The sequence below is a fragment of the Flavobacterium endoglycinae genome (genome assembly GCF_017352115.1).
Lineage (GTDB): Bacteria > Bacteroidota > Bacteroidia > Flavobacteriales > Flavobacteriaceae > Flavobacterium > Flavobacterium endoglycinae.
Window position 1 is genome coordinate 1211099 of sequence record NZ_CP071448.1, and the last position, 57671, is coordinate 1268769.

Sequence of the window (57671 nt, forward strand, 5' to 3'; positions counted from 1 at the left end):
CAAAATGCGATAATTACTACTGCAATATATGAATTCGATGGAGTATACGTATACAGTGTCAATGAATATGAAATGGGAATAATTACTGATGTAAAAGACATTGACGGTCATCTAGAATATTTATTTCAAGATTGGACTGATGAGAAACATTATTTAGTTAAAGAAACATATTCAGGAGATTTTATTGATAATCGAATTTTTATTGGTGAAGGTTTCGAAAAGACACCATATAATTTTGATATCAATCAGACAAATGGCTCATACTATTTTGCAATGCCTTTTGGAACAAAAGCTGGAAGCTTAACTTTAAAAAGTCAGCCCGTTCTTACAGTTGATGAGTTAGGAAATATTATAAAAGATACTTCTCATCCAAGTGTACAAGAAGTGTTACAAATTATTAAAGATAGTCAAAAATCTAATTTACAAGAAGTTTTAGAGGCTGGTTCGATTGGATTTGTAAATAAACCTATTAGCTTAGGCAATCAATCTGATGTGACTATTAATATTAATAACGGTTTATATATTAACGCTAATCCTAGCGGTACATTTGATGTAGGCGCAGGAGGTTCTGGAGGCTTTAGAATCTCACAAAATGGTCATTATTGGAACAACTATAGCAACAGTCCGTTACAAATATCATCATATAGTAAAGGGATAACTTTAAGAGGTGGAAATGGAAGCAGTATTGATATCACTGATTCTCAATTTAGATTAAATGGAGGCAGTAGCGAAATTGTTTTAGCTGGTGGCGGTTCTACTGGTAAAACGGTAATTCAAAACGGGGGGTTAAATGTCGTAAACGGTTATTCTGATTTTTACAACGATGTATATGTTGATATTATCAAAAACAGAAGAACAGGTGAAATAAATAATCCAATGAACATATTTTCTGATAATATAATGGAAATTCGTTCTTCATTAGAAACATACATTACTGCTTGTGAAAATGGAGTACAAATTATTATGGACAAACCTGAGAATACAGAAAAACCTGAAGGTTACGACTTTAATATGAAGCTCAATGCTAAATCTGAAATATACGCCATTACTGAAAAATTAAAAGTTGGCGGTTATGGTACTTCTAACATTACTATTCATAATTATAAAATTGAAAGAGTTGAGGCTAATAATACAAGAATTTATCCGATTTCAATAAATGGTCAATTTGCTGATCCTAACGGAAATATTACTATTTCTAGCACTGGAGACACTCAAAATTTACAATCAGTTATAGATAATGGAAATGAAGTAAGAGATAAAGGAATTTCTTTTAGAAATAGCGAAGCCTCTTACAACGTTAATCTTTTACAAGATACAGATGATTATTTATTAGTAAAAGGTAATTTAAAAGCTTATGGCACTTTGAAGGCTACTGAATTAATCGCAACAAGTCAAATAAATACACCTTCTATTAATATTGGCAACTTTTCTGGAGGCCAGGGTTTAAATTTTGGAATAAATTATATTTCTAATGGATCAGGAAATTTTGATTTATTTGTAGCTGAAGAATTTCATGTAAATGCTAATGTTATATTTTTTAGGACATCTGTTGGTTCATTTAATTTTCCATCAGATAAACCAAATGGTAATTATACATTAGCAACATTAGATGATCTTTTAGAAGTTTTTGATAATCCTACAACAACTGATTTAAGTGCAGCCGATTTAAACACTAATTATGTACAAGCAAAAAAAGGAGATTCGGTTCATTGTTTGAATATTGCCTCTGGTGGAAAAATATATACAAAAACTACTTCAGGATGGGTTTCTCAGTCAGTTGCGGCGGTAATATAATCTCTTTTGAATATTAGAATCGGAATAGTTCTTTAATTATTTTAGTATCAAAAAGAATCAGTAGAATTGATGTTAATCAATCTATCAACAATTTAAATAAGTATTAAATAAAATTGAAAAGTCAATACAAAATAAAATGTATTGGCTTTTCTTTTTGAGTATAAAATTAATGCTTTCTAATATTATTTTGTTTACATTTTATCTGGCTTCACGAATAAACTAAACATATTTAATTTCTACTGAAACTACTGAAAACCAAGCTTTAATTATTCTTTTTTCAGCTTGCCATACCCTACTTTTACATACTCTAATTGATCTATTAGAATTCTCAAAAAACATATGAAACGCAATTCACTTTTAAAATATTTTTTGAAAGTCAGAGCTTCAGCTGCATAAAAAACATCTTCAACAATCACTTAATAACTAAACAATTATCAATCATGGATTATACATCAAAAGATTTAGGAGAAATCCCTAAAATACCTGACATGAGCAACTTTAAAAATCCACTAGAATCACAATCTGGAGGAAACATTTTTATTGAAAGCTTTAATATCACAACATCAACAACAGCTGATAAAAGTGAAAGTCTATCCGAAATCATAAAAAAAGAAAGTAAAGACAGCTGTATTTAATCTATTAAAAACAAAAAATGACAGACGAAAAATCCATCCAAAATCTAAAAGAAAAATACGGTGAAATTTTAAAACTTACTTCTGATGATCAGTTAATCACCGTTTATTGTAAAAAACCAACTTTTAACATCTATCTAAATTATCAAAATTTATATAAAGACAATCCACATGAAGCGATTCTATTTTTATTTAAAGAATGTTTACTTGAGAAAGAAAATTATAATGATGAGTTCATGCTTGCTGCAGGAAACTCAATCATCGAAGTAATCAAAAAAGACAGTGAATTTACAATTAATGCAACTCCGCAAAAAGACGAATTCAAAAAATCAGCGGCCCTTATTCGATATGCTTTTCAGGTAGATCCATACAAACTTCCTATGGATGAATTTTACAAGCTTCTTGAGGAAGCACTCTGGCTGCAAAAACACAATGATAACAGAATGGAAAACATTATGATTACTGCCTTTGCTAAAACATTTTCAAACTAAAAATAAAAAATAAAATCATTATGAAATTCAATTTTAATGTAAACGAAATTTTAGAATCTAAAGACATTCAATACAGTGGTATTAATTATAACGAATCAGAATCTAAAGATTTTATCATTGATAAAACTGGAGGCGAATTTAACCTTAGGGTTTTTGCGCCTTTAGTTTTCGAACCTCTTGTAAAAAACAATCTTAATTTACCTAGTCTAAGAGTTGACGCAGTTACAGTAAATCTGAGCCGTTCTAAAATTATTAAAAAAGAAGGTGTTGAAGGAAGAGATTCAACCATCAAAGAACATATTACAAATGGCGATTTTAGCATTTCTATCGAAGGACTTATTGCTAATGAAACCGGAGATGAATATCCAAAAGAAAAGCTTTTTTTATTGAAACAATTTCTCAATGCCCCTTATTCTCTAAGAGTAACACATGCTATTTTAAACCGATTTGGTATTTACGAATTAGTCATTGATTCTTATTCTATTCCGTCTATTTCTGGAACAAAAAATATTCAAAAATTTACAGCCAGTGCCACATCAGATGAAACCGTCGAACTAATTATCAGAAACAATGTTTAAACTCAATGCCAAAATTAAAGTTTATGAGACTGTACGCCTTATACCAACTCCTAAATTTTATGAATTCAATTATGTAAAAAATGTTAACATAAACAGTTCATATAAATCGCTTACCGATACTGCCACCATCATAATGCCTCAAAAAGTATATACGGATACAAAAGGATTTGATCAAAGTCTGTTTGTGAATGCCAGCGGAGAAGAAAAAACAATTCATGATTTCTTTAAACTTGAAAATTATATCGAGATTTTTTTAGGCTATGATGGCGATTACAAACCCGCTTTTAGAGGTTATATTACAGGAGTTCAATCAGACACTAATGCAGTAATAACTTGCGAAGATGCTATGTATGCTTTTAAAAAAGTAAAAGCTGTAAAAGATAATAATGTTCAGGATAAAAAGGATAATCTTAATATTGTGGCTGTTAATCCCGCAACAAATGTGGATAGTTTTAATCCTAAAACTTTCTTTGAAAAAAGAATCAAAGAACTAAAACTGCCTTTTAAAGTAAATGCTCTCAACGAAAACTTAGGAAATATTGTTGTGAGCAGAAATCATAGTTTAGCTCAAGTATTCGAAATGCTGAAAGATAAAGGAATTTACACTTACTTTAAGATGGAAATAACCGGCCCAGTTCTTACCATTACCAATAATCCGCAACAGCACACTCCTAACGAATTATCAAGTTTTATTGATCGCAATTTTATCAAAAGCCCACTCGCTGGAACATTGGTCAAAAAACTTATTAATGAAGGCCTTAATCTTCTTGGCTCACAATTAAATAAAGTTGTTCAGTCTATTTCTGGAGGTTTTTCTGGAAAAGTTAATTTCAGATTCCGTCATAACATTATAGAAGATAAATTAGTAGTAGTCAACGAATCAAGCAAAAATATCCGAGTTAGAGTTGAAAAATATTTTAAAAATTCAAATACTCCCGTTTTTATCGAATTAGGAGATCCTAATGGGCAACTTTTAAAAACACACGTTTTACACAGCGATACTGAAAATTTACCCAAAGATCCTGCATTATTTGAAAAAACAACAACAGAAATCGCCTCAGAATTGTATCAGTATGGAGCCTTAAGGGCAATGCAATCAAAGCCAAACGGATTTGAAGGATATATTTTGACTTTTGGAGAACCTTTTGTGCGTCCGACAGATAAAGTAATTCTTGAGAATGCAAAAGACAAAGAAAAAAACGGAACTTTTCAAGTCGAAAAAGTAGAACGCAGTTATGGCGAAAACGGTTATAGACAAAAAATTTATTTAGGAAGAAGAGTCGAATCAGTTTAGAAAAAGAAAATGGGAAATATAAAAGATTTAATAAAAAATGTCGCCAGCAGTAATCATAATATTGAAACTTTTGCGGCAAAAGTCATCGAAATAAATAAAGAAGAAGAATCTCTTCATAATCCCGAAGATGCTTACACTGTAAACATTATGCGAGCTGACGGCGCCATTATTAAAAATGTGCGCCTAAAAGCTTCTATTCAGGATTTAGAACAAGGAATTATTACCATTCCAAAAAAAGATAGTTGGGTTTTGGCTTCTATTATTGATGGAGTTGAAACGAGAGCGTTTATTTCGCAGTTTTCGGAAATTGAACGCACATTTGTTCGTTTCAAAAACGATAACAATCAATATTTCGAAATTGATATTGATTCTAATAGATTTCAAATGTTATTTAAAGAAAAAGAGGGGGGAGAAACTGAAACAACAATTGAAAAACCTTCTTATAAAAACCTTGCTCAAATAGAATTCTCTGGAAAAAATCAAAATATTAGCGCTTCTTTCTATGATGAAAACGGAAAAGAAATTTCAAAAAATACTTTCAATATTAATGAACAAAAAATTAGCATTAATCAAGATAGCACAATTTTCAGTTTAAAAGATAAAGAGACAAAAGTTACTATAAAAGATGGTTTTGAAACTTTTATTTCTGATGCTAAAATTTCCTTTAAAAAAGACGATTTAAATTTTGAAATAGATGATAAATTTAAAATTAATGCTGGAGGTAAAAACTTATTAACTGAATTAGAAAATCTTATAACAGAAATTTCAAATATTGTAGTGGTTCAGGGGGTTGGACCTAATGTAGGAAATCTAATTACAATCAAATCCAATTTAAAAAATTTATTAAAAACTTAAAGAATGGCATTAGCAACACCTTTATTAGAAGATGCAATTTTAGCTGCATTTGAAGAGAGCTCAAAAATAACAGTTGATACAGATAGCAGCTCAGACAATTCAACTAAATCAAAAAAAGCGAGAAAAGACACGGCAAAAGCACTCGCAAAAGCTATTGAAGAATTTGTAAAATCTGGTACTGTAACTACTACAGTAACAACAACCGGAAGTGCATCAGCGCAAACAGGAACAGGAACAGGAAACATTTCATAATTCGTTTCTACAAATCGTAAAAATACCTCTTGATATTGAACTTCAAGAGGTATTTTTATTTTAAAATTTTTATAAATTAGAAATATTAATTCAACTTCTTTTTTAAAGCCTCTTCCAATTCAAAATATTTACTTTCAAGAGCATGAAGTTTTTCATAAACATTGATTGGATCTGGCATTTGTCTCGAAGCATACATACTAGCGTACCAAACTTCCAGAATATCTTCGGCATAAATAGAGTACATTGGGTAATTTCCGTCTCGGTTATCTGATTTTAGAATTAGTTTTCCACTTTCTCTGATTCTGTTTAAAACCCTCTTTACCACTACTCCATCATTTTTGCTGACAATTACATAAATTCTTCCGTCAAGAATATCATCAAAATTATCTACATATTTCCCGAAAAGATAATCGCCGTCATGTATTGTAGTTGACATCGAATTTCCTTTGATTTCAAAACATCTGTAAGTACCATTCTTAAGCATAGGCATACTAAACGAAGGAAGACTTTCCATATACTCTGGATCAGCGTAGCCATCTAAATATCCTGCTCGGGCTTTTACTCCCACAAAATTAATGTTTTCATCTCCTTCTTCATTTACGGTTATAACTTTTGGTATATGCAGGCTAACAGCATTACTAGACTTATTACTTGCAAAAATATCTTCACTGTTTCCAAAAAAATATTCTGGGTTTACATGACAATGTGTAATAATACTTTGAAGAAGATCAAAACCTGGTTTGGTTCTCTTTCTTTCTCCATCGGCTTGTAATCTTCCAATCGTGATACTATCTATGGTTGTGCTTGTAACTCCAATTAACTTTGCAAATGAATTATTATTTAACTTCATTTCCTCTATAATACGTCTTATTTTATCATGTATTTCCATTTTGCAACTCGTTTTTACATTGTGTAATATGTTTTACTTAAAGCTAAACTTCAAGTATATGTTGCAAAACTACATAATATGTGCGATATAACCACACTTTTTCATAATAATTTTATAATTAATTGAAAATCAATGATTTTTTAACTATAAAAATGTGTTTTTTACTACATATTATAAATCAGCACGTTAAATCATATTACTGAAACTATTGCGTATTTAACTGTAATATGTTTGCTAAATTAAAACATATGTTTTAAATTTGCTTAAAAATAATCCAACATATGATTTTAAAACAATTTTATACCGAAAAGAAAAATGCTATTCAAACAGAATTTAATTCTGAAGCATTAACAGTTCATTTATACAGTGATAGTATTTTTAAAACAACTATAGAAAACCCGATAATTATGTTTAAGTATGACAACATATCTTGGGAAACCTCTTCAGAAAAAAATTATAAAGCCGATGTTTCTTTTTGTATTTATGTTGTAATGCCAATTGGAACTATTCTTTCATCAAATTACGAAGAAGTATTTGATATTGCTCAGCGTATCGACAAATCTATCTTATTAGCGAACAGCAGCAATGCATTTATTGACACTAATTCTACTTTTAAAGTTAAAGAAAAACAATATAATAATGAGTATGATTATTGGAATAAAAACGATTATTTCATTTGGGAGATTACATACAAAACAACTTTGATTGAAAACACTCTAAAGAAGAAATACATCCTTTTCAATAACGGATTAAGTAATGAAGAATTAGAAGAACTTGGATACAATTTGACTTCAGGAATAATTGGAATAAATCCAAATCAAGTTGAGGGAAATGTTGATTTAAGCACCAATCCCTGATCTGAAAGAACTGCAGCACAACTTTACAACACCATTAAAATAAAAAAAGCATATATTCAAAACTTGAAATCATGAAAAGAAGCAGAACATTATTAGACAAAAGGAGAGATTACGTTATGAACTATATTAACAGTAATCAAGCCAAACAAATGAAAGTTGTAGTTGCAGAACTTTCAGATACTTTGTTCCTTACAGAACGCACTATTTATACAATAATAAACGAAGGACTCAACACAGAAGCTAAAGCCTAAAGTATTGAAACTACAGGCTTTGTCACTTCAAAAAATTGGAAAGAGAAACATCGAATCTTAAATTTGTTCCCGTAACAAAATATAATTACCGCTCGGCCGAAGGTAAAATTGAACTAAAGAACCGCATATTTTAAAAGATTCAAAACTAACAATCCAGGGTTTTGGATTAAGAATCACAATCTCATTTTTAGCTACATACGCGAACACGTTTTACTACTTGTTCAAGTCACTTTTTTGCTCATTTTCAGCAAAACCAAAACATATTTTTAAACATTTAAAACAATTTATATTATGAGTACATTAAACGATGTAGTAATTAACAAGTTATCAGGCGGATTAGGAAGAAGAAATCCTGAACAGGATATGGTTTCAGGATTGCTTTTTACTGGAGAAGAAACTTCAGACTTAAAATTTAACAAAATCGAACGTTTAGCTTCATTAGAAGATGCCGAAACTCTGGGCATTACAGAAAACTATGATATTAACGGACAATCTGCTTATTACCAAATTCAGCAGTTTTTTAGAATGAATCCTTCTGGAGATTTGTATGTTATGCTTGTTGACGCGGCAACTTACGCTGAAACTGTACAAAAAGCAATGGATATGCAGGAAAAAGCGAATGGAAATATTCGTCAAATGGCAATTATTTGCTCAAAAGCCACCACATTTGCTCAAACAAAAGCGGCAGTAAATACTGCACAAGAACAAGCAGATCTTGCATACGTTGATTACATGCCATTTGAAATCATTTTAGAAGGAAAAGGTTTTGATACCGCAACAGAAGCTACTTCGCCATCATTAGTAGGGACAAGTTCAAACGTATCTGTCGTAGTTGCTATAGATGCTGAAAAAGCGTTTGAGCAAAAATTAATTCAAAAAGACACTAATAAAGCATACACTTTAGCACCAGACGAGGAACTCGTAACTTCACAAAGTTCTACAGGTGTTTACAATGTAAAAAATGCTGGCGGTCTAAAAAAGAATGGCTCAATTGTTCTTGAATTTGTATTCAAAGACTCATACAAAAACACTGCGGCAGTTGGATTAGCTCTAGGCGCTTTATCTAAAGCAAAAGTTTCTGAAAACATAGCTTGGATCGAAAAATTTAACCTTACTGGTAACGGTTTTGCAAAGCCAGGTTTTGTAGGCGGAAAAGAAATTAAATCACTTGGAGATTTAAGAACACTAAACGAGAAAAGATACATTTTTACACAAACTCACACTGGTTTAGCTGGAGTTTATTTTAACGACAGCCATACTTGTACAGCAGGAACTTCAGACTTCGCTTACATCGAAAACAACCGTACTGTAAACAAAGCAACCCGCTTATTACGCACTGCTTTATTACCAAAATTAGCTTCTCCTGTTCTGGTTGATATTGATGGCAAATTACCTCAATCTGTTTCTAAAAGCTTCGAAGATTTATGCAGAAATGCTTTAGAGGGAATGGTTGCTAATCAGGAAGTATCTTCATTTGATGTTTATGTAGATCCTAAACAAAATATTCTGGCAACTTCTGAATTAAAAGTAAAAGCTGAAATTACTCCAGTTGGAACAGCTCGTAAAATTATGGTCGATTTAGGATTCAAAAACCCTTTTGGAATTAATCAAGCGTAATTTCAAAAATTACATTTTCTACTTTTTAATATTAAACAATATTATGATATGATAGCTGCTGAGCGTTATATCAAACATTCAAACAAATAAAAGCACACTATGAATAAATTGCCATTAATTAACGGACAACAACACAGCTGGTCATCTATCGAAGTAAGTATTGCAGGTAATATTGTTACTGGTATTACAGCCGTAAACTACAGTGATTCAGTTTCTAAAGAAAACCATTACGGAGCCGGCGACATGCCTGTTCACAGGGGTAGAGGAAAATACGAGGCAAAAGCTTCGATCACTTTATACAATTATGAGGTTGAAGCTATTTTAGCCGCTTTACCAAAAGGACAGAGATTACAAGACATCAACCCTTTCAGTATTATTGTAAGTTATTTAGATGATAGCAATGAAGTAATTACGCATACAGTGAGAAATTGCGAATTCAACTCAAACAGTAGAGGAATCGGCCAGGGAGACACTAAAATTGCTGTTTTTTTCGATTTAATCTGTTCTCACATTGAGTGGAACTAATCTGCTAAAACCACTTCCTTAAACCATAAAACAGTTTTAAAACCGGCTCCAAAGAGGAAACCAATCTTATCGCGTTACGCAAAAAAGAAGTTCAACTCAACATGATTTTTGCAAGCAACTATTTTACATGCTCTTCTGGCAGTCCGTTTTAAACTGTTTACTTTCTTCAGAAGGCTGCCTTGAGCATTTCGTCCTGAAATACAGCTCAGGCAGCTTTTTTCTAATAAAAATCCTTTTCAACATGAAAAAAATAACATCAGAGAAAACCGAAGTTCTTGACGGAAATATAACCCAAGCACAATTCAACCAGTGGAAATACAAACATAAAAAAGTAGTCAAACTCACTATCAAAGATGACGATGATACTACCCTTTTTGCTTATTTCAAAAAACCAGACATCAGCATTCGTTCTGCTGTATTGCAAGCTTCAAAAATGGACGAATTTAAAGCACTTGAAGTTCTTTTCAAAAATTGTTATCTAGGCGGTGACGGTAAAATCGAACAAGAAGACGATTTACGCCTTAACATCACTACAGCATTTTCAGATCATATTCAGCCAAAACCTGTAAAAGTAGAAATTCTTTAAAAAAGCATCTTTTTATCCCTTTCTGTAAAACCCAAAATCATGATTATTAAAAACCATAACATCGAACTAAATGACACCAGCGCTTCTGAAATGGCTAGGTTTAGACAAATTATGCTCAACATTTGGCGACAGCAGATTGAGGATGACAGGAATGCTAATGAGATGGAAAAATTTATTAAAGCGTCTTATAAAAAAAACATAGACCTTAATAAAAAATACGCTAATAACAAGCTTGGAGAAGTAATATTAAATAGCGATATTCGTTATTTAAATTATATAAATGATTCTAAACAAAAAAACTTTAATTCCTTAGAGGATAAGTTTGTAGATCGCATTGTATATGTTAATGGTCATTTTTATAATGAAGATGGAACTTTTGAAGGAAAAATAAATGATTTAACAAATGATGGAAGCGTAGAGGATGTTTATACTTGTACAGGAAAATCTGTGCAAAAAATAAAAATGGAGAAGATTTTTTAACTTACAATAATATTGAACCATTAAAAATAAAAAATGAAGTATTTCTTCGAATAGCAGGTTTAGCTTACTCTGAATCAGGTTTTTCGATAGATGTAATAAAAAGAATACCATTCATAATTGTAAATCATCACCATCAATTAATCAATTCAAAAGTTAAAAAATATCAAAATGATTGGCTTTTAAATAATACTTTAATTAAAATGAGAAATAAATGGGATGATCAAACATATGCACATACATTTCATTATGGAGCTCAAGGAAATCCAGCATTTAGACAATTTTTAAATATTGAATTAAATGAAACTATTGATTTTAATAAAAATGAAACAGGAAGAAATAAAAACTCAAAAATGAAAACAGCTATTGAGTATACTATAAAAGCTATTCAATATCTTAATAATGGATATGTCGGCATAGATTATTCTAATGGAGGAATTGGTTGGCAAGGAGCAGATATTAATGATAATGAAAATTGGAAAAAATGGTTATTTATAAATACTGATCATAAGAAAAATGCATTTAAAAACTGGTCCAATTCTAGCACCCTAGAAGAATCAACATTTGAATCAGTATCCATTTTTAAAGGAGATTTTGGGACTACAATTATTTACAAATCAACGGAATACAGTTTTAAAAACAGCACAACAGGCAACCTATGAGAATAATACTTCTTTTTCTTTGCATATTTAGCATTGCAAATACTCAACATAAAAATCCAAAAACTCAATTTATTGAGAAAAGCATTCAATCATGTCGAATACCTTTAAATGATTCAACAAGCATAATCAATGTTCATGAAAATTTGTACGGAAATGACGTCGAAATTATTCTAAAAACTGAAAATACAATTACAAATGAATGTATTAACAAAGTTATCACTCCTGAAATGATAACTAAATTTAAAACTTCTCAAAATCCAATAATAAATATAAATAAACATCGCATTGATGATATTAATATTATAGAATTTAAGAATCTAATTCCAAATAAAATATCTTCTATAAAAAAAACGAAATATACTATTCTAGCAATAGAACTTTATAACTTTTCATTTACCACTGTAGGAAGTACTTATATTTACCTCAGCTTCAAAATCGATACGAAAGGAAAAGTTCTAAAAACAAAAATTTTAGAATCAAAATCATCAATCAAGATAGACAACCTTTTGACAATATAGCAACTAGAAGCGTCAGATTCTAAAAATGAAAAACCAAATTTTAATAATTTTATTGATTTGCTTTATCGGTTGTAGAACAGATAATAATAAACCAAATAAGCAGGAAGAAAAAAAAATAAAAAAACAAAACAAAAGCGTTTTTTTTGATGATCATGGCGATACAATAAAACCACAAACTTTTTATCTTAAAAACAACTACAAGTTATTTATTTTTCCTTCTAAAGATTCAATTGGAAAAAACGATATTTTAAATTATAAAATTATAAGTAAAAATTTTGAAAAACCATTTTTGCTAAGCGAGGATCTTACACAAAATCATATTCTCTATTATGAAGGAATTGATTTTCAAAATTATTTCGCTTTACACAGCAATAGTGGAACAAAAAATTATTATTTCTGGCTCTATGATAAACATTCTGGCCAAGAAGTTTTAACAGATAGCTATTTTAAAATACAGCTTGATTTCGATTTAAAAAATGAGCTTATTTTGTATACAGACGAAGATAATGGATATAAAAAATTTATTTATGACATAAAGACAAAAACAAAGACGTTGGTTGATATTCCAAAATCATTTACCGACAAGCAAGAATGTACACGTAATGACTATTTTGAAAAATCTTCTTATATAAAAAGAGTTTCAGATAAATATTATTTTATAGCATTTAAGGATTGTCCGCTTGCAGTTGAATTTAAAGTAAAGAAATCAAAATAAATTGTTTTTCTTATGACCCAGCCGAACCTGGATTATTAGATAATTTTAAAAAATAATTTATGAAAATTCAAAAACTTGTCTTTCTCGTAATATTAGCAACAACCATAAGTTGTAATAAGGCGGTAAAAAAAGACGAATCTGTATCTGTAGACAAAAAACCTACAGTGAAAAAATATTCTATAACTACTTTAACTATAGATAATAAAAAGATATGTAATTATTATTTTGATGAATCTCAAAAACTGGTTAAATCTCAAGAGTTTAGTAGCAATGGAAAATCGTATCAGGAAATTAATCTAGAATATAAGAATGGTAAATTTGATTACGCTTTTTCCGGATCTGACAAAAATGAGAGAGATGACTGGTCATCCAATTACTATTCAAATGTTGAATTATATAATGATTTTTTAATTACAAAAAATATAAAAATTGATAATCCTTTTATGCTTTCTAGTGAAGTAAGTGATATTGAAAAGTTAATAACCATTATAGAGAGTTTTCAAAAAATAAACAGAAATGATAAAACTATTTTCAAATCTAAAAAACTAAATCTCAATATAAGATTTGATCCGTCCAAAATAACATTATTTATTCCCACTAATTCTATTATAACTAGTTTCGAGTATACGACAGATAAAAACGGATATTTAACCGAAGAAGCTATTGCCTTTAATGACGGTATATTAACAATCAAATTCCATTATCAAAATCAAAAGATTAACACAGTTATTTATTCCTTAAAATATAATAATGGAGAAATGCTTATATCAAATCAAAACTACACATACTTCAAAATTATATCCTGAGAAAGATCCTACAGGAGGAACAAACTCTTGGTTGGACTATAAAGAAGGAGAATATGTATTTGATGAAATTATGAAAAACAAAAGTAAATTTAATGATGCACAAATAAAAGATGCACAAGATTACATGAATAGAGTAATTATAAAATGTGAAAGGCTAAATATTGATATTAAAAATATTAACTAAAAATATATGAATCCAAAAGACCAAATTATTGAAACATTAAAAAAATGGATTACACAAACAAATATAATTTCTTATGATGTCATTATTGGATTGGATTGCGGAGACAAGGAATCAGCAGTATTAAGAGATGGAAAAACAAAGGACGTTTATGTAGTATCCTTTAAAACTAAAAGTACTAATATAGAATATAATGAACAAGGCGAAGTAATTTCTTTTTTTGAAGGAATGTACTGTTTTGCATATTTCGACGCAGAAACATTAGAATTACTTTATATACACAAAAAAGCAGGTTATATTGAAGTTGATGGTTCATATTAAATTAAAAAAACAAATTTTATATGAATCCAAAAGAACAAATAATTGAAACCTTAAAAAGCTGGTTCACAAAAACAATCGTAATTTCTTATGATGATCGTATTGGCCTAAATTGTTGGGACAAAGAATTGAAAGAATTACGAGATGGAACGAAAAAGGAAGTTTATGTCGTATCTTTTAGTACTAAGAGCAAAATAGGATATGATGAAAACGGAGAAATAAATTTTTTTGTTGATGGAATGCTCTGTTTTGCTTATTTCGATGCAGAAACATTAGAACTACTTTACATACATAAAAAAGCAGGTTATATAGAAGTTGATGGGTCTTATTAAATTTTTAAAAGAATAAGAAATGGGGAATCATATATATAGAAATGGAGAATGGATTTTTATAAGCAGTATAACTATCAAAGATAAATCATTCCAAGAGTTGCATGCTGTCAATCTGATAGATAAATTCTGGGGAAGTAATAAAAATCTAGATTTAAAATATCCTGTTATTTTAGATTTATTAAAAGAAATCATTCCAGAAAAAGCAAGTAAAAATGACGTAATGGATATTGAGCTAACAACTGAAGAAACTTTAGGAATAAAAAACATTTTTGAACGAGAAATAAAACACATCCTTACTATCAGAAAACCTGCAAAAGACGGTTACAATATAATCGTTTTTGATAAAGAAATCAAAGTTGATACAAGGAACCAAGGTGTGACCGATGGTCGCCTAACGGCTTTTAATGATATTTATTTGATTACTAAAGAATGTCTGGATGAGAACAAACCAATGTATTTGAGTATTGACTAATTACGTTTTTATATGAATCCAAAACAACAAGTAGTTGAGTCCTTAAAAAAATGGATGGCACAGAATAATTTTTCGTATGACAAAGATCTTGGTTTGCGATGTAGAGATAAAGAATTAGAGAAATTAAGAGACGGAAAAGAAAAAGAGGTATATATAGTATCTTTTAATACTGAAGACCAAATAGAATACAATAAAAAAGGTGAAATTATTTCACTATTTGAAGGTATGTTTTGCTTTGCTTATTTTGATGCAGAAACTTTAGAGTTACTTTATATAATGAAAAAAGCAGGATATATAGAAGTTGATGGTTCTCATTAATCAAGTATAATTTACCTCTTAATCATAAACCCGTTTTTCAAAACTAGAAAAGCGGGTTCTTTTTTTTTACATCACTTCCCGATTTCAACATAAAAAAATCCAAAAAAAAGTCATTTCACATCTACTGAAACTACTGTTTTACAAAGCCATAATATTTTAAAAACATTGCATTTAGGCGTATTTTTACAGTCTAAACAAAACCCCATTTTAATCTCAAAATGAGATTATAAAAAAGAGTTTTTTCTTTATAAAAACTCAAAACCGCACAAAATCTTATCATCGTTTTACTGCCGTGATTGCTTTTCAAACAATTGGGAAAGGCTTTTTATTCTTAAATCATTAATAAACATAATATGGATCAAACGACAAAAAAACACATTGATTTGCTTCATCCTTCCGTCAGGGAAGAAGTTACCAAAATTATCGAAGAATGCGATTTGGCATTGACTGGAAGGGCTAAAGTTCGTATTACACAAGGACTTAGAACTTTTCAGGAACAGGAAGATCTTTACGCTTTTGGCAGAACCAAACCAGGAAAAAAAGTAACCAATGCCAAAGGAGGACAATCTATTCACAATTACGGATTTGCAGTAGATATCTGTTTAATCATCGACGGAAAAACAGCTTCTTGGGATACAGCAAAGGATTGGGACGATGACAAAATTTCGGATTGGCAGGAATGTGTAGACATTTTCAAAAAACATGGCTGGAACTGGGGCGGAGACTGGAAAACTTTTAAAGATCTTCCGCACTTTGACAAAAAAGGATACGACGATTGGAAATTGCTCAGCAGATTAAAACGTGACAAGAAAAACTATGTAATCTTATACAAATAATGCTATGAAATATTTTAAAATAATTATTTTTTTAATTGCTTTTTCTTTTATCACAATCTCTTGCGATTCAACCAAAACTACTTTATTCGATTCTTATTCGTATCAAAAAACAACCGAAATAAAAGTAGAAGCAACTAAAATTATGGATAAAGCAATTACCCCTTACTCAAATCAGAAACAAGAAGTTGAAACATTGCTTTTGGAAATTGAAAAACTGCAGGAATATGAAAAAAACAAACCCGATAACGAAATCACCTTTGCCATGTGGCAAGCGCTTAATGATCAAGAAAAAAATCTTTTAGCTGGTTTCTTTAAGCATTGGGAAAATAAAGAAGTTTTGTCTCCTTATTTTATTGATGAATCTAAAAAACAGATTTTAAATGCTTTCGATTTACTTATTCAGTATGAAATCAATAAAGACAAGGAATCGAAACAGCAACTTTTGGAAGTAATTAATCTTAAATCTTGAAAATGAATAACGATAATCTAACACAAGAAATAAAAGAAAAAGTAAAGAATCTAATTGCTGAAAGTTATAAAGATTTAAAACCTCAATTAGAAAAAGAGTTAAAAAGTTTTTTAGAAACTTCTGCTGAAAAACTTGAGCGCTGGGCAATTCTTTATACTCATAAAAACATCAGTGACCAGGAATTAGAATGGCTATTAAAAAGTCAGCTGGATTTGCTTTCGCTTCAAAGTTTACAATCTGCAGGAATATCAAAAATTAAATTCAACACACTGAAAAACAATATAGTAAGATTAATTTTGGAAATCATTTTGAGTCTGATTATCAAACGTAATTAGTTCTTGAAATTAAACTGAAACTACAGATTCAAAAGCCTTAAAATCTTGGTAAAGGTAAAATCGAAGCGTAATTTTACAGTATAAATCTAAGGATATCGCGCGCAGATCCGAAGAAAAATCACACCATTTTTATTACATCATTTAACAAACAGCAACGATATATGAAAGATTTTATCATTGATGAAGATCTCTTAATTGAAGGCGATGACTTCGCTATTAAAGATGCAGATCAACAAAATATTGAACTTCTACTCCTGAGTCAGAAAGGAAGCTACAAAGAATTCCCAATTCTTGGAGTAGGAATTAAAAAATACATTAACAGTCCGGATGCAACTTCCAGACTAAGATTAGAAAACGAAATAGACAAACAATTATCGTATGACAAATTTCATGTAAAAACACTAGATGTCAACGATTTACAAAACATTAAAATCGATGGAAACTACTAAACCACAAGAAAATCAAAATATTTTTGATTTATCACTGCAAGAATACGGAAGCATTGAAAAAGTATTCGACTTGTTAGAAGACAATGACCAATTTGACGTTACAGAAGATCTTTCTGTATATAAAGAACTAAAAACTGGAAGAGAAGCTTTTAAAAAAGATATTGTTGAATATTATAATTCCAGAAACTTAAAGCCTGCAACAGCCCTTACTGAAGAAGAGAAATTTTTAATGGATAATTTCTCAGGAATTGATTATATGATTATCGAGGACGATTTTATCATTTACTAAAAATCTTTAAATGTAAACTTCGAATTTAAATTCATTTATAATTACACCACTTTCAAATCTGCTCTTTTTAGAAATCTCTAAAAAAACTACGTTTCTGTAGTATTTACCAAAAACATAAACAATTATCTATAAGCATATTAAACATGTCTTACAGGCTAATCTATATCAAAAAATAAAATATGGCACGTACAATTGCTGAAATTCAGAACGAAATTCTGACTGAAAAAGGGAGGCAGAGTTCTCTAAACAACCTAACAAACACCTCGCTAACAAGCATATGGAGATTGTGGGTAAATATCGTGGCTACTGCTATCTGGGTTCATGAAAAAATAGTCGAAAAAAATGCCTTAATATCAAGACCGCATACCTTAAACTGGTATCGCGAACAGGCTTTAAATTTTCATTATGGTTCGCCTTTAACTCCAGACTCAAGTAACGGAATGTCATTGGTATGGAAAGATGGTTCGTATCAATTTGATACTTCAAACCTTTCTGAAACACAAATCGAAGAATCAAAAATTATAAAACATTGTGCCGTAAGTGAAATTGATCTTGAAACAGTTCTTAATCCAGAAAAGAATGTGGAAGAAATTTTTTCTGATTATTTCCACAATAAAGTCGGCGTTGTTTTTATTAAAGTAGCAACCCAAAAAGGGGATGTTATTTCTAGGATTGATGTTCCAAATGAACTTTTTGCTTTCAAGGAATACATCTCAAAAATAAAAGATGCTGGAAATCAAGTTTATATCACTTCAGATGATGGTGATATTTTAAAATTAAATCTTAATGTGTATGTAGATCCTTTAAGTATTTATGTCAATCCAAAAGACATTGAATATTACAAATTAAAGAGTTTAAACAGGCAATTAACTCCAGATGAGCAGGAAAAATTACAGCAATATCAATCTGCTTTGGAAACTAATCCGCTAGATCCTGAAAACGGTGCTTTAATTTTAAATAGAAGCGTATTTCCTGTTCTGGATTCAATAAAAGATCATTTAAGAAACATTGAGTTCAACGGTGCCTTTGTTAAAACGTATTTAATTGATGCTATTCAAAAGGCAGAAGGTATTAAGATTCCAATATTGAATAAAGTCCAAACTTCAATGGCAAAAAATCCAAATGACAATGAAAACCCTGACATATTTGACGTTACATCAATAGAGTATTTTATTCCTAAAGCTGGATACTTTGATATGGATGCTCTTCAAATTGAAGTAAACTATATTCCTTATACATTCTACAGAGATAAACAATAGTCTAATACATTTACAATGAACAAATACACCATTTTAAAATGGGAAAAGCTTTTGTTATGGCTTATTCCCCCTATTCTCAGGAAAAAAACTCATGTTGACTGGCTAGATGTTTTGCTTACCCCACTTCATTCTCTTTATGAAGACATTCTTTATAAAATGCAGCATACTGGACAGGTAATATATTTGGAAAAAGTACTAAATGAAGCTTTTAACATCGTTACGGAATATAATCCAAATTTTAGTCTCGAACAAAAACGTCAGGAAGGCTTAATTTATATTGATGAATCCATTAAACCTTCATTACAATACTTATATCTTCATAAAGAATATTATGATCCGGATAAAATATTGTCAGATGGAACCAAAAAACAGGGAGATTTAAGAATTCCATTATTTAAGATTTTCAAAAATAACGAGTATAAAAATAAGAGAAACCAACCTATTTATTTAGCCCATCGCCAAGATTATACTAAAGTATCATATGCAAATTTCAGAGTATTTATTCCTAAAAATTTAATTTTAGACCAAACCATACCTGCTGAAAAAAATGGAAATTCTTCTACACAGCCAACAGAAGCAATTAACATTATTTCTACACAGTATCACAACCTCCTTAACTTCTACAAATTAGCAGGAAAAAGCTATGAAAGTTATTGCTATTCTACAGAAGAATAAACTCATAAAAATTAAAACAACAGACCTTTAAATCAACATAAAATGAAACAAGTAAATTTTAGTCATTCAGGAGGTTTCCCTCTCGAACAGGAAACTTTAGAAAGGCTTCAAACCGCTTACAGATCTGAATTGTACGAAGCCATAAAAGCTCATTTCAGTATTGAACTAGATAAAAATTATATTATAACTCATGCCACAGCTGGAACAAAAGGATGGGTAATTATTAATAGAGATGAAAATAATTTACAGCTTCCAGGAATTTTATATCCAATTGCCGAAGGTTTAAATACAGGCTATTTAAAAACCACTAGAATAGGAACCAATTTAGTATATGGAACAGGTGTATCTCAAACTGCTTATTTTGATTATGAAGCGAAATACATAAGCTCATCTGATTATTCAAATCGCCCAACCAATTCTCAAAATAATGATGCTTTAACGGTTAACTATTACAACTTACAAAGCTTTAGAACTATAAAAGATATTAAATCTATTGAATCCAATATAGATTTAATCAATCAGTCTTATCTTCCATTAAATGGATCAAAAGCTATGCAAGGAGATTTGAATTTGGGAATTTATCAGTTATCTAAATTAGACACAAAAGAGAATAATACTGCTAATGTGCGATCTGCTGAATTCAAATTAGGATCTGCAAATAAAAGAGGATTACGTCATTCTGGTGATTACCTTGGAAGAGCTTTAGTTGACAACAGTACTTCTTCAGAAACAAATCTTAGCCTAAATTACAATGCCGATTGGGACAATACTTACATTGGAGGTAAAGTATATTTAAATAATTTAAATACAACTACTTCTAATGGTACTCTGCTAGTTTTAGACAATCAAAATCAGATTAATAAAAACAATACCTTAATCAATTCATTAATTAATCGTATTACCGATTTAGAAAACAGACCCGCCTCAACGGTTCCTATTGGAATGATTGCTCTTTGGGGTAAACCAGCACCATTTCCTGAAGGCTGGGAAGAATATATCCCATTAAGAGGAAGGATGCCTGTAGGTTTAGATACAGGTGATTCTTCATTTTCAACACTTAATGCTGTTGGAGGAGCCAAAAACAAGAAATTAACAATCGATGAGCTTCCAAAAGTAAGCCCCGTAAACGGAACCATATTAAAAAAAGGAGGAGCTTGGGGAAGTGACAAAGGATTAACTATAGGAGATTATGCTAACGGAGATTATGCTCCAGGAGAATTAATAAAACCTTTTGGCGGTGATCAAGAATTTAGTTTAATGAACCCCTACAGAATTGTTCATTTTATAGAGTATACAGGAAATCCAACCGACACAACACCGCCTACAAGCCCAAATAATTTAACTGTTTCAAACATTGGCACAACTTCGTTAACTTTAAATTGGACAGCAGCAACTGATAATGTTGGTGTTACTAATTATCTAGTTTATAAAGACAATAGTAATATTCCCTTAATTGAATTGGGAAAAGATATTCTAACGTATTATGTTACTGGCTTAGCAAGTAATACAACTTATAGCTTCCAAGTAAAAGCAAAAGATGCTAGAGGAAATCTATCTACTCCCGCAACAAAAAATGCGACCACAAATGCATCTCCTGCCAATCCAACGGTGCCAACATTACAACATGCTTATTATGGGGGAGAAAACATGATACTCCAATGGCCAAATTATATTGACGAAGGTCCAATAACTTACGAATTATATCGTAGTATAAATGGTGGAGGCTCTATGCTTCTAAAAACATCAACGGATACTTTTTACTATGATAATTTATCAAATGGGGTAACATATTCATACCAAATAAGAATTAATTCAAATGGATATATATCTCCATATAGTAATACTGTCACAGTAACAGGTACATCTTCATAAAAACTAGTTAATGATCTTTTGGGACATAAAGTCCCAAAGGATTATTTACCCCCTTCAAACAAATTTTCAAAAACAAAAAATCATGCAAAAAATTTCAGAATATACAGACCAATTAAAATTACTGCTGTATGTAATTTTTATGTATTTAGAAATGGATACAGGAATAGTTAAAGTACTATTTTATTTAATGATAATGGATACCTTTTTAGGTGTTACCAAAACCATTGTCCTAAACAATCATTTCACTTTTAAAAAATTAGCTGTAGGATTTGTATCTAAATTAGCTGTATTGCTAATTCCAACCGCTTTAGCCCTTATGAGCAAAGGTTTAAATTACAACTTCAACTGGTTTGTAACTGTTGTAATGGATTTACTTATTGTTAGTGACGGAATTTCAATAATAAGCAACATTATTGCTATAAAAACAAGAAAAGAAGTTGAAAACTTTGATGCCATGACATTGATACTTAAATCAATTCGAAATCGTCTTATTCAAATTTTTAAAAAACTCCTTATTACAATTGATCCTAAATTTCATGTAGAAAAGTAATTCATAGAATTATATCACTTTGAAACTCAATATAAAATTAAAATGAATACACAAACATTAACATTCCCAAACCAATTCTAACCAAAAAACAATTAAATTTGGAGACCTTAAATCACCAATTTAATTATGAATTCAAAAAGAAATTCGTTCTACTTACCCGCCCTATTTTTGATGCTATTTTTTACATCAATTTCATATTCACAAACTTCAACTGCTAAAACGGAAAACCGAGGCAAACTATTTGAAGAAACTACAACCGACAGCGATTATCTTATCGCTATTGAAAAAGCCGGAGAAGTTCTTGAATCAGCTGGACATGATATCGATTTTGAAGGAAGTACTTTTCATCTTTTTGGAGAAATTAAAAGAACCGAAAGCAAACTTGATCTGATTCTGGCAAGTTTAAAAGGTGCCAATCCAAACGTGCGTAACCAGCAAATGTACCGCATTGTTTTAAAGGAAATCGAACAAGAATTAAATGAGCAAAACGATGCCATCAATTCCCGAAATCAGAATCTTGAAAAAATCAAAAGCAGAATAATAGATCTGCGAAAAGACAAAACTTTATTCACGCTGATTAAAGATACTATTCGCAAAAAACAGTTTAAAACTGAATTAGCGAATCTTAAAAAAACGTATTTAAGAACCGACAGTCTGATGACCAAAAATCAGGGAATCCTAAATGATAAAAAACGATTAACTGTCGAGCATAAAATTGCGGTTTCAAATGCACTTTCGACAGTAGAAACCAAACTCGAAAAATCAGGAATCAGTATTCTTAAAAAGGAATATCCTTCTTTATGGAGCACCGATTCTACTGCAAAAAAAGAAGCAACACAAACTATCAAATCAAAAATTATTATTGAGGAAAATGTTGCCGCTTATTATTTAAGCTACAAATCCGGAGCATTAATTACGCTTTGTTTCTTTTTGGGACTTTTGGCTTGGTACATTTCTCGAAACTTAAAATACTTAAAAACAAACGGCTACGCAGAAAATCTTTCTCTTTTTAATTTTAAATATTTAAACCGAGGAGTTATTTTACCTGTCGTTACAATAGGTTTAAATATTGCTACAGTAAGCAATTTATATGCTCCTGCTCTATTCTTAGAATTGTTACAATTGGCTTTGTTGGCAGTTTTGATAGTTTTATTTAAAAAAGATTGGTCAGGCGTTTCAATGCGAAACTGGCTTTTGCTTTCTGGTTTATTTTTTGCCCTTTGTTTCCTGGATTTATTTATTGGTGTTGGATTATTACAGCGTTGTTCATTCATTATCATCAATATCCTTGGAATACGATATGGATTAGTTCAGATTAAAAGTCTAAAAGATCAATTGTATATCAAAGCGTTCTTTAAATGGGCCAGCATCATTTTTATCGGATTAAATGGTTTATCGATTTTGTACAATCTTTTCGGAAGAGTTTCTCTTTCCAATATGCTGACACTAACTGCTTTTATTTCTCTTACACAAATTGTGGCGTTAAGCGTTCTTTTGAAAATCATTTTAGAAATAATCCTTTTACAGATTTACACTACGAGAATAAAACGAGGAATTGAAAAAATATTCGATTACGAAAGTTTATCAGATACCTTAAAAAGACCTTTTATCATAGTAATCAGTTATATGTGGCTGGTTGTAATTGCATCAAATTTAAATATTTGGGAATCATTACGAGATTCGCTGGCTTCTTTATTAAGTCGCCCAAACACAATTGGAAGCATCACTTTTACTTTAGGAAATATTGTTCTGTTTTTTATTATTGTATGGATTGCGCATCTATTACAAAAATATGTCGCTTACTTTTTTGGAGAAATCGAAGACGAAAATGAAGAGAATATCAACAAAAGACAACATTCTAAATTACTTATAACAAGACTTATTGTTTTAATCGTTGGATATCTTTTAGCCGTTGCCGCTTCTGGAATGCCTTTAGACAAATTAAGTATTCTTTTAGGAGCTTTAGGTGTCGGTGTTGGACTTGGACTTCAGAATGTCGTTAATAATTTCGTTTCGGGTATTATTTTAATTTTTGATAAACCGATTCAAATTGGAGACGTTATCGATATTAGTTCAGAATCTGGACGAGTAAAATCGATGGGATTACGTACCACAAAAATCAACGCTCCAAACGGTGCCGAAATCATTATTCCGAATGGTAATTTATTATCTCAGAATATCACCAACTGGACGTATACTGATAATTTCAAATTAGTAGATATTTCTATAGAAATTAGCGGCGATGCAACTCCAGAAGATATAAATGCAACCATACTAACCGCTCTTGAAAGTCTGCCTTTGGTAAATAATACCAGAACACCACAGATTTATTACAACTCAATTTCAGATAATAAATTTAAACTGCAAATCAAATTCTGGTGCAGTATTTACAGAACCGAAGAAACAATCAGCACAGCCAAACAAGTTCTGTTCAGCAATTTTAAAGCTAAAGGGTTGACTTTTTTGACTTAAAATCTGTTATTGCATTTTATTCTTTTAATATTTGTGTTTAACATATACCTAATAAAAAAGGTTTGAATGTAAATTCTTAGATTCAAACCTTTTTTATTATTTTCTACAAATTATTTTCCATTCAATAACTTCTCAAACAAACAAATTCAAATTATTCACAGCTTTGCAAACATAAACGAAACTCTCACGCCAGCTATAACTTAAAAAATTAAGGAAAAGAAATGAATAAGTTATTTACATTAGTCCTATTAGCTTTCAGCGCTTTCGCCTGTAACAAAACGAAAGAAACAAGCATTCATAAAATAATGATACATTCAGTAAATCTATATATTGATACAAGTTCTGATGTTAGCTGTCAAGATTTCAATTTAACTTTTGGCAATCATGTTAAAGATAAATCAATAGAAGACAAAGCTATTTTAACAGAGTTTGAAAATCTCTTAAAAGAGACCCAAAAAATTAAAAAAAATAAGTCTGTAGATGTAAGAAGAAAAATTGTCATTTATTACAAAGACAAAACAGTAGATGCTTTATGCGCTGGCAGATTTAATATTTTAATTAATAATCAATTATTAGAAGAAAATACAGATCTATTAAATTTTGTACATGATTTGTAAAAAATCTTTTATCTCAAAAAAAGAGACCTTTGGTCTCTTTTTTTTGTTCTGCCTTAGAAAACTATTTCCCATTAAGCTGTTTTTCCAAATAACCAATTTTTTCTAATCCTGCTTTATAAAAACCAATTCCTCATTATAATTCGCAATACTCACTAAAGCATTATAAATATATTTCGATACCAAAGCACCACCTTCAAAATTAATTAAATCAATATCATCTTCTGGTGTGTGATACTGCGGATGTCCGCCTGTGTGGAAACCAATTGCAGAAATTCCAGCTTTATAAAAAGTAACGTGATCCGAACCGCCAACATCGCCTGCGAATACCACTGGATTTAGTCCGCTGTTTTGTCCTAGGTTTTTCATGAGTTCTGCTCCGTTTGGGAAAGTTCCCGCTCCACCCATATAGATTTGTTTTTCGGCGTTTAATCTTCCCACCATATCCATGTTGAGCATTACTTTTATGTTTTCTTTTTTTACTGGAAGATGGTTCACAAAATATTTAGATCCTAATAAACCTTCTTCTTCTCCACTGAAAGAAACAAAAATAATACTCCGTTTGGGCTTCACTTTCAGTTTAGAAACTTCTTCAACAATACACAACAATGCCGAAACGCCCGAAGCATTATCATCGGCTCCGTTATGAATCGCCACAGTATCTTTTTTCTTGCTCCCCGATCCTATTCCGCCCCAACCCCAATGGTCATAATGTGCGCCAATTACAATGAATTCATTTTTGAGTTTTTCATCAGAACCTTCTATAAATCCGAAAACATTTTGGGTCGCAACACTATCGGATTTCATTTTGTTAATTCCTTCTTTTACAAATACTTTAAAAGGCTGATAATAACTCTCGCCAAATTGCTGTAAACGGTATTTTTTAAAATGCTTTTTGATATAAGCTGCCGCCTTGTTATTCCCTTTTGTTCCCACAAAACGTCCTTCTAACTTATCAGACGAAAGGTATTTATCGTGTTTGTAAAAAGTCAGTGCTAGGGTATTTTTTTGAGCATTTAAAACTGTACTCAAAAAAAACAGACATAAAACAATACTGATTTTCGGTAAAAATTTCATAATTCTTTATCTAAAGGATTAAACACGGTTCGAACTAATTCGCTTTTTGCAAATAAAACGAATCCTTAAAATCTGTGAGACAATGTTTTTGCATAATTCTATTTTTATTTTAAATCGAATGTGGTGTGCTTGATAAACTTTCTATCATAGGTGTACAAAACATGTATTTTTTTATCGGAAGTTTGAATAATTGCCGGATAACTGAATTCTCCTTCTTTTTGATTTTCAAGATCAAATAACTTTTTCCAGTTTACACCGTCTTTAGAATATTCTACATCGAGAACGTTTCTTCCGTTAAACCAGTCTTTTCCCATCTTTAATGGATTATTTACCAATAAAAATGATTTATTCGATAAAGTTACCGCATCGACTCCTGAATTTGAATTTACAACATTAATGCTATCCGTTTTCTGCCATGTTTTTCCATTATCTTCAGACCATGATGAAATCAATTTGTTATGTCGGCTTCGGGATAAAATCTGGATTTCTTTATCAGAATGAACTAAAAATGTGGGCTGGATAATGTCGAAATTTTTCTTGTCGTTGATATCGGTAATCGTCCAGCTGTCGCTGGTTTCATTATACGTTTCAATAAAAACTCTCCATTTGTTATCATCGATACTTTCGGTACTGCTTCCGCATAAAATAATTCCAGAAGAAGTTTCGATTGGCTTGTTTCGGATGGGGCCTAAAATTCCTTTTGGAAGATATTTTGATTCACTCCACGTATTTCCGTTGTCTTTAGAAACGATCATCGCACCAAACCATTCTCTTGGATTTTTTCCAACTTTATAAAACAAATATAAATTTTGTGCTTTACTTTTAAACAAAACCGGATTCCAGCATGGCAGTGTATCGCCGTCTTTTACTAAAGGTTTGATAAGTTCTTTTGGTGCCGACCATTTTTTGTCTTTATACGAAGAAACATAAATCCCAACATCTTTTGCGCCTTCGTATTTACCACCAAACCAGGCTGCCATGATATTATTGGGGTCCAATTCGACTAATGTTGAGGCGTGGCTTGCTGCCGTAACGGGTTTTTCGGCTATGTAATTTTGTGTGATATTAACGGCCTGCATTTCTTTTTTTACTGATTTACAGGAAAACAAAACAGCAGTCAAAATAAAAGCCGATACATATTTTTTTACATTCATAATCTGATTTTTATGTAAAAGAAAAGGAGAGTTACCTCTCCTTTTGCTTATTATAAGTAACGAATCTCGTTTTCTTTACTTGTATTATTTAGTATCCCACCAAAGTCTTGTTCCTCCTGAATCAGGTCCTCCAAGTTTTGAAATACCATCTGTAACAGCGTCTTTGTTTGAAGAATATTCGTTTGTTGTGTAGATAATTCTTTTCATTAAACTTTTTCCAACTCCTGCATCGTTATTATCTGTATTTAATGGCGGATAAATCACTTTTGCATCGCTTCTTCTTAAATCAGCCCAAGCTTCCCAAGATTCAGGGAAAATTGCTAAATATTTTTGAACTGCGATCTGCGTACGTTGATTAGCTTCTGTTCCAGACCATGCAACAGGTAATTTAACTGGAATATCTAATAAATCTAAGTTTGGATAAACCGTTAAAACGTTTGGTAAAGTTGGTAAAGTCGATCCTGAAATATAAGCATTGATTGCAGCCGTATCAGTAATTCCCCATTGTTGTAAAGACAATCTAATACCTGTTTCATAAAGAGACTGAGCGCTTCCACCCATGTTCCATCCGTTTAAAGCTCCTTCTGCTCTGCTTAAGTAATTTTCAGAAGCCATGAAAACTTCGATATTTTTACTTTCACTAAGTGTATTTGCTGCTCCATTACCCATAATGTCGTTATTGAAAGCAGAAAATTTAGTTGTTCCAAATTGATCTTCTAAACCTCCAACTGGTTGTCCTCTATACACTTTTGTTTGAGCTGCTGCATCAAGAGGTGCAAACCATTTTTCTAAACGAGGGTCATTGTATCCAACCAAGATACTTTCCATAGAAGCTGTCATAGTATAACCCCAGCTGTTCACAATCATGTTTAAATTGTTTGGAGTAATATTACTTACTTTGAAGAATGCACTTTGAGCATTAGTTTCCATAACTCCAGCTGCTACAGCAGCTTCTGCTTGAGTTTTTGCTTTTGCTGGTTCTTTATCAGAAATTCTTAAAGCTAAACGAAGTCTCATACTGTTTCCAAATACTCTCCAGTTTGCTACGTTTCCAGAATACAAACGATCGTTTGGCTGAAATGCTGCTACAGTTGTAAGTGAAGAGCTTTTTAAAGTAGCGTTTGCTTCATCTAATAATTTGAAGAAATCTTCATAAATAAATTCAACGCTGTCATAAGCAACTTTTTCTTTTCCGTTTCCTGCTTCAGTGTAAGGAATTGGTCCGTATGCATCAACCATTTGGTTGTACATGAAAACTTTCCAGATTTTAAGGATTGCTAAAGCTTCAGCATTTCCTTCAGATGCTTTAATCGCATTGTTTAAAGCTGGAACAGCAACTGTGTAGAATCTTGTCCATCCACGTCCTTCATATCCATTTACAAATGCATTTCTTTCAGTACCATATCCACAATTTAAGTAGTGGATGAAAGTTGAAGACAAAATACCCGTCGCGATACCCCATGTTCCTTGATCATCAACTCCAGGAGATGAGTAAGAACCATTGTGAATACCTGCGTAAAGTGCAGATGCGAATGAAGGCCCTGCTAAAGTAGCATCTAATTGATCTTCAGTCAATGAATTAGGATCTTTGTTTATTTCATCAAAATCGCCGGTACAGCTTGATAAAATAGAAACTGCCATTAATGCAACTCCTAACGTTTTTATTTTAAAACTATATTTCATGATGTCTCTCTTTATTTAATTAAAATCCAAATTTAACATTAACTCCATAATCTCTCGTTGAAGGAATGTTGAAAGATTCTATACCTTGCAGGTTTCCTGTTCCTGCTCCTGCTTCTGGATCAAAATATTTAGCTTTGTTCACGAAGAAGAATAAATTTCTTCCTACTAATGAGAAGTCAATATTTGTAAATCCTGAATTACCTAATAATCGTTTTGGTAATGAATAACTAAATACAAGCTCTCTTAATCTGATGTTTGTAGCATCATAAATAAAAGGTTCTGCAATAGGAGTTCTTTGTCCAATTGCTGTCCAGTATTGTTCAGCTGTAATGCTTGTTGTGTTTGGAGAATACGTTCCGTTTCCGTTAGAAACAACACCATCTACTACAATTCCGCCTTGTCTTCCTGCTAATGTAATATCACTAACCCCTAAACCAGCTTGTCTAGCTTGAGTGTATGAAATAACTTCACCACCAATTCTGAAATCAACTAAGAAGCTTAATGAGAAATCTTTGTATTTAAAGCTGTTTCTAAAACCACCTGTCCAGTCTGGGTTGAAGTTTCCTGCACGAACGTCGAAACCGTTAGTTGCTAATGGAATACCTGCACTGTTTACGATGATATTTCCGTTTGGATCTCTTTGGAAACCTTTAATATATAAATCTCCGTATTCACCACCTTGAACAACTTTACTTCTTACTAAACGTCCTTCACCAAGTACTAATTCGTCTCTTCCATCATAAATAGATTTTACTTTAGATTTATAAGAAGCGTAGTTTGCTGTAATATCCCAGCTGAAGTTTTCAGTTTGAATAGGAGTTGCAGTAAGTGTAAGCTCGATACCTTTGTTTTCAATATCACCACCGTTTACAATCGCTCTTGAATAAGAAGAAGATTCTGGAGTGTTGATGTAGAAAATCTGATTGTCAGTTAACGTATTGAAATACGTGAAATCTAAACCTAAACGGTTGTTGAAGAATCTCACATCAGCACCAAACTCTGTAGAAGAAGAAATCTCTGGTTTTAAGTTTGGATTTGCTTTTGTGCTTTGTCCGTATAACATACCACCGTTTCCTCCAATGTATGAGAATCTTTGTTGTGTTTGATAAGGATCTGTATCGTTACCCACTTGTGCGTAAGAAGCTCTTAGTTTTGCAAAACTGATTACTTCAGGTAATGTTACCATATCTGAAATAACTGCAGAAAGACCAAATGATGGATAGAAATAATCGGTTGGTAAAGTAGAAGACCAGTCATTTCTAGCGGTAAGGTCTAAGAATAAATAGTTTCTGAAACCAATTTGACCAAATCCGTAAACAGAATTGATTCTTTTTTCTGAAGCTGTAGAAGTCGATTGAACTGTTTGTACGTTAGCCAATGCGAAGAAGTTTCTTTTACTTAATACACCTCCTGAGTTTAAAGCTGAACTATTTTGCTGTAATGAACTCGCACCAGCATTAAGTCCGATAGAGAAATCACCAAATTTTTGGTTGTAAGCAAGTAAAGCATCAATGTTTAATTCGCTTACTGTTTCATAAGATTCGCTGTATGAACCTAAGTTGCTGTTGAAAGCTGCAGTTGCATATCTGTTTCTTACGTTTTTGTTGGTCATTTGGTCTAAACCTGCTCTACCTTGTAAGCTTAAGTGTTTGTTAAACTCATATTTAAGAGATGCTAAACCAATAAATCTGTTTCTTTTATCTGAACGAGCATCATCTCTTAAAGCAGACCAGAATGGGTTTCCTCCTGGAGATCCTGTTTCGTCAATAAAATAATTTAATTGTCTTTGTCCTGCAGCATCAAAATATTCAAAGTTTTTGTAATCGTTGTACGCGATACTACGAGGCAATAAATAAGCTGAGGTTCCGATAGATTCTTCTCCTGTTCTTAATAAGTTATCGATATCTTGAACAATGTAGTTTGTTTTAACATCTAAAGATAATTTATCAGAAATTTTGCTCGTCAATCTTAAGTTAAGATTGTGTCTGTCTAATTGGTTACCTCCAACAATACCTTCAGCACGTGTATTCGTATAAGAGAAATATCCTTGCGCTTTTTCGTTACCAGCAGTAACCGTTAAAGTGTTTGCTAAGTTATATCCTGTTTTATAGAAATCAATAACGTTATTTGGTTGTGGAGAATAGCTTTGTGTAGCCGGTCCGGTATAATTTGGATTACGAACTAATTGCCATGCAGATACCTGACGACCGTCTAAAGGCGCACCCCAGCTTGAGCTTGAGTTCGAAACATAATTTCCATTTGTACCTTGACCATATTCATTTTGAAGGTTCATCAAGTTGTACGCTGATGAAGCCATGAAGTTAGACGATACCGAAACTGATGTTTTTCCTGCTTTACCAGATTTTGTTGTAATTACGATAACACCATTACTTGCTCTTGATCCGTAAAGAGCTGCAGCAGAAGGTCCTTTCAAAACTGTCATCGAAGCAATATCCTCAGGGTTGATATTCGATATACCATCTGGCTGAGTTGTACCTCCTGTATCGATGTCAGGATTTGTTGTAGTTGTTCCGTTACTGATTGGCACACCATCTACTACATATAATGGCTGGTTGTTTCCGTTAAGAGATCGGTTACCTCTTAATGTAATTCTTGACGCAGAACCAACACCATTTGAAGTAGTAGAAAAGTTAAGACCTGCAACTTTACCTGAAAGTGAGTTGGCAACGTTTAAAGATCTTGCTTCTGATAACTCGTCTACAGAAACGTTCTGAGCTGAGTAAGTAATTGCTTTTTTCTCTCTCTTAATACCAAGAGCAGTAACCACTACCTCGCCTAATTGTTGAGTAGCAGCACCTAAAGCAGCGTTGATGGTAGTTTGAGTTCCTACTGTAACCTCTTTTGAAGCTGAACCAACATAAGAGAAAACCAAAACTGCTGATTGATTTGGAACTGTAATTGAGTACTTACCATCAAAATCTGATGATGTACTTGTTTTTGTTCCTTTAACAACAACGTTTGCTCCAGGGATCGGAATTCCGCTTTGAGCATCTGTTATCGTTCCTTTTACTGTAGTTTGCGCTTCTAGACTTTGAAAGCCAAATAAGCACACAACAAACAGTAATTTTAGTACGTCCTTGATCATATTTAGTTGTTTTTTGAGTTAATAACATGTTAAACTTAAGAATACATTTTGTTAACAGAATATAATTTCGACAAATGACAATTTTGAAAAGGTGTTGGGAGTACATTTATCTTTTTTGGATACGAAAACGTTTTATCTTGTAATCTTAATCTTCCTTAAATAACAAAGGCGTTTCGAATTAATCTAAATGATTTATAGCTTTTTTAAAAGCATTCATTATTAAAGATTCGAAACGCCTAAAATAATCGATCGTTATGCCGATTTAACTCAAATTAATTGAATTTTACTTTACTACTTTAAAAGTATTTTTTAACAAATCTGTAGAATTTCCTCCTACCATCACTTCAAAATCTCCAGGTTCTACAACTCTTTTCATTTCTCTGTTCCAAAGAGATAATTCGTCTGGTGTAAGTGTAAATTCAACAGTTTTAGTTTCTCCTTTTTTGATGTTAAGTCTTTTGAATCCTTTTAATGTTTTTTCAGGTGTCGTTACAGAACTATATACATCGTTAATATATAATTGTACCACTTCGTCACCATCTCGGTCTCCTGTGTTTTTAACATCAACCGAAACTTTTAGTTCTCCATCTAATTTTATCGACGAAGAGCTGATTTTAAGGTTTGAATATTCAAACTTCGTATAACTTAATCCGTAACCAAATGTGTATAACGGATGCTCGCTCTCTGCTACATATCTGTGAATTGCAGATGGTTTTTGATTATAATATATAGGTAACTGTCCAACTGATTTCGGAACTGTAATTGGTAATCTTCCTCCTGGGTTGTAATCTCCAAATAAAACATCAGCTACGGCTCTTCCACCAAATTCTCCCGGGAACCAGCCTTCCACTACTGCCGGAATGTTTTCAGCAATCCAGTTTGTAGAAAGCGGACGGCCGTTTAATAACACACAAACTACTGGAGTTCCTGTTTTTTGAATCGCTTCAATCAATTCCTGCTGCATTCCGTGTAAATTCAAATCGGCAACATCTCGGTTTTCTTCCACCAATTCGTTTGATTCTCCTAAAACCACAATCGCAACATCGGCTTTTTTAGCGGCGTCGATTGCTGGCTGCATGTTTACTTTTTCTAAGTTCCAGCGTAAGTGAGCTCTGGCTCCCCAGCCTCCTTCCCACATTTCAATGCGTACTTTGTATTTTTTTCCTGCTTCGATATTTTTTGGAGTGGTCACAATACTTGTTGCTCCTTTTGTCCAGTTGTCGATAACCAATTGATCGTCAACCCACATTCTGATTCCGTCATCAGAACTTAAACCTAACCAGCCGTCAAATGATTTGTCTGATTGGATATAGCCTGTCCAGCGAATAGAGAAATCATCCACATTAACACCGTCACCAGGCGCCCAAGGCCAGTCAAATTCTAACTGGCTGTCTATACGCGTTAAAGCCGGAGTTCCTTCTAAATTTCTGTTATTGAAATATTCTCCTTTTAATCCGTTTTGAAATCCATCTGAAGTAAATAAATATTTAGATGGAATAGCTTGTCCTTTTACAATCAGCGGCACACCTTCTTCATAAACCACATTCGCTGTTTTTCCCACTAATTGCTGAACGCCTTCAAAAACGGTCACTCCAACACTATTTTTAGGAGCATAACCTCCCATTCTTGAAGCATTTGCATTTGGTCCGATAACCGCAATGTTTTTAATGCTTTTACTTAATGGTAAAATATTGTTGTCGTTCTTCAATAAAACCATTGATTTCTGAGCTGCTTCTAAAGCAACCGCTTGATTTTCTTTAGTATGAAAACGTTCTTTAATTAAGTTTTTATCGGTATATGGATTTTCAAATAAGCCCAATAAGAATTTCAAACGCAAAACGTCTCCCGCTGCACGATCGATGTTTTCCATTGTCAATTTCTTTTCGTTTACCAATTCAATGAGGGTGCTTTGCCAGAATTCGTTTGAAAAATCATAAAACTGCATATCCACTCCTGCAGAAACCGCTTCTCTAATACTTTCTTTTGGAGAATCAGAAACTTTGTGTGTTGTTTGAATGTATTTAATAGCTCCTAAGTCTGAAACCACAAGTCCTTTAAAACCCCATTCGTTTCGTAACACATCTGTTAATAACCAATGATTTGCCGCACAAGGAATTCCGTCTAACTCAGAATACGCGCACATGGTTCCTAAAGCACCGCCTTTTCTGAAGGCTTTTTCGAATGAAGGCAAATGATCTTCACGGGCAGAACGTTCTCCAACCAAAATTGGCGAAGAATTTCCTCCCGCCTGCGGAATACCGTGAACTGCAAAGTGTTTAGGTTCTGCAATAATAGAACGATCTGATTTTAAATCATCTCCCTGCAATCCTTTAATGAATGCCAAACCAATTTCACTGTTTAAGTAAGCATCTTCACCAAAAGTTTCAGCAACTCTTCCCCATCTTGGCTCACGCCCTAAATCTAAGTTGGGTCCAAAACCAAAATGAACTCCGTGTGCTCTGGCTTCCATACCAATTACTTTTCCCACTTTGTCTAAAACAGAAGTGTCCCAAGTTGCACCAAGACCAATATTCATTGGAAAAGCGGTACTTCCTTCGTCTAAATATCCGTGGAGCATTTCACACATAATTAACGCTGGAATCCCCCAGCGATTTCCTTTGATTACATTGGTTTGCAAATCATTGATCATTTTCGCTGAACGCGGATACAAATCATGAATCGCTCCAATTCCTAATTTCCCAATTTTTTCAGCGGATTTACCTTTGGCAAAATCTTCTTTTTCTTTAAAGAAATCTCCTCTGTACATATCCATCTGACGTACTTTTTCCTCAAGTGTCATATGGCTTAACAAGTCTTTTACTCTGTCTTCAACAGGCGCTTTCGCATCTTGATACAGATACTTTTTCTGGGCGTGGGTCTGGTTTAAAAAACCAACAGCCATTACAAAAATAATGGCCGTTTTCCTCATTCTTAATTGTAACATAGTTGTGTGTGTGTTTAATTTTGAATCACTTTAAGCTTTGTTCCATTCACAAAATCATCATGCGAAATAAAAAAGCTGTTAAGTTTTTTTCCGTTTAGCTCAATCGAATTGATTTTTCCTCCATTATTTTCTTGTCTTTCAATTACGATGTTTTCTTTTTTATAATATCTTGGATCTAATTTGATCGTCACTCTATGAAACATTGGCGTTGTAATCGTGTAAATTGGATCTCCCGGAGAAATTGGATAAATTCCCATCATCGAATACACTAACCAAGCTGACATTGTTCCTGTATCATCATTTCCTGGCAATCCTTTTGGTTCATTTTTGAAATGTTCTCTAACCAATCGTTTCACGTGTTCTTGTGCTTTATATTCTTCACCTTTCACATAATTAAACAAATACGGATTTGCAATGTCTGGCTCATTTGCCATATCAAATTGTTTGCTGTCGAAAATTTTCTGCAATTGCGCTGAAAAAGGTTTTTCACCTCCCATTAATTTCATTAATCCCTTAATGTCGTGGGGAACCATAAAATTATACTGCCAGGCATTTCCTTCGATAAAACCAACATTCTCTTCAAAATTAGCTCCAGAAGTTGGGTCAAAAGGCTCGTACCAATCTCCGTTTGCTGTTCTTGGGCGAAGTAAATTCAGATTCTTATCAAATAATTTTCTGTAGGATAACGAGCGGTTTTTAAAACGTTTTACATTTTCTTTGTCTCCAAATTCGTTAGCCATAAGCGAAATAGCGTAATCTGAAATGTTGTATTCCTGAGTGGTCGATACAGGACCTTTGTTATCTGTTGTTAAATATCCTTTTTTGATATAATCTTTCAATCCCGGACGAAGCGGATTATTTTCAATCTGATCGGATCCTTTCAACATCGCGTAATACGCTTTCTGAACATCAAAATCATGAATTCCTTTCAAATAAGTATCTGTAATTACGATACTTGCCGGATCTCCAACCATCGTAAAAGTCTCTGTCGAATTCAATTCCCATTTAGGTAACCAGCCGTTTTCATCGAACATGTCAAGCATGCTTTTTACCATATCAGATTGCTGTTTTGGATAAACTAATGACATTAATTGATGGGCATTTCTGTACGTATCCCACAATGAAAATACGGTATAACGAGTATCTTTGGTTTTACCAATTTTCTTTCTTTTGATTTCTGGATATTCTCCGTTAAAATCATTTAAAGTATTTGGATGAATTAAAGTATGATACAATGCCGTGTAGAAAATCGTATTATCGTCTTGAGAACCGCCTTCAACTGAAATTTTAGAAAGCTCTTCGTTCCATTCATTGTACGTTTCTTTGTAAACAGCATCAAACGATTTGTTTCCTACTTCTTTTGCTAAGTTTTCGCGGGCATTTTCAATGCTTACATACGAAATCCCAATTTTAACCTCAACGGTTTCTTCTTTGTCGAATTTATACGTGAAATACGTTCCAATGCTATCGCCAACTACGGTTTTGATAGTATTATCCATCATTCTCGCTTTTCCGTTATACCCCATCCATTGTGCTTCAACACCGTTGTATTTTGCAGGTTTTTTCCAAACACCGAATTTATCGGCAGGCTTCGAAAATTTAGCCACAAAATAAACCGGATAAGCATCTTCGGGACTATTGTAACAAAATGAACCAACAGAACGCATTCCTTCTATCTCTGTCGAAGAAACTACTCTTACCATTGCTCCTTCTTCATTGGTTAATCCTAAACCAAGATTTAATAAAACATTAGATTGCCCTTTCGGGAAAGTGAATCTGCTGACTCCAACTCGTTTTGAAGCGGTAAATTCGCTTTTAATTTTGTATTTGTTGAGGTTTACACTGTAATATCCAGCTTTTGCTACTTCATTGGAATAAGTTGAACCGTATTTTAAATGATCGATTTCAACTTCTCCTGTTGTTGGCATTACTAAAATAACGCCTAGATCCGGGCAGCCTACACCGCTCATATTAACCTGAGTAAATCCGGTTAAAAACGTGTTTTCATTCACATACGGATTCGAAAGCCACTGACTGTCTTTTTCCATTGGAGTATTTTTTACTCCGGCAACATTAAACGGACTTATACTAGCCATTCCCCTTGGTGCAATTGGTCCTGGAAACGCCGCTCCGTAATTTGATGTTCCAATGAACGGATTGACATAATCAGCCGGTTGCTGCGCAAAAATTGTGATGCTAAAAAACAGCATGTACAAAATACATGCTGTTTTAAATTTATTGTTGGTATGTAAAACCATAGGTTTCATTCTTATCTGTTGATCGCTTCGATTTTTAAAGTCCACGCTTCTTTTGCAGGAAGATTGTTTCTTAAACTTTCTGGAATAATTACTTTAAATCCGTTTCCTTCTTTTGTCCATTTTAAAAAAGTTTTAGAACCTAACATGGTAATTTTTGTTCCTTTTTTAGGGCTGATAGATTTCACTGTAACTTCTGCTGGAATTTTATCTTCTCCTTCTTTAGCTAAATAAAATGCAAATACATTTCCTGCTTTGTTTTGTGTAAAACAGATGTTTTCTTCTTTATAAGGTTCGATTGGTTTTGTGTTGTAAATCGCTACGCTGTTTACTTTCATCCAGTCTCCGTATGCTTGTAGCAAATCGTAAGCGCCTTTATCCCATTCTCCTTCCGGGCTTGGAGCCACGTTTAATAACAAGTTTCCACCTTTTGCCACGATATCGACTAACATGTGAATACCTTGTCTTCCTGTCATATAGGTCGCATCTGGAGTATAAGACCATCCGCCACCAGCTGGAATACAAGATTCCCATGGGTAAGGCAATGTTTTAGCAGGAACACGTCCTTCTGGAGTTAAGTAGTTTTGGTTTTTACCGTGAACGGCTCTGTCTACAACAATTAAACCTGGCTGTTTTTGGCGTGCTTTAATCACCAATTCATCCATTTTAGGATCTTGATCTACTACTCTATGTTTAATGAAACCGTTTTTAGATTCGTTTTCTGTAAACTTCTCGTCATAGTTTTCTTTGATGTTTACTTGGTCTCTTTTTCTAACCCATCCTCCATCTAACCATAAAATGTCTACTTTCCCGTAGTTCGTTAAGATTTCTAAGATTTGGTTGTGAGTGAAATCAACGTATTTCTGCCATTTGTCTGGATATAAAGACGGATCGTAGTTTACGTTTCTGTCAAATGGTGGAAAATACGGATCCCAGTAATATTCACTATGCCAGTCTGGTTTCGAAAAATAAGCTCCAGTTGAAATACCTTCTCCTCTAAAAGAGTTGAAAATCTCTTTTAAAACATCTGCTTTTGGATTGGTATGAAAAGGAACATCTTTGCTCGTAATTTTATAATCAGAATATTTAGTATCGTACATGTTAAATCCGTCATGGTGTTTTGTAGTGAAAACCATGTATTTCATTCCCGCATATTTAGCTGCTTTTGCCCATTTTGCAGGATCAAATTTTACTGGATTAAACGTTTTTCTTAATCCTTCATAATCGGCAATGTATTGATTGTAATTTGCAGGATTGCTTCCTTTTTTACGTTCACACCATCCGTAATCTTCTGGGCAGATCGACCATGATTCTACAATTCCCCATTGGCTGTAAGTTCCCCAGTGCATTAGTAAACCAAATTTTTTCCCCTGCCATTCTTCTAAATTTTTCAACACTAATGGGTCTGTTTCTGGTACATAGCGCTCATCTTCATAAATGGCCTGCGAAAACATCTGAACCGAAAATAACATCGCGATTATGAATATTCCTTTTTTCATCTTTATTCTATTTATAGTTTTTGTTTTTTATTTTAATTGTAAAAATCACATTTAACGATTGAGATATTTTTTAACCCAATTCTCCTAATTTTTGTCATTTCGACAGAGGAAAAATCACATTTGCGAAGGGCATACTAGACTTAACTGCTATGTGAACCCGAAGTTGAAACTTTGGGCTATGTTCAATGCTATGTTTTAGAAACTAGTTTCTTTTTTCTTTCTACACATAAAAAAACCTATGTTTCTATGTGTTTAAAAAAAATTTAATTCACTACAATCTCATCCACAAAAATCCAGGAACTTTCTCCTTTTGGACTTTTCTTTAAGTTGCCTGCAATTACTTTTACAAAGCGTGCATTTTGTTTTTGAAAACTGATTTTAAAATCTTTCAATTCCGGAAGCGGATTTACTGCGTACGGACGCGTTATTTTCCCAACCTGTTTGTATTTAATTCCATCATTAGAAACCAATACTTTTACTTCAACAGGAAAATTAACTCCTGCTCCCTGACTTTCTAAAGTTCCTACTGATACCTCTTCTACGCTTTCCTGTTTTTGGAAATCAATTACCAATTCCATATCATTTACTAACCAAGCCTGCCATTGTCCGTCATGGAAATTTTTACTTCCCCTAATTGTGTTTACCATGGTATTGGCATCACCTTTATAGTTCTGATTGTAAGGCGTTAAGTATTTTACTTTCTGAGCAAATCCTTTATGGAAAATAATGGTATCTGTGTATGTTTTTCCTACTGGCTTATCATTTTGAAATAAAGAAGCTTTTAAAACTGTCGTTCCTGTAATCTCAATTGGCGTTGTATATTTTACAGCATGATGCTCGATACTTTTATCACCCAAAACATAACGAATGTCTGGATTTGGAAATTCATTTTTCAGTTCTACTTTGATTTGTTTATTTGCTAAATCGGCTGTAGAAGAAGCGGTTACCAAATAAGCACTTTTCGCATAATTGATTCCTAAATAATCGTAACGTTTTAATAATGAAAACAATCTTGTTGTAAAATCATCCCAGTTTCTTTTTTCTTTCGGGCTCCATAATGTTTCTGATAAAGCCGCTAATCTTGGGAAAATCATGTATTCAGAATCTTTTGGCAATGATAGATGTTCTGCCCATAAATTAGCTTGTCCTCCTAATACGTGTGCCGCTTCCTGAGGTGTCATGGTCGAAACTACAGGATCAAATTTGTATACTTCGCTTAATGGGTTGTAAGCGTCAAAAGCTAAAGGTTCTTCGTTTTGCGGACCTTGGTAAAAGTTGAAATAGCAAGGAGATTCCGGTGTCATAATCACGTCGTGACCTTGATCTGCAGCTTCGATGCCGCCTTTCATTCCTCTCCAGCTCATTACCGTTGCTTCAGGAGCTAAACCACCTTCTAAAATTTCATCCCAGCCAATTACTCTTTTGCCTTTTGAGTTGATGTATTTTTCGATTCGTTTTACAAAATAACTTTGTAATTCTTCTACACTTTTAAGGTTGTTGTCTTTGATTCTTTTCTGGCAGTACGGACATTTTGCCCAATTTGTTTTAGTTGCTTCGTCGCCGCCAATATGAATGTATTTTGAAGGAAAAATTTCCATGACTTCATCTAATACATTCTGCAGAAATTCAAAAGTAGTTTCCTTTCCAGCACAATAAATATCGGTAATAGGCCATAATCCTCCTGATGGCACTCCAATTTTCTGATCAAAACAAGCCAATTCTGGATACGATGCAATCGCACTGCTTACGTGAGCCGGCATTTCGATTTCTGGAATTACTTCAATGTTTTTTGATGCCGCATATTTTACAATTTCTTTTAATTCTTCCTGAGTAAAAAAACCTCCATAAGTTCCTTTTTGATCTGGGCTTACAGCAAGTCTGGCGTTCCATGATAAGTTTTCCTGATCAACTCTCCACGCCCCAACTTCTGTTAGTTTTGGGTATTTTTTAATCTCAATTCTCCAGCCTTGATCATCTACTAAATGAAGATGCAAAACGTTCATTTTGTGCATTGCCAAACGATCGATTGTTGCCAGAATATAATTTTTATCGAAGAAATGACGCGATAAATCGAGCATTAAACCTCTCCATTTAAATCGTGGTTCATCATTAATCGTCACACTTGGAATCTGCCATTTTGCAGATGTAATCGCATATTGGCTTTCGATGGCTTCAGGAAGTAATTGTCTGATACTTTCTAAAGCGTACATAAAACCTGCATTTCCTTTCGCCGAAATAACGATGCTGTTTGGGTTTACATCTAAAATATAGGCTTCGTTTTTTAAGTTTGGATCAACTTTAAACTGAACAAAATTGCTTGTTGGAGCTTTTGCCACAGATTCAGGTTTCCATCCGGCTGCAATGGCAAATTTAGAAGCCAGAGCATTTACAGCTTCTTTTTGAAAATCGCTGTTTACAACAAACTTTGTATCTTTTGTAAATTCAAAAACACCTGTTTTTATAAAAGTCTGAGTCGGTTTCGGGATGATGCGAATGTCTTTTTCTGTGAAAACTTTCTGCGCATACGAAGAAGTCACAAGAGCAAGAAAACCGATTATCAAATAAGATTTTATAATTCTCATAATCTGTTATTTTAATGAAGGTGTTATTTTAAATTGGTATTGGTACGTTTTGTCTTTCAGCAAATATTTTTCCATCGGCCATGCCTGCCAGCTGTCGATTCCTCCTACTCCCATTTGTTTGTAGTCGATTTTTAAGCTTGTTAAATCTCTTTCTTTCAATTCGGCAGCGTGTCTCTGATCTTTTTCTAAACCATCATCTAAATCTTCGTTTAAGAAATGTAAAGCAGTAATCGCTAATAAATTATCTGATGTTACGGTTAATTTCAATTTATCGCTTACTAATTCTAAAAAGCGGACATCGGTTTTATTTCCGGTTTCCTGCGGACGGATATACGGATAATACTGCTCAGAAACGGTTTGATTGTAAAGTCCAACTTCTGAACTGTAATTTCTGTCAATATAATTCTCGTGCGGTCCTCTTCCGTAATAGGTTAAATTGCTGAATTCTTTCGGAACAATGACTTCCATTCCAAACCTTGGCAGCATTGGCTGTTCTTTCGTTTTATCCATATTTAAAACTTCTTTCACCACTAATTCTCCGTTGCTGTTCAATTCGTAATTCAATTCAACTGTTGAATTTACCTGAGGCAAACTATACGTTGCTTTTACTGCAATTTTATTGTCTTTTGTTGGAACGAAAGTCCAGTTTACCAGCGTTGGATTTTCCGTTGCTTCTTTCCAAGCAACTAAGTTTTTCTGGAAGTTTGCTCCAAAATCATTGTCGTTTGGCGCTCTCCAGAAATTTGGGCGTAATTGATACCCTTCTTTTATAATTGGCTGGTTATTGAATAAATATCCGTTAATAAATCCTGTTTTTTTATCGAAAGTAATTTCGGCTTTATCACTTTTAAAAACGGTCGCATTTGCTTTTTTCTCAACTGTAATTTTTCCTTCTCCTTTTAAGGTGATATCATTTTTCCATTCGCCTTTGTAAGCCAATTGTTCTCTGGCAATTTCAAAACCTTTTGGCAGGAATGGCTCTTCTTGTTTTAAAGTATAAGAGATATTGATAAAAGCTTCTTGAAATTGTTTATCTCCTAATTTAATTGGTAATTCATAGGTTTTTGACTGATTGGGATCAATCGCTAAATAATCGATTTTACCTGAATTTTGAACAACTCCATCTAAAACCAATTTCCAGTTTAAAACTACATTACTTAAGTCTTTAAACGAAAATTCATTGTATACTTTTATAGTTGCCGTTTGTTGATTTCCCCAAGAAGTCAAAATGTTCTGCATTACATTTTTTACTTCAAAAGCATGCGGATTTGGTTTTCTATCGACTGTAAAAACGCCGTTGTTTACAAAGTTGTTATCGCTTTTTACGTCTTTTGGTCCGAAGTCTCCTCCGTACGCTAAAATCGTAGTTCCGTTATCCAGTTTTTTATAAACTGATTGATCGATCATGTCCCAAATAAATCCGCCCTGAAAGTTTGGATATTTACGAATGACATCCCAATAATCTTTAAAATTCCCCATCGAATTTCCCATTGCATGCGCATATTCGCACTGAATATAAGGTCTTGTTGGATTTGGGTTTGCCAAAATATATTCTTCCATTTTGTTTGGAGAACTGTACATTGGATCGATAATATCAGAATCCCATTCGAATTTTAAATCTTTTCCGTCCCAAGCGCCCGCTGTTGCTCTTTCGTACTGAATTGGTCTTGATTTATCACGGTTTTTAATCCATAAATAACCTCTGTAGAAGTTGTAACCGTTTCCAGCTTCGTTCCCCATACTCCAGATGATGATTGAACTATGGTTTTTATCTCTTTCGATCATACGCTGCATACGCTGAAGGTGCGCCAATTCCCAGTCTGGTTTATTTCCAAGCGTTTTGGTAATATCATAACCCATTCCGTGAGATTCGATATTGGCTTCATCCACAACATAAATTCCGTATTTATCGCATAACTCGTAGAAATATTCGTCGTTTGGATAATGCGACATTCTCACTGCATTGATATTATACTCTTTCATTAGTTTAATATCCTGTTCCATTCTTTCTCTAGAAATCGTTTGTCCTGTAATGGGATCAACTTCGTGGCGGTTTACTCCTTTAATGTAAATCGCTTTTCCGTTTACTAAAAGCTGTCCACCTTTAATTTCAACTTTTCTGAAACCAACGTTTTGATTGATTACTTCCACAACGTTTCCTTTTTTATCTTTTAAAAGGAAAGAAACTTGGTATAAATTCGGAATTTCGGCACTCCATTTCTTCGGATTATTTACTGCAAAATCAAATGTTTGTTTTTCGCTTAAAGCGGAAATAACTTTTGAAGCTACAACCTTTTCTCCGTCTTTTAATTGTACTTCTAAACTATAATTGTCTTTTGCATTTACATTTGAAAATTGAGTTGAAATTTTCAAACTTCCGTTTACGTAATTCGCATCTAAATCTGGAATGATTTCAAAGTCATTTAAATGCGCTTTATTTCTCGCAACTAAATACGAATCTCTAGTAATTCCGCTCATTCTCCACATGTCCTGACATTCCAAATACGAACCGTCATTCCATTTCATTACTTGTAAAACGATGAGGTTTTTACCTGTTTTTACGTATTTGTTGAGGTTGAATTCAGAAGGTAATTTTCCGTCTTCACCATACCCTACATACACTCCGTTTACCCAAACTGTTAAGTTTGATTTTGCTGTACCAATGTGAAGAAAAATGTCTTTTCCTTCCCATGATTTATCAATGGTAACTTCTCTTCTGTAAACTCCTGTCGGGTTATAATTGGTTGGCACAAACGGTGGATTTGGTGCCATTAAATAATCAAAATCGTAAGTGGTGTTTACATACACCGGATATCCATAACCGTTTACATCCCAGCTTGCCGGGATTTTAAAATTATCCCATGATGAATCGTTAAAGCTGCTTTTTTCAAATTCCTTTGGAAGATCGGCTGGTTTGTTAACGTATTTGAATTTCCAAGCACCGTTGATGTCCAAATAGTTTTTAGATTCTCTCCAGTTGTTTTTGGCAGCGGCTGTTTCATTTTCAAAAACATAATAAGCAGCGTGCATGGGCTCTCTATTATCTTCATTGATTTTTTCATTCTGCCAGAACGGAACTTTTTCCTGCGCACTAACGGATAAAACTGAGGAAATTAGTAAGGTTGTTATGAATACTATTTTTTTCATTCTTTGTTTTTGTTTGAACACATAGCCCCGATGAACATCGGGATAGATTGTGAGAGAAAAATCTATATTTCTATGTGTTTTAAAATTTTTATTCCTGTTTGTCATTTCGACCAAAGGGAGAAATCGCACTAGAAATTCCTCAAAGCAATTCGTCAATCTTTGTCGAATTACGTGTGCGATTTCTCCTTACGTCGAAATGACAAATATTGCGTAATCTATTTATCCCAAGACATTTTAAATTTGGCATCTTCCATTCTGTGTCCTTTTTCATCATCAGAAACAGCAAAGTTGAAACCTGATCGTAAACTGTAACCGGCATGTTCACCGTTTTTATTCAAAGCAATAAAACCAACCTGAAGATATTCCATGTCTTTATGGTTTTTATGTTTGTTGTAAATACGCTCTGTGATTTCCTTACAGGCATCATAAGGCGATTTTCCCTGACGCATTAATTCGACTACCATAGCGCTTCCGGCAGTTCTGATTACGGCTTCGCCTAAACCTGTTGCTGCTGCGGCTCCTACTTCGTTGTCTAGGAAAAGACCCGCGCCGATTATTGGGGAGTCACCGACGCGGCCGTGCATCTTCCAGGCAGCACCACTAGTGGTACACCCTCCCGAAAGGTTTCCGTCTTGATCCAACATTAGCATGCTTATGGTATCGTGGTTTTCTATGTTAATAACCGGTTTGTATTTTGAATCTTCCAGCCATTTTTTCCAGTCTTTTTCTGATTCAGGAGTTAAAAGATTTTCTTCTTTAAATCCTTCTGATAAAGCAAATTGCAAAGCTCCCTGCCCGGCTAACATAACGTGAGGCGTGTTTTCCAGAACTCTTTTAGCAACCGAAATTGGGTGCTTAATTCCCTGCAGAAAACAAACAGAACCGCAGTTGCTGTTGTGATCCATAATACAGGCATCAAGGGTTACTTTTCCTTCGCGATCCGGATATCCTCCATAACCAACACTGCGGACATTCGGATCTGCTTCAGGAATTTTCATTCCAGCTTCAATCGCTTCCAAAGGTGATTTTCCGGCTTTAAGCTGTTTCCATGTTTCCTGATTGGCCGGCAATCCGTGATTCCATGTCGAAATAACGATTGGCTTTTTTACTTTTTTTGAAGAAAATTCTAAAACTTCTTCTTTTTCATCTTTCTCTTTTGCAAATCCGCTAAAGCCAACTGAACTTAACGCTGCCGCGCCTAAAGCTGTTTTTTTGATAAAATCTCTTCTATTTGACATGCTGTTTACTTTTTAAAATGGAACCGTTAAATATTTTTTGTTTAGCACACAGAGACGTAGATTTCGAAATCTTAAAGGCGTTTCACTCACATTACTAAACATAACTATGTGTGAAAACTTGTTTCTTTTGCATTCTTTTTGACACAAATTTAAACCTATGTTTCTACGTGTTTAAAAATACTATTTTAAACTTTCTTTAGTCTCTTTTATCGTTTTTAAATTGCTTTCTGATAAAGCATTTCCGTCGAAGAAAGAAACACCAACAGCGCCGTTTTGTTTTGCCAGTAAAATTGCTTCTTTTAATTCTTTATCATTTTTCAATCCTGGAATATAAATTCCTGTATTGATTTTTGTCTTTTTATCTTCTAAATCATCAACTCCTTGTTTTGTTGCATAGCCAACCCAGTCAATTTCTTCATTATAAAAACTGTGGTAAATCATTGGATATACTTCGTCGATGTTCCATTTGTCCCAGCGCTGGCGCACCATGTGGTCTGCCATTTCAGGATAAGGGAATACAGCTGCCGTTAATTGTTTGTTGTATTTGTGTGCAATTGCGTATGCATCGTTAACCACTGCTTTTATCGCATTTAAACGGAAGTTTTTCCACTCCATATCGATAGAAGTATTGTGGCTTTCTTTTGGATTTTTATGGTGGATTTTTTCAAATGCTTTTACACATTCATCGCAGTAGCAAAAGTCAAACTGCGGTAATTCTACATCCTGAACCAGATTGTATTTAGGCAGAAGACTGATTGGTAAAAAGATGTCTGGGAAACGAATGTAATCTAAATGCACACTTTCGATTCCTTCTACTTTTGCCAGTTCTTCCACTAAAGCTAAAACGTGTTCTCTTGATTCTTTTCTGGTTGGGCATAACCATTGGTAGTAATCTACATACGGGCGGTTATCAAAGCATGATTTTCCTTCTTTGCTTACCTGATACCATTCTGGGTGTTTTAAAGCAACAGAATCTCCCGGTCTGTTCATGGCCATAATCCAGGCGTGCACTTTAAGGCCTTCTTTTGTGGCAAGAGGCACTAATCTTTTTAAAAGTTTTGGATCTGTTGTGGTATTGATTAATACTTCGTCGATACCGCCGCTTTTGTATTTTTTGAATTCTGCAGTATAATCAGCATCTGATTTTTTAGCATCAGCGGTTGTCCATACTCCAAATTTAAAGGTGGTTGTTTCTTCTTTTTTGGCACACGAAAAAATGCTGAATGCCAATAAAAAAAGTAATAGTTTTGGTAGTTTCATAGTTAGTTTATTTTGAAATTATTTTGCCGTCCTGCCTAATAATGAATGTTTCGTTTGAAAAAGGACTTTTTACTGAAATATTATATCCAGAGGCATGATTTTCTAATACTGGTTTTAAAATTTTGCCATCGACTTTGATCGTTTCTTTTGTTAGATCTGTCAATGATTTCGCCCAGACTTTGTGTTTTTGGCTGTATTCTTTTTGGGATCTGTACAAATTGTAAAGTTCCCATCGTACTTTTTCGTCCTGCGGAATCGTAAAGGTATCTTTTCCTTCTTTTGTAGAAAAATAAACATAACCCCATTTTTCAGGTTCATGCATATTTATAACGCCCATTGGCGACCAAACCCAGTTGTACTCTGACAGAAATTTTCCGTCAGCGCCTTTCTTGCGTTCGTATTTACCATCAACAATAGAATGATCCCAGTTTACTCTTGAGAAGTTTACACGCCAGAATTTATCGGCTGGAACGTTTTGATCGTAATAGGAAGTTTTGTAAGCAGACCACGGAAGCGCCATTTCAAGCACCCAGCCCTGATCTGTATCATTAGGATTATTAAGGGTTCCGTGAATTTTAACTGCCGATTTTAAACCGGGAATATTCCAGTCGTTTAAAACCACAAGATCTTCGCGGTATGGTTTTGATAAAAATAGATCCCAAGCAGTGTTTAAGGCGTTTATTTCTAATTCGTAATAGTTAAAAGTGTCGCTGTCGGGATCTATAAAAACTTCAAAATCGTTGTTGTAAAAAATAATGGTGTCACGCTGCTTTAAATTGGCCCAAACATGCGGCTCATCAATCTTTGCTAAAATATAAAAATTGGTTTCATCCCAGAGCATTTTAACTTTTGTAGCGTACTTTGGTTTTACATCATTTTCGATATCTTCAAAAAGATCTGTCCATTCTGCTTTACTCCATGATGGATCAGATTCGTCTCCGTCAATAACAATGGGACTTGTGATTTTTGAGGCTGTGTACGTTTTAGGCACAATTGTTTTTTTCTTCGGCTGCGAAAAAACGAGTGCCGAAGAAAAAACTAAAACAATTGTTAACCACTTAAATTTTAGAAACATGGATTTTTTTATAAACTGTTATCTTTTGTAAACTGAATTACTTCGCTTAATTTTCCGAAAGCAATCGCAACTGCTGTATCTGCTGCACCATAATAAACTGCCAGCTTATCTTCTTCTGTATCATGTAAAGCAGCACATGGGAAAACTACGTTTGGAACATCTCCCACCATTTCATAAATCTCTGCAGGTCCTAACAAATAAGGCTGTGTTCTGTATTTTACTTTATCTGGAGAATCTATATCTAAAAGTGCTGATCCCATTGCGTAACGGAAACCGTTGCAGGTATTGATAACTCCGTGGTAGATCATTAACCAGCCTTCGTTAGTTAAAATAGGAATTGGTCCTGCTCCTACTTTTGTACACTGCCATGCGCTTTGCTCAAACGGACTTGGTTTCATTACTAATCTGTGTTCGCCCCAGTATTTCATATCTGGGCTGTAGCTGATCCAGATATCTCCAAAAGGGGTGTGTCCGTTATCACTTGGACGGCTTAACATGGCGTATTTACCGTTTATTTTCTGAGGGAATAAAACTCCGTTTCTGTTGAATGGTAAAAAGGCATTTTCGCACTGGAAAAACTCTTTAAAATCAAAAGTATATCCAATTCCAATTGTTGGTCCGTTGTACCCGTTGCACCACGTAATCCAGTAACGGTCTTCGATCCAGACTACACGAGGATCATATTTATAAGCAGATTCGATCATATCGGTATTACCTGACTGCATTACGATTGGTTCGTGGTTGATTTCCCAATCGATTCCGTTTTTACTAAAGCCGGCAAAAATATTCATTTGAACCGCTTTATTATCACATCTGAAAACACCTGCATATCCGTCGCCGAAAGGCACAACTGCACTGTTAAAAATACTATTTGAAGATGGAATCGCATATCTGTTGATAATTGGATTTTCAGAATATCTCCACATTACATCTTTACTGTTTTCGGGTCTGTCTTGCCAAGGAATACTGCTCATTTTTTTTATTTTTTGTTTATTGTTTTATTTTATTGAAACACATAGGAAACATAGTTTTTAAAATTTCAAAAAAGGGGCGTCAGTATGTAAAAGTTTAGTTATGTGTGGAATACTTCTTTTGGTTACTGCTTTTTTAAACATAAAAACTGATGTTTCTAAGTGTTTATTTTTATTTAATTTATTATTCTTAACGTATAGAAGCATAGAGTTACTTGTGTGGTCTTCGACTTCGCTCAAACTGACAAACATTAAGCAATTTTCTGCTCTACAATCTTTCTTCTTGCCTCTATACTCTTTCTTCTATACTCTTTCTTCTTTTCTACAATCTCTCTTCTTGCATCTATACTCTTTCTATTCTTCAATCTTCCTAACTTTATCTAACCACGTGAATTTTAATATCGCTGTAGTTACTAAAAACACGATTAAGGCTGCTATTGCTTTTGGATAATCTCTGATAATGAAGAAAATCGGAAGCAGGATCATACTGGACTGCCACACAATTCCAATTGCACAGTTCATCATATCCAGCCAGAAATCATTGTTTTTTTCGAAAGACTGATCTTCTGCTTTTAATTGTTTATAAACCGGATTCCAGAATCCCCAAGGTCTTACGTTGGAATAAAACGATTTTAAAACTTCCATTTCTGTCGGCTGGCTCAAGTATGTTCCTAAAAGACAACCTAAAATTGAGAATCCGAATATTAACGGGAACAGGTAAATGGCCTGAACTTGTGATAAATCGTATAAGAAAGAACCTTCGGTTAAATTGGCTTTGTTCATCCCTAAAATAAACTGCAGTGAAGCAATGATTAATCCCGCAAACATTCCCCAGAAGTACCCCCAGCCGTTAAAACGCCACCAAATCCATTTTAAGAAATTCGCTGCTACGTAACCTCCGTACAAAGCACTTGTAATCCACAGCGTTAAAGAGTTGATAGAATCTGCAAAGAATCCCATGAAAACTCCTAAACCTACTACAAGAAAAGACGAAATCTGGCTTACTTTAATATAGTGTGCATTTGAAGCTACTGGTTTGAAATATTTTTTATAAATATCATTTACAATATAGGCAGGACCAGCGTTTACGAATGCTGAGAATCCGGACATAAAGGCGGCTAATAAACCAGCTAAAAGAATTCCTTTAATCCCAACCGGAATGTATAAATTGACCACTTTTGGCATTAATAATTCTAAATCAGCTCCTGTTAATCCAGTATTTGCATTTAACTCAGGCGTTAGGTTTACTAAGGCAATTACCACGATTCCGGTAATTAATAAATATCTTGGAATAAATAAAATCAGGTTGGTAAAACCACTCATGTAAGCAGCTTCTTTTACTGATTTTGTAGAAAGAACTCTTTGTAAATCGTAACTTGGTGTTGGTCCTGCCACACTCGCGAAGAATCCTTTGAATAAGGTCATTCCGATGAAAGCACCAAACATTTTGTAACCTTCTGTATCAATTAAAGTATTGAAAGTTTGGAATTTATCACTCCACTGGGTTTCAAACTGCCAGCCAAAGAAAACATTTTTCCATTCTGGTGTTATAATTGAATTAATCTGAATATCAGTATAATTGATAAAAGCGTAACCTGCAATTAAAACTCCGGCTACAATCATAATTAAATACTGTACTACTTCTGTTGCTACCACAGAGAACATTCCGCCTTTTACTGTATAAATGGTCGTTAAGAAAATAATTAACAAGGCATAAGAACGCTCAGATGTCAATAAAACCATATCGCCGTAATGCAGCGTTAAATCCCAAGGAAGAATAATGGTTACAAATTTCCCGATTCCTTCAAAGAAATACGCGATGAAACCAATTGTCGAGATAATCGCAAAAATCGCTACAATAATATGAGATGCTTTTCCGGCTTTGTCACTTCCAAAACGTGTTAAAATCCATTCAGAACCGGTCATTACTTTTGATCTTCTAATCCAAACAGCAAGGAACATCATGACGAAAATCTGGTTCCATATCGGCCACAGCCACATAAACATGAAACTTTTTACTCCGTATAGAAATAAAACGCCAATCATCCAGGAAGTTCCCGAAACATCGAACATTCCAGATCCGTTACTAAGACCTAAAAAGTACCATTTGATTGTTTTTCCTCCTAGGAAATAGTCATCAAGTCCTTTTTTTGCTTTTCTTGAAATCCAGATTCCTATACTTACCGAGAGCAGAATGTATGCTACGATTATCGATACGTCAATAATATCCATTTATTTTTTTGTTGTTAGGTTAGTTTTGTTTTTGTTTTGTTTATTTTTTAATTCCCCAGTTTTTATTCGGCTGCGGCCCCATTACAAAATGTAATTTTCCTCCCGCTAAAATCTGCTGATGTGTGATTGCTGTTTGATTGAATGCCTGACCGTTTAATATTGCCGACTGGATGTAATAATTTTTGTCTGAAACATTTTCTGCTTCGATTACAAATGTTTTTCCATCTTCAAGATTAAGGGTTGCTTTTTCGAAAATCGGACTTCCAATTTCGTATTCTCCCGAAGCCGGATTCATTGGATATAACCCCATTGAACTGAAAACGTACCATGCCGACATTTGTCCGCAGTCTTCGTTGCCGCTTAATCCGTTTGGTGTTGTATTGTATTGTGTGTCTAAAATGTGACGAACCCAATATTGTGTTCTCCAAGGCTGGCCCGCGTGATTGAACATATATGCAATGTGGTGGCTTGGTTCGTTTCCGTGCGCATACTGCCCGATTAATCCCGAAATATCTGCCGAAACATTGTTTCCTGTAATTTCTGAACTTTCTGTAAATAGTTGTTCTAAACGTTTTGTAAAGATTTCATTTCCACCATGAATCGAAATTAAATTATCGACATTATGAGGTACAAACCAGCTGTGCTGCCATGCATTTCCTTCTGTATAATCAGTATGTTCTCTGTGGTTAGAATGTTTAGGATCAAAAGGTTCGTTCCAAGATTTTCCATCTTCAGATTTTCCTCTCATGAATCCTGTTTTTGAATCAAATAAATATTGATACGCCTGAGAACGTTTTAAAAAAAACTGGTAATCTTCGGTTTTTCCTAATGCTTTTGCCATCTGCGCCACACACCAGTCATCATAAGCATATTCTAACGTGATGGTAACTGATTCGTCTAATACATTATAAGGAATATAACCGTATTTTTTGTAGAAATTCAATCCTCTTTCGTCCTGCATCATAGTCGTTTTCATGGCCTGATATGCTTTTTCGGCATCAAAACCTTTGATACCTTTTAAATACGCATCGACGATTACAGGAATGGAGTGATAACCTGTCATGGTATTGGTTTCATTAGCATATAATGTCCAAACCGGAAGTATTTTTTTAACATCGTAATATGTCAGCATTGAGTTTACAATGTCTGAAGTTTTGTCTGGCGCTAATAAAGTCAATAAAGGATTTTCGGCTCTAAAAGTATCCCATAGTGATAAGGTCGAATAAGCGGTATAATCTTTTGCTCTAACAATTTGATCATCCTCTTGTCTAAATTGACCGTTTTTATCACTATAGGTTACAGGGGCAACTTGTGCGTGATACAGCGCAGTATAGAAAATCGTTTTTAACGAATCTACTGGTGTTTCAACTTTAATTTTACTTAATGCGTTATTCCAAATCGAAGAAGCTTTTGTTTTTGTTTCATCGAAATTGATTTTTGGATCGTCTAAATTGTCTTTTGCGTTGGCTATACTTACTGATGAAAGCGCCACTTTTACAAACAATTCATTTGAGTTTTTCGAATCAAAAAATAATTGTGCCGAAGTATTTTCTCCGTCAGCTTTTTTAGCAGTAACGATTTGTTTATCAGCAGTTAAAACTGATTCCGAAATGGGTTTTGAAAATTTCGCTACAAAAAATACTTTTTGATTTTGCGCCCAGCCTTTACTATAACGGTAACCACTAATGGTGTATTCGTCTTCAATTGTAATTCCTGTTTTTAGGGCCTTATCCCAATTAATAGCAAATCCTAAATCGACCACAACAGATTGTTTGTCATTTTTAGCAAATGTGTATTTGTGATAAGCTGTTCTTTGTGAAGAAGTTAATTCTACATTGATCTTAGGATCCTCAAGAAAAACCTGGTAAGAACCCGGTGTTGCTTTTTCGTTAACATGATGGTATAATGATTTATAAGGTAATTGATCGCGTGAAGTTGTTTTGATTGTTAAATCGACTTTTTTATTGGTTGGCATGAATAAAATATCGGCCAGATCTCCAATTCCAGTTCCGCTTAAGTGTAAATGACTGAAACCAGATACAATAGAATCTGAATAATGATATCCTGAACACCAATCCCAGCTTGAGATTCCGTTATCTGGACTTACCTGAAGCATTCCAAAAGGAACAGTTGCTCCTGGATAAGTATGCCCATGTCCGCCTGTCCCAATAAAAGGATCTACATGGCTCACAAAATTATTTTTGTGATTCGTATTTTTGTTTACTTTTATTTTACAACTTGTAACCAGAATTACAAATAAAAGCGGCAGAATAAAATTCTTCATATAAAACAACCTTAATTTAACTTTAAATTTATATAAACTGGCTTTTTATTAAAACTTATTTAGACGGATAACATATAAACTTAGATAAACATCAAAAAAAGTCACAAAACACCCTCAGATTATGAATTTCAATTCTAGCAAATTATATCGCATCCCTTTGCATTATCATATCATCTTTTGGCTGACTTATTTCTTATTTAATACTTTTAGGTGGGGAAGTTATTTTAATGATTATGTCTATTCTTTTAAGACGAATCTGCTGGGATTTCCAATTCACATGACGCTGTGTTATTTGAATATTCTAATCTTTATGCCGTATTTGGTGTACCGAAAGAAATATGTACTGTATGTTCTTGCTGTTTTTTCGGCTATTTTTTTAATGGTCGTTCTAAAATTCAATCTTACCTATTTATTAATCACACATGATGTCTGGCCGGAAGGACCGCAGACTATCGACAAACTGACTTTAAATTATACGATTGATATGATGATGGGAGAATTGTATGTAATGACTTTTGTTACGGCAATTAAAATCACATTGGATTTCTTGAAAGAACAAAAACGTGTAACCGATCTTGAAAAATCACAGTTAGAAACTGAACTGCTTTTCTTGAAGTCACAGATTTCTCCGCACTTTTTCTTTAATACCTTAAATAATATTTATTCGCTTTCTGTAGAAAAATCAAATAAAACGCCAAAAATTGTTCTGAAGCTTTCTGAGTTAATGCGTTATATGCTTTATGATACAAGCGGTAAAAAACAGAGTTTAGAAAACGAGATTTTATGCATTCAAAATTACCTTGATCTTGAGCGAATTAGAAATGACGAAAGGCTCGAAGTAAATATGGAAGTATCGGGAGATATTCACGACAAGGAAATTTCTCCAGTGATTCTGCTGACATTTATCGAAAATGCTTTTAAGCACGGTGTAAACAAAAACACGGGAAAAGTACGTATTGATATTGATTTTAAAGTGAAAGGTGACTTTTTGCATTTTACCATTTCGAACCCGACACCAGAAATTACGCAGCATAAAGACAATTTTAACAAGTCAAGTGGTATAGGAATTGAAAATGTTAAAAAAAGACTTGAATTAGGTTATAATAAAGATGACTATAAGCTTTCTTTTAAAAATAAAAAGAATATTTTTGTCGTGAAACTTGTGATTAAAGTAACCTAAAAACAGCTTTTCCTCGTATATAAGTTTATCTGCTAAATTATTTTTTCGCTCAAAAATAACTAAGATTAAAGAAATGAAAATAAAATGTTTGATTATAGATGATGAGCCATTGGCAATCAACGTTATTAAAAATTACTTAGAACCGCTTGAAAATTTTGAGGTAATAAATACTTTCAGTAACCCAATCGAGGGATTGAATTTCCTGAAAAACAATACGGTTGATGTAATTTTCCTGGATATTAACATGCCTGTTCTGGATGGAATTAATTTTATCAAAAGTCTCGACAATCCGCCTTTATTAGTAATTACAAGTGCCTATAGCCAGTTTGCTATTGAAACTTACGAATTGGATGTTCTAGATTATCTGGTAAAACCAATTGAGTTTCCAAGGTTAATGAAAACACTGAACAAAGTCAGCAAAAGACTTGAAAACAAAGGAAATTCTGTTCAGGAAAGCAGTGGCGACAGTCCGTTTATTTTCGTGAAGATTGATAAAAAGAGAATGAAAAAGATTTTCTTCAACGAAATTTTAGTGATCGAAAGCTTAAAAGATTATTTAAAAATCAACACCACAACTGGTAAATATATTATTCACAGCACTTTATCCGATTTTACAGATTTACTTCCCGAAAAAAACTTTTTAAGAATCCATAGATCGTACACAATTGCCATTGATAAAATAGACGCTGTTGAAGGAAACAGCATTGAGATCGAAGGACTTCGCTACGTAATTGGAAGATCGTATATCGATCATGTAAAGCAAAGAATTTTGAACTCTTCTATTTAGGGAAAAGTTATAAGTAAGAAGTTAGATGTTAAACGTCTAATTTTATGAGACCTTTGTCAGAATTTGATATTTTGACAAAGGTTTTTTTATGCCGTTAAATGAGGAAAAGCTTTGCGCCCTTCGACTTCGCTCAGGGTGACAGACAAAGAACAAACTTCTAACATCTAACTTTTATAAAAACACAAAAAAAAATGCAGCCAACCACGGCTGCATTCAAAACTTGGTAACTAACCAAATAAACCACATGAAATAGTTTATTATATTTTAAAGATTTTCTTAGAAGAAATATCTCTTGAAAGCTTCGATTGCTGAATAGTCAGCTAAACCTAAAGCGTGATATTTTTCTGCAGTTAATCTGTTTCTGTCTTCTGCTCTAATCCAGAATTCTCGGCTGTCATCACCTTGGAACATTACACCATCTTTTTGTGACTGGTGGAAGAAAATGGCGTGACGTTTTTTAAGTACCTGATCCGGACTCATAGGAACTGCCATTTCAATTTGGTATGATTCCCATTCGTGCCAAGCACCTCTGTACAACCAAACCCAGCAGTCATCCATAAACGATTTGTGTTTTAATCTTTTTAAAGCTTCAAACAAACTGTCCAGACAAACTTTGTGTGTTCCGTGCGGATCTGCTAAATCTCCGGCTGCATAAATCTGGTGCGGTTTGATTCTTTCGATAATGTCACACATAATCTGGATATCGGCTTCGCCAAGATTATTTTTCTTAACCGTTCCTGTTTCGTAAAATGGCAGGTCAAGGAAATTTACGTTAGAATCTGGCACGCTTAAATATCGTGTTGCTCCTAAAGATTCACTTCTTCTAATTAAACCTTTCAGTTTTCTCACTTCAAGCAAATCGACATCGTTGCTTTTTTTGTTTTTTAGGAAGTTGATAATCGTATCCGCTTCTGTAGATTCAGGATTTAATGCTTTTGTAATTTCAGCAAATTTTAAAGCTTCTTCGTTTGAAACCGCAATATTTCCTGAAGTCTGGTACGCAATATGCACATCGTGCCCCTGCTCTACCAATCTGTCAAAAGTTCCTCCCATCGAAATAACATCATCATCAGGGTGTGGACTAAAAATGATAATTCTCTTTTTCTCCGGAGTTGCACGTTCCGGTCTGTACGTATCATCAGCATTTGGTTTTCCGCCCGGCCATCCTGTAATCGTTTGCTGCATTTTGTTGAACATTTTAATATTCAAATCGTATGCAGTTCCTTCTTCAGTCAGTACGCTTGACATTCCGTTATCGTTGTAATCTTTATCAGTAAGTTTAAGGAAAGGCTTTTTAGTCAATTCGCTTAACCAAACCACAGCTTTCAGCTTTAATTCGTCTGTCCAGATTACTGATTTTACTAACCAAGGCGTTTTTACTCTCGTTAATTCCGATGAAGCTTCCGTGTCTAATACAAAAGTTGTGTTGTTGTGCTGCTGTAAATACGTAGCCGGAACTCGAGATGAAATTTCACCTTCGATTGTTTTCTTTATAATAGATGCTTTGCTGATTCCCCATCCAAGAAGTACAATTCTTTTGGCATTTTTTACTGTACCAATTCCCATTGTAATCGCTTTTCTAGGCACATTGTCAATTCCTAAGAAAGAGGATGCCGCATCAACACGCGTTAAATGATCTAATGTAATGCTTCTGGTTCCAGAATTAACGTGAGATCCCGGTTCGTTGAACCCAATATGTCCTGTTCTTCCAATTCCAAGAAGCTGAAAATCCAATCCGCCGTATGCTTTGATTTTCATTTCATAATCGATGCAATATTGCTGAAGGTCTTCATTGCTGATGCTTCCGTCAGGAATATTAATATTTTGAGGCTGAATGTCAACATGATTAAAAAGGTGCTCATGCATGAAATACCAGTAACTTTGAATATCATTTTTATCCATTGGATAATACTCATCTAAGTTGAAGGTAACTACATTTGCAAAACTCAATCCTTCT

52 protein-coding genes (2 of these 52 running past the window's edge) are annotated in these 57671 nt (G+C 33.5%); 35 read left to right on the forward strand and 17 right to left on the reverse strand.

Translation table 11 applies throughout. The annotated features are described in order from the left end of the window. From J0383_RS05175 to J0383_RS05205, 7 genes are all read left to right on the forward strand, one after another. On the forward strand, positions 1–1794 hold the 3' portion of the coding sequence (locus tag J0383_RS05175; protein ID WP_207297378.1) for a hypothetical protein. 1398 nt of this gene lie to the left of the window's left edge; 1794 of the gene's 3192 nt are visible here — the last part of the coding sequence; its start codon lies beyond the left edge, outside the window; the stop codon is at positions 1792–1794. Between the two features lie 440 nt (positions 1795–2234). Next, positions 2235–2429, forward strand: coding sequence for a hypothetical protein (locus J0383_RS05180; RefSeq protein ID WP_207297379.1), 195 nt, complete (start codon positions 2235–2237; stop codon positions 2427–2429). 17 nt (positions 2430–2446) lie between these two features. Next, entirely contained in the window at positions 2447–2917 is a 471-nt protein-coding gene (locus J0383_RS05185) for a hypothetical protein (protein WP_207297380.1), read from the forward strand. A gap of 20 nt (positions 2918–2937) precedes the next feature. Beyond that, a complete protein-coding gene (locus J0383_RS05190) occupies positions 2938–3495 on the forward strand; it encodes a DUF6046 domain-containing protein (RefSeq protein WP_207297381.1) in 558 nt (185 codons plus the stop codon). Next, positions 3488–4789 carry a hypothetical protein gene (locus J0383_RS05195; protein WP_207297382.1) on the forward strand — a complete coding sequence of 434 codons (1302 nt, stop codon included), beginning with the start codon at positions 3488–3490 and terminating at the stop codon, positions 4787–4789. Before J0383_RS05190 ends, J0383_RS05195 begins: the two co-directional genes overlap by 8 nt. A 9-nt stretch (positions 4790–4798) precedes the next feature. Continuing rightward, complete coding sequence (locus J0383_RS05200; protein ID WP_207297383.1) at positions 4799–5644, forward strand: hypothetical protein; 846 nt, start codon at positions 4799–4801, stop codon at positions 5642–5644. Positions 5645–5647: 3 nt separating this feature from the next. Then, entirely contained in the window at positions 5648–5896 is a 249-nt protein-coding gene (locus J0383_RS05205; protein WP_207297384.1) for a hypothetical protein, read from the forward strand. Positions 5897–5981: 85 nt separating this feature from the next. Here the strand turns inward: J0383_RS05205 and J0383_RS05210 are convergent, their stop codons facing one another. Beyond that, positions 5982–6785, reverse strand: coding sequence for an XRE family transcriptional regulator (locus tag J0383_RS05210; protein ID WP_207297385.1), 804 nt, complete (start codon positions 6783–6785; stop codon positions 5982–5984). A gap of 281 nt (positions 6786–7066) precedes the next feature. Here J0383_RS05210 and J0383_RS05215 point away from each other — a divergent pair, with 281 nt between their 5' ends. From J0383_RS05215 to J0383_RS05340, 26 genes are all read left to right on the forward strand, one after another. Continuing rightward, a complete protein-coding gene (locus J0383_RS05215) occupies positions 7067–7642 on the forward strand; it encodes a hypothetical protein (RefSeq protein WP_207297386.1) in 576 nt (191 codons plus the stop codon). A gap of 71 nt (positions 7643–7713) precedes the next feature. Further along, positions 7714–7893 carry a hypothetical protein gene (locus J0383_RS05220; RefSeq protein WP_207297387.1) on the forward strand — a complete coding sequence of 60 codons (180 nt, stop codon included), beginning with the start codon at positions 7714–7716 and terminating at the stop codon, positions 7891–7893. A 291-nt stretch (positions 7894–8184) separates the two neighbouring features. Then, on the forward strand, positions 8185–9510 hold the full coding sequence (locus J0383_RS05225; protein WP_207297388.1) for a DUF2586 domain-containing protein: 1326 nt from the start codon (positions 8185–8187) through the stop codon (positions 9508–9510). Between the two features lie 99 nt (positions 9511–9609). Further along, a complete protein-coding gene (locus J0383_RS05230; protein WP_207297389.1) occupies positions 9610–10035 on the forward strand; it encodes a hypothetical protein in 426 nt (141 codons plus the stop codon). A gap of 241 nt (positions 10036–10276) precedes the next feature. Beyond that, positions 10277–10621: a hypothetical protein gene (locus tag J0383_RS05235; protein WP_207297390.1), complete on the forward strand. Its 345-nt coding sequence runs from the start codon at positions 10277–10279 to the stop codon at positions 10619–10621. Between the two features lie 39 nt (positions 10622–10660). Beyond that, positions 10661–11101 carry a hypothetical protein gene (locus J0383_RS05240; RefSeq protein ID WP_207297391.1) on the forward strand — a complete coding sequence of 147 codons (441 nt, stop codon included), beginning with the start codon at positions 10661–10663 and terminating at the stop codon, positions 11099–11101. Then, entirely contained in the window at positions 11053–11760 is a 708-nt protein-coding gene (locus J0383_RS05245) for a hypothetical protein (RefSeq protein WP_207297392.1), read from the forward strand. Before J0383_RS05240 ends, J0383_RS05245 begins: the two co-directional genes overlap by 49 nt. Continuing rightward, positions 11757–12278, forward strand: a complete 522-nt coding sequence (locus J0383_RS05250; protein ID WP_207297393.1) for a hypothetical protein — start codon at positions 11757–11759, stop codon at positions 12276–12278. The genes J0383_RS05245 and J0383_RS05250 overlap by 4 nt, the downstream gene beginning before the upstream one ends. Before the next feature lie 25 nt (positions 12279–12303). Beyond that, positions 12304–12993: a hypothetical protein gene (locus J0383_RS05255; RefSeq protein ID WP_207297394.1), complete on the forward strand. Its 690-nt coding sequence runs from the start codon at positions 12304–12306 to the stop codon at positions 12991–12993. 59 nt (positions 12994–13052) lie between these two features. Next, on the forward strand, positions 13053–13799 hold the full coding sequence (locus J0383_RS05260; RefSeq protein WP_207297395.1) for a hypothetical protein: 747 nt from the start codon (positions 13053–13055) through the stop codon (positions 13797–13799). After that, positions 13744–13983 (forward strand): zincin-like metallopeptidase toxin domain-containing protein, encoded by a 240-nt coding sequence (locus J0383_RS05265; protein ID WP_207297396.1) that lies wholly within the window; start codon positions 13744–13746, stop codon positions 13981–13983. Before J0383_RS05260 ends, J0383_RS05265 begins: the two co-directional genes overlap by 56 nt. A gap of 6 nt (positions 13984–13989) precedes the next feature. Next, a complete protein-coding gene (locus J0383_RS05270) occupies positions 13990–14301 on the forward strand; it encodes a hypothetical protein (RefSeq protein WP_207297397.1) in 312 nt (103 codons plus the stop codon). A 20-nt stretch (positions 14302–14321) separates the two neighbouring features. Continuing rightward, complete coding sequence (locus J0383_RS05275) at positions 14322–14630, forward strand: hypothetical protein (RefSeq protein ID WP_207297398.1); 309 nt, start codon at positions 14322–14324, stop codon at positions 14628–14630. Positions 14631–14649: 19 nt separating this feature from the next. After that, positions 14650–15102, forward strand: a complete 453-nt coding sequence (locus tag J0383_RS05280; protein WP_207297399.1) for a hypothetical protein — start codon at positions 14650–14652, stop codon at positions 15100–15102. A 12-nt stretch (positions 15103–15114) separates the two neighbouring features. Next, positions 15115–15420 (forward strand): hypothetical protein, encoded by a 306-nt coding sequence (locus J0383_RS05285; protein ID WP_207297400.1) that lies wholly within the window; start codon positions 15115–15117, stop codon positions 15418–15420. Positions 15421–15773: 353 nt separating this feature from the next. After that, entirely contained in the window at positions 15774–16256 is a 483-nt protein-coding gene (locus J0383_RS05290; RefSeq protein WP_207297401.1) for a M15 family metallopeptidase, read from the forward strand. Between the two features lie 4 nt (positions 16257–16260). Continuing rightward, entirely contained in the window at positions 16261–16725 is a 465-nt protein-coding gene (locus J0383_RS05295) for a hypothetical protein (protein WP_207297402.1), read from the forward strand. 2 nt (positions 16726–16727) lie between these two features. Further along, on the forward strand, positions 16728–17060 hold the full coding sequence (locus J0383_RS05300) for a hypothetical protein (protein ID WP_207297403.1): 333 nt from the start codon (positions 16728–16730) through the stop codon (positions 17058–17060). 161 nt (positions 17061–17221) lie between these two features. After that, a complete protein-coding gene (locus J0383_RS05305) occupies positions 17222–17509 on the forward strand; it encodes a hypothetical protein (RefSeq protein ID WP_207297404.1) in 288 nt (95 codons plus the stop codon). Continuing rightward, positions 17496–17798: a hypothetical protein gene (locus J0383_RS05310; protein WP_207297405.1), complete on the forward strand. Its 303-nt coding sequence runs from the start codon at positions 17496–17498 to the stop codon at positions 17796–17798. Before J0383_RS05305 ends, J0383_RS05310 begins: the two co-directional genes overlap by 14 nt. Before the next feature lie 179 nt (positions 17799–17977). Further along, the gene (locus tag J0383_RS05315) at positions 17978–19057 is read left to right on the forward strand and encodes a hypothetical protein (RefSeq protein ID WP_207297406.1); all 1080 of its coding nucleotides are present in this window, start codon (positions 17978–17980) and stop codon (positions 19055–19057) included. Between the two features lie 15 nt (positions 19058–19072). Further along, positions 19073–19732, forward strand: coding sequence for a hypothetical protein (locus J0383_RS05320; protein ID WP_207297407.1), 660 nt, complete (start codon positions 19073–19075; stop codon positions 19730–19732). 42 nt (positions 19733–19774) lie between these two features. Continuing rightward, positions 19775–21604: a fibronectin type III domain-containing protein gene (locus J0383_RS05325; RefSeq protein WP_207297408.1), complete on the forward strand. Its 1830-nt coding sequence runs from the start codon at positions 19775–19777 to the stop codon at positions 21602–21604. An 82-nt stretch (positions 21605–21686) separates the two neighbouring features. Continuing rightward, positions 21687–22154, forward strand: a complete 468-nt coding sequence (locus J0383_RS05330) for a phage holin family protein (RefSeq protein ID WP_207297409.1) — start codon at positions 21687–21689, stop codon at positions 22152–22154. A gap of 126 nt (positions 22155–22280) precedes the next feature. Beyond that, positions 22281–24626 (forward strand): mechanosensitive ion channel family protein, encoded by a 2346-nt coding sequence (locus tag J0383_RS05335; protein WP_207297410.1) that lies wholly within the window; start codon positions 22281–22283, stop codon positions 24624–24626. 221 nt (positions 24627–24847) lie between these two features. After that, complete coding sequence (locus J0383_RS05340) at positions 24848–25243, forward strand: hypothetical protein (RefSeq protein WP_207297411.1); 396 nt, start codon at positions 24848–24850, stop codon at positions 25241–25243. A gap of 102 nt (positions 25244–25345) precedes the next feature. On the opposite strand, the gene J0383_RS05345 is transcribed toward J0383_RS05340, so the two are convergent. The 15 genes from J0383_RS05345 to J0383_RS05415 all read right to left on the reverse strand — a co-directional run bounded on the left by J0383_RS05345 (position 25346) and on the right by J0383_RS05415 (position 53747). Next, on the reverse strand, positions 25346–26317 hold the full coding sequence (locus J0383_RS05345; RefSeq protein WP_207297412.1) for a M20/M25/M40 family metallo-hydrolase: 972 nt from the start codon (positions 26315–26317) through the stop codon (positions 25346–25348). 104 nt (positions 26318–26421) lie between these two features. Next, the gene (locus J0383_RS05350) at positions 26422–27471 is read right to left on the reverse strand and encodes a sialidase family protein (protein ID WP_207297413.1); all 1050 of its coding nucleotides are present in this window, start codon (positions 27469–27471) and stop codon (positions 26422–26424) included. Positions 27472–27555: 84 nt separating this feature from the next. Further along, positions 27556–29154, reverse strand: coding sequence for a SusD/RagB family nutrient-binding outer membrane lipoprotein (locus J0383_RS05355; protein WP_207297414.1), 1599 nt, complete (start codon positions 29152–29154; stop codon positions 27556–27558). A gap of 19 nt (positions 29155–29173) precedes the next feature. After that, positions 29174–32260 (reverse strand): SusC/RagA family TonB-linked outer membrane protein, encoded by a 3087-nt coding sequence (locus tag J0383_RS05360; RefSeq protein WP_207297415.1) that lies wholly within the window; start codon positions 32258–32260, stop codon positions 29174–29176. A 283-nt stretch (positions 32261–32543) separates the two neighbouring features. Next, positions 32544–35204 (reverse strand): glycoside hydrolase family 3 N-terminal domain-containing protein, encoded by a 2661-nt coding sequence (locus J0383_RS05365; protein WP_207297416.1) that lies wholly within the window; start codon positions 35202–35204, stop codon positions 32544–32546. A gap of 14 nt (positions 35205–35218) precedes the next feature. Next, positions 35219–37462, reverse strand: coding sequence for a GH92 family glycosyl hydrolase (locus J0383_RS05370; protein ID WP_207297417.1), 2244 nt, complete (start codon positions 37460–37462; stop codon positions 35219–35221). A gap of 11 nt (positions 37463–37473) precedes the next feature. Then, positions 37474–38958 carry an alpha-L-fucosidase gene (locus J0383_RS05375; protein WP_207297418.1) on the reverse strand — a complete coding sequence of 495 codons (1485 nt, stop codon included), beginning with the start codon at positions 38956–38958 and terminating at the stop codon, positions 37474–37476. A 263-nt stretch (positions 38959–39221) separates the two neighbouring features. Continuing rightward, the gene (locus J0383_RS05380) at positions 39222–41540 is read right to left on the reverse strand and encodes a glycoside hydrolase family 20 protein (RefSeq protein WP_207297419.1); all 2319 of its coding nucleotides are present in this window, start codon (positions 41538–41540) and stop codon (positions 39222–39224) included. Positions 41541–41546: 6 nt separating this feature from the next. After that, the gene (locus J0383_RS05385; protein WP_207297420.1) at positions 41547–44687 is read right to left on the reverse strand and encodes a glycoside hydrolase family 2 TIM barrel-domain containing protein; all 3141 of its coding nucleotides are present in this window, start codon (positions 44685–44687) and stop codon (positions 41547–41549) included. 215 nt (positions 44688–44902) lie between these two features. Continuing rightward, positions 44903–45925, reverse strand: a complete 1023-nt coding sequence (locus J0383_RS05390; protein WP_207297421.1) for an isoaspartyl peptidase/L-asparaginase family protein — start codon at positions 45923–45925, stop codon at positions 44903–44905. Positions 45926–46105: 180 nt separating this feature from the next. Then, the gene (locus J0383_RS05395; RefSeq protein WP_207297422.1) at positions 46106–47185 is read right to left on the reverse strand and encodes a putative glycoside hydrolase; all 1080 of its coding nucleotides are present in this window, start codon (positions 47183–47185) and stop codon (positions 46106–46108) included. 7 nt (positions 47186–47192) lie between these two features. After that, positions 47193–48260, reverse strand: a complete 1068-nt coding sequence (locus tag J0383_RS05400) for a carbohydrate-binding family 9-like protein (RefSeq protein ID WP_207297423.1) — start codon at positions 48258–48260, stop codon at positions 47193–47195. Between the two features lie 8 nt (positions 48261–48268). Continuing rightward, the gene (locus tag J0383_RS05405) at positions 48269–49234 is read right to left on the reverse strand and encodes a glycoside hydrolase family 130 protein (protein ID WP_207297424.1); all 966 of its coding nucleotides are present in this window, start codon (positions 49232–49234) and stop codon (positions 48269–48271) included. Positions 49235–49585: 351 nt separating this feature from the next. Next, positions 49586–51463: a sodium:solute symporter family protein gene (locus tag J0383_RS05410; RefSeq protein WP_207297425.1), complete on the reverse strand. Its 1878-nt coding sequence runs from the start codon at positions 51461–51463 to the stop codon at positions 49586–49588. A 40-nt stretch (positions 51464–51503) separates the two neighbouring features. Beyond that, positions 51504–53747, reverse strand: a complete 2244-nt coding sequence (locus J0383_RS05415) for a GH92 family glycosyl hydrolase (protein ID WP_207297426.1) — start codon at positions 53745–53747, stop codon at positions 51504–51506. Between the two features lie 121 nt (positions 53748–53868). Here J0383_RS05415 and J0383_RS05420 point away from each other — a divergent pair, with 121 nt between their 5' ends. Both J0383_RS05420 and J0383_RS05425 read left to right on the forward strand, forming a co-directional pair. Continuing rightward, complete coding sequence (locus tag J0383_RS05420; RefSeq protein ID WP_207297427.1) at positions 53869–54927, forward strand: sensor histidine kinase; 1059 nt, start codon at positions 53869–53871, stop codon at positions 54925–54927. 73 nt (positions 54928–55000) lie between these two features. Next, entirely contained in the window at positions 55001–55714 is a 714-nt protein-coding gene (locus J0383_RS05425; RefSeq protein ID WP_207297428.1) for a LytR/AlgR family response regulator transcription factor, read from the forward strand. A gap of 276 nt (positions 55715–55990) precedes the next feature. Here the strand turns inward: J0383_RS05425 and nagB are convergent, their stop codons facing one another. Continuing rightward, positions 55991–57671 carry the 3' portion of a glucosamine-6-phosphate deaminase gene (gene nagB, locus J0383_RS05430; protein WP_207297429.1) on the reverse strand. It continues 233 nt past the right edge of the window, so the window shows 1681 of its 1914 coding nt (coding positions 234–1914); its start codon lies beyond the right edge, outside the window; its stop codon occupies positions 55991–55993.

Coding starts and splice junctions, on each gene's coding strand:
- J0383_RS05370 (WP_207297417.1), bottom strand. CDS start 37,462: ATGGTTTTACATACCAACAATAAATTTAAAACAGCATGTATTTTGTAC.
- J0383_RS05375 (WP_207297418.1), bottom strand. CDS start 38,958: ATGAAAAAAGGAATATTCATAATCGCGATGTTATTTTCGGTTCAGATG.
- J0383_RS05320 (WP_207297407.1), top strand. CDS start 19,073: ATGAACAAATACACCATTTTAAAATGGGAAAAGCTTTTGTTATGGCTT.
- J0383_RS05200 (WP_207297383.1), top strand. CDS start 4,799: ATGGGAAATATAAAAGATTTAATAAAAAATGTCGCCAGCAGTAATCAT.
- J0383_RS05205 (WP_207297384.1), top strand. CDS start 5,648: ATGGCATTAGCAACACCTTTATTAGAAGATGCAATTTTAGCTGCATTT.
- J0383_RS05305 (WP_207297404.1), top strand. CDS start 17,222: ATGAAAGATTTTATCATTGATGAAGATCTCTTAATTGAAGGCGATGAC.
- J0383_RS05275 (WP_207297398.1), top strand. CDS start 14,322: ATGAATCCAAAAGAACAAATAATTGAAACCTTAAAAAGCTGGTTCACA.
- J0383_RS05270 (WP_207297397.1), top strand. CDS start 13,990: ATGAATCCAAAAGACCAAATTATTGAAACATTAAAAAAATGGATTACA.
- J0383_RS05280 (WP_207297399.1), top strand. CDS start 14,650: ATGGGGAATCATATATATAGAAATGGAGAATGGATTTTTATAAGCAGT.
- J0383_RS05420 (WP_207297427.1), top strand. CDS start 53,869: ATGAATTTCAATTCTAGCAAATTATATCGCATCCCTTTGCATTATCAT.
- J0383_RS05230 (WP_207297389.1), top strand. CDS start 9,610: ATGAATAAATTGCCATTAATTAACGGACAACAACACAGCTGGTCATCT.
- J0383_RS05405 (WP_207297424.1), bottom strand. CDS start 49,234: ATGAGCAGTATTCCTTGGCAAGACAGACCCGAAAACAGTAAAGATGTA.
- J0383_RS05190 (WP_207297381.1), top strand. CDS start 2,938: ATGAAATTCAATTTTAATGTAAACGAAATTTTAGAATCTAAAGACATT.
- J0383_RS05400 (WP_207297423.1), bottom strand. CDS start 48,260: ATGTTTCTAAAATTTAAGTGGTTAACAATTGTTTTAGTTTTTTCTTCG.
- J0383_RS05360 (WP_207297415.1), bottom strand. CDS start 32,260: ATGATCAAGGACGTACTAAAATTACTGTTTGTTGTGTGCTTATTTGGC.
- J0383_RS05340 (WP_207297411.1), top strand. CDS start 24,848: ATGAATAAGTTATTTACATTAGTCCTATTAGCTTTCAGCGCTTTCGCC.
- J0383_RS05410 (WP_207297425.1), bottom strand. CDS start 51,463: ATGGATATTATTGACGTATCGATAATCGTAGCATACATTCTGCTCTCG.
- J0383_RS05310 (WP_207297405.1), top strand. CDS start 17,496: ATGGAAACTACTAAACCACAAGAAAATCAAAATATTTTTGATTTATCA.
- J0383_RS05390 (WP_207297421.1), bottom strand. CDS start 45,925: ATGTCAAATAGAAGAGATTTTATCAAAAAAACAGCTTTAGGCGCGGCA.
- J0383_RS05225 (WP_207297388.1), top strand. CDS start 8,185: ATGAGTACATTAAACGATGTAGTAATTAACAAGTTATCAGGCGGATTA.
- J0383_RS05265 (WP_207297396.1), top strand. CDS start 13,744: ATGGAGAAATGCTTATATCAAATCAAAACTACACATACTTCAAAATTA.
- J0383_RS05290 (WP_207297401.1), top strand. CDS start 15,774: ATGGATCAAACGACAAAAAAACACATTGATTTGCTTCATCCTTCCGTC.
- J0383_RS05395 (WP_207297422.1), bottom strand. CDS start 47,185: ATGAAACTACCAAAACTATTACTTTTTTTATTGGCATTCAGCATTTTT.
- J0383_RS05240 (WP_207297391.1), top strand. CDS start 10,661: ATGATTATTAAAAACCATAACATCGAACTAAATGACACCAGCGCTTCT.
- J0383_RS05425 (WP_207297428.1), top strand. CDS start 55,001: ATGAAAATAAAATGTTTGATTATAGATGATGAGCCATTGGCAATCAAC.
- J0383_RS05380 (WP_207297419.1), bottom strand. CDS start 41,540: ATGAGAATTATAAAATCTTATTTGATAATCGGTTTTCTTGCTCTTGTG.
- J0383_RS05285 (WP_207297400.1), top strand. CDS start 15,115: ATGAATCCAAAACAACAAGTAGTTGAGTCCTTAAAAAAATGGATGGCA.
- J0383_RS05350 (WP_207297413.1), bottom strand. CDS start 27,471: ATGAATGTAAAAAAATATGTATCGGCTTTTATTTTGACTGCTGTTTTG.
- J0383_RS05180 (WP_207297379.1), top strand. CDS start 2,235: ATGGATTATACATCAAAAGATTTAGGAGAAATCCCTAAAATACCTGAC.
- J0383_RS05345 (WP_207297412.1), bottom strand. CDS start 26,317: ATGAAATTTTTACCGAAAATCAGTATTGTTTTATGTCTGTTTTTTTTG.
- J0383_RS05220 (WP_207297387.1), top strand. CDS start 7,714: ATGAAAAGAAGCAGAACATTATTAGACAAAAGGAGAGATTACGTTATG.
- J0383_RS05335 (WP_207297410.1), top strand. CDS start 22,281: ATGAATTCAAAAAGAAATTCGTTCTACTTACCCGCCCTATTTTTGATG.
- J0383_RS05355 (WP_207297414.1), bottom strand. CDS start 29,154: ATGAAATATAGTTTTAAAATAAAAACGTTAGGAGTTGCATTAATGGCA.
- J0383_RS05365 (WP_207297416.1), bottom strand. CDS start 35,204: ATGTTACAATTAAGAATGAGGAAAACGGCCATTATTTTTGTAATGGCT.
- J0383_RS05385 (WP_207297420.1), bottom strand. CDS start 44,687: ATGAAAAAAATAGTATTCATAACAACCTTACTAATTTCCTCAGTTTTA.
- J0383_RS05195 (WP_207297382.1), top strand. CDS start 3,488: ATGTTTAAACTCAATGCCAAAATTAAAGTTTATGAGACTGTACGCCTT.
- J0383_RS05330 (WP_207297409.1), top strand. CDS start 21,687: ATGCAAAAAATTTCAGAATATACAGACCAATTAAAATTACTGCTGTAT.
- J0383_RS05215 (WP_207297386.1), top strand. CDS start 7,067: ATGATTTTAAAACAATTTTATACCGAAAAGAAAAATGCTATTCAAACA.
- J0383_RS05295 (WP_207297402.1), top strand. CDS start 16,261: ATGAAATATTTTAAAATAATTATTTTTTTAATTGCTTTTTCTTTTATC.
- J0383_RS05250 (WP_207297393.1), top strand. CDS start 11,757: ATGAGAATAATACTTCTTTTTCTTTGCATATTTAGCATTGCAAATACT.
- J0383_RS05325 (WP_207297408.1), top strand. CDS start 19,775: ATGAAACAAGTAAATTTTAGTCATTCAGGAGGTTTCCCTCTCGAACAG.
- J0383_RS05210 (WP_207297385.1), bottom strand. CDS start 6,785: ATGGAAATACATGATAAAATAAGACGTATTATAGAGGAAATGAAGTTA.
- J0383_RS05300 (WP_207297403.1), top strand. CDS start 16,728: ATGAATAACGATAATCTAACACAAGAAATAAAAGAAAAAGTAAAGAAT.
- J0383_RS05235 (WP_207297390.1), top strand. CDS start 10,277: ATGAAAAAAATAACATCAGAGAAAACCGAAGTTCTTGACGGAAATATA.
- J0383_RS05255 (WP_207297394.1), top strand. CDS start 12,304: ATGAAAAACCAAATTTTAATAATTTTATTGATTTGCTTTATCGGTTGT.
- J0383_RS05415 (WP_207297426.1), bottom strand. CDS start 53,747: ATGAAGAATTTTATTCTGCCGCTTTTATTTGTAATTCTGGTTACAAGT.
- J0383_RS05260 (WP_207297395.1), top strand. CDS start 13,053: ATGAAAATTCAAAAACTTGTCTTTCTCGTAATATTAGCAACAACCATA.
- J0383_RS05185 (WP_207297380.1), top strand. CDS start 2,447: ATGACAGACGAAAAATCCATCCAAAATCTAAAAGAAAAATACGGTGAA.
- J0383_RS05315 (WP_207297406.1), top strand. CDS start 17,978: ATGGCACGTACAATTGCTGAAATTCAGAACGAAATTCTGACTGAAAAA.